Genomic DNA, 55,518 nt, shown 5'->3' on the forward strand with positions numbered 1-55,518 from the left:
ACTCGCAGCCACTCGTGCTCTTCAGAATAATACGTCGACATTCCTGTTCTCTCCTGACTTCAACGCTTGTAGTTTTGCAAAACAAACGGCAACGACACAATCTCAGATGGCTGAGGCGCAAACGTTGTTTTTGGCAGCAGTTGTATACCAGGATATACAACCAGCAATTCCCCTTTAGGAAACTTTTCTCCGTCAGGCAACGGATTTGCCCGAAGGCAGCGCGTTGACTGCATGTTCAAGAACATGCAGCCCCGCGATCAGATCATGTTCGGACGTATCTTCTGAGAAGTCATGACTAATCCCGTTGATCGACGGCACGAACAGCATAGCAACCGGCATCAGGCGGGACACATTGGTTGCATCATGCAACGCGCCGGACGGCATGGAGCGCCAGCGGGATGGGGCAATTCTTTCCGCCCCCTGTTCCAGCGCCGCGCGGAGTTCCCGATCCATCGCCACGGGCTCCAGCCCCAGCAACGGCCCGTAGGTCACCGACATGTTCATCCGATCGGCGACCTCCTGCGCGGTCGTGCGGATGATCTGCTCCATCCGTTCCAGCCGGTCAGATGTACCGTCGCGCCATTGCATCGAGAAACGCGCAAGCCCCGGCACGATGGACGAGGCGTTGGGATGCAGATCGACATGGCCAATGGTCCAGACCGTTTCGGGCGCAACCACATTCCGGAACCGGTCGTTGATCAGCGAATTGAACAGGGACACTGCCTGAAACGCATCCCGACGCAGATGCATCGGTGTAGTGCCCGCATGATTCTGCTGTCCTTCAAAGGTGATTTTCATGTCGCGGATGCCAACGATGTCGGTCACGACACCGATCTGATCCCCGCTTGTGTCCAGCGCGGGTCCCTGTTCGATATGCATCTCGAGAAACCCGGTGAACTGATCGGGATCGACGAAGTCCTGAGCCAGACCACTCATCAAGGCACGGGCCTCGGAAAATGCCGTGCCTTCATGATCGGTGAGAGCATCCGCTGCGGACAAAGGCAGCGTTCCCGACCACACGGCAGACCCGGTGGTCACGCCAAACCGCCCTTCTTCATCCTGAAAGCTGACGACCGAAATCGCGCGATCGGTTGCGCGCGCCACTTCAAGTGCCGCGATGACGCCCAGCGCACCATCCAGCCAACCACCTTCTGGCTGGCTGTCGGAATGCGACCCCATCAGCAGCGACGGACCGGCGGCCAACCCAAACAGGTTTCCGACCGGATCGAAATGCGGGCGCAGTCCGGCGTCTTCCATCCGACCGGCCAGCCAGCGGCGCGCCGCGATATCCGCGTCGGAATAGGCGGGCCTTACCACGCCCTTCCCAACACCCGCCGCCCCAAATGAACGCAATTTGTGCAGATCGGCCAGAAACCGGTTTTCATCGACAGCCATGATTGCCCCCTTTGTGCCGATCAACCTTATGGGCTGCGCCTTGACCTGCAAGTCCTCCGCTGCATCGGATCCGCGATTTTTCACTCCGGGCGGGTGCAACACCTCTGGCCCCGGCAATGAAGCTGTCTTAAGACATGACGCCAAGAGGAACCACCATGTCACATATTACACTGGTTCGTCACGGACAGGCCAACACCTCTGCGCGTGATGAAAAAGACTATGACAAGCTCAGCGAGCTGGGCCATCAGCAGGCGCGGTGGCTTGGGGGGTACCTCAAGGATACGCATGCGCATCACACGCGGGCGTATTGTGGCACCCTGACCCGGCATGTGGAGACCGCTGCCAGTATGGGTCTCCTCAACCCGGTGCGCGACGCGCGGCTGAACGAGATTGAATATTTCACAATCGCAAAGCTGTTCGAGGAACAGCATGGCGTGGCCGTCCCAATCGACCGGGAAGGTTTTGTCGAACACCTGCCCCGAACCTTTGCGGCCTGGGCAAGCGGCGATATCCGCAACACACCAGAGACCTTCGCTGAATTCGAAGCCCGGGTTTCGGCGGCATTGCGGGATATCGGAACCGAGGGCGGCCCGGCCATCGTTGTCACCTCGGGCGGACTGATTTCCATGGTCGTGCGGCAGGCGATGGGGCTGGACATACCTTCCATGGCTCGCGTGGCTCTTGCCATCATGAACACGTCCATGCATCGTCTGCATCCGATCGGCCCGCAGCTCAGTACGGTTCTGTTCAATGCCGTGCCACATCTGGAAGCGCCCGACCGGCAGTTTGCCCAGACCCATCTGTAAGGAAACCGGAGGCCATCTGATGCAACTCTACTACGCGCCCCGCACGATTTCAGTCGCCGTCGCCATCGCGCTGGAGGAAGCGGGTTTGGAATACGAGGCCATACGTCTGGATTTTGCAGAAGCCGAGCAGACCAAACCGGCCTACAAGCAGATCAACCCCAAAGGACGCGTGCCGGCATTGGCCGTTGACGGCGGTATTCTGACCGAATCAGGCGCGCTGCTGGACTACGTCGCGACCAAAGCGCCAGAAGCCGGGCTGGTGCCTGACGACCCGATCATGGCGGCCCGTATGCGCGAGGTGATGTACTATCTGGCCTCAACCATGCATGTGAACCACGCGCACAAGCTGCGCGGGCCGCGTTGGGCAGACAAGAAAGCCAGCTGGAAGGATATGAAAGACAAGGTACCGCAGACGATGACCGCGTCCTGCGACTATATCTCGTCGAACGGTCTGCGCGGACCGTTTGTGCTGGGCGAGGCGTTCTCGCTGGCTGATGCCTATCTTTATGTCGTCTGCAGCTGGCTTGAGGGCGACGGCGTGGACGTCTCGGCCTTTCCCAAGATTGTCGCCTTCCGCGAGGCGATGGAAGCACGCACATCGGTTCAGGCGGTGCGCGCCGCCGGAATGCTCTGACAAAAGGACAACGAATGACACATCTCTGGGTCCGGGCAGAACAGCGCCCGAACGAAGAACGGGTCGGCCTGACCCCCGAAGGCGCCGCCGCGCTGATTGCCGCAGGCATCCGCGTGACGGTCGAGGAAAGCCATGTCCGCGCCATCCCGATCGACGGCTACAAAGACGCCGGGTGTGAGATCGCGGCCGAGAATTCATGGCCCGACGCCCCGCGTGACGCGATCATCTTCGGCCTCAAGGAACTGCCCGAGGATGGCACGCCTCTGCCGCATCGACACATCATGTTCGGCCACGCCTTTAAGGGCCAGCATTCTGGCCTCGCGCTGCTGGAGCGGTTCAAGACCGGTGGCGGCACACTTTATGACCTGGAATATCTGGTCGACGAAAACGACCGCCGGGTTGCGGCTTTCGGGTACTGGGCCGGGTACGCAGGCGCGGCGGTGACGCTGAAGACGTGGGCCGCACAGCAGCGCGATGAGGAATGTCCGCCCGTGGGTGTCTATCCCAGCAAAGATGCGCTGAACGCGGAGCTTCTGGCCGAACTGGACGCGACCGGCACCGACCGCCCCCGCGCCATTGTCATCGGTGCCTTGGGGCGTGTCGGAACGGGCGCGGCTGATCTGTGCGAAGCCATGGCCGTTACAGTCACCAAATGGGACATGGCCGAAACCGCCAGCGGCGGGCCGTTCCCCGAAATCCTCGACCATGACCTGTTCCTGAACTGCATCTTCGCCCGCCCCGGTACGCCCGTCTTCGTCCCGCGTGAGGCATTGACCGCAACTCGCAAGCTGACCGCCATCGGTGACGTGGCTTGCGACCCGGACAGCGACTACAACCCGGTTCCGGTCTATGACCGGGCCACCACCTGGGACGCCCCCGCCCTGCGCGTGGCAAGTGATCCGGTGATGGATGTAATGGCCATCGACAACCTGCCGTCGATGCTGCCGGTCGAAAGTTCCGAAGACTACGCGGCGCAACTGCTGCCCTCTCTGCTGACCCTGACCGATCTGGAAAGTGGTGTCTGGGGCCGGGCGGAAGCAACTTACAAAACACATATCGAAGGGATCTGAGCGATGACGATTCACTGGTGTGGCACCGGCCTCTCGGCCATTCCCGGCCTGCGCCGCCTGTTCGAGGGCGGGCACAAGATCACTGTCTGGAACCGGACCATCGAAAAAGCCAAAGCCGAGGTCGGAGACCTGACGGATGACATCCGCGCCTTCGACATCGACGCAATTGGTGCGGTACTGGAACAGGGCGACGTGATCGTTTCCATGCTGCCGGGCGACTGGCATGTGCCGCTGGCGGAGCTGGCGATTTCGAAAGGGGCGAATTTCGTCTCGTCGTCTTATATCGCGCCCGAAATGCGCGCGCTGGACGACAAGGCGCGCGAGGCCGGCGTGGCGCTGGTCAACGAGGTCGGACTGGACCCGGGTATCGACCACCTGATGGCACATGCACTGGTCGATGAGTACCGCGCCTCGGACGCGTTCGATCCGCAGAACCACCTGAGCTTCATCTCGTATTGCGGCGGTATCCCGAAGAACCCCAACCCGTTCCGGTACAAGTTCAGCTGGTCGCCGTTGGGTGTGCTCAAGGCGCTGCGCTCGCCCTCGAAATCGATCCGCGATTACGCCCCGCTGGATGTAGCCCGCCCATGGGATGCGATCAGCAGCTATATTGCACCGCTGCCAGCGCCGGAAAGCTTTGAGGTTTACCCAAACCGCGACTCGATCCCGTTCATGGCGCAGTATCATTTCGAGGATCACTGGCCGGTCAAGGAATTCGTCCGCGGCACTCTGCGTCTGAACGGCTGGTCGGATGCCTGGTCGGACGTGTTCCGCGAAATCGAAACCCTGACCGGACTGGAAGGCGATGCGCGGCTGAAAGAAATGTCCGATCAGTTCTGGGAAGAAAACGCCTATGACGACGGCGAACCCGACCGCGTGGTTCTGTGCGTCGGCCTGAAGGCCGAAAAAGACGGGGCCGAGGTCTGGCACAAAACCTACGTCATGGACGCCTGGGGCGATGAACGCGGCACTGCCATGGCCCGTCTGGTATCGATCCCGGTCTCGCTGGCCGTCGAAGCCGTCCTGAACCGCGCCATTCCCGCTGGCGTTCATGCGGCGCCCAGCGATCCCAAGCTGGTGGCGGCGTGGATGGGCGAAATCGACACGCTGGCGCAGCATTTGCAGATTGTGGATCACACAAGCTGAGCTTTTTCTCAGCGCGCAAGAAAACAGCCGCATCGGCGTGGCGATGCGGCTGTTCCGACATCCCACTTTCAGATGTAAAGCTGGATCGTTTCATCAAGATCAGACCGATTGATTCCAAGCTCGGACAGCTGGTTATCGGACAGACGGTTCAGCTCCTGAGCGGCCCGCACAATATCAGACCGAACAGCACGGATTTGCATGGCCCGGTCAAAAAGCAGCAATGCGCTGGCAATGGGGCGCTCCTGGTGTACTCCAATTGTATCTAACATCGTTTTGTTCCTTGAATTGCAGACAAAGATCGGTCCGTATTGGGACGAAACAGCTTAGCGACGCAGTTCCACCGGGGACTGACCATAGACGCTTTGATAGGCGGATCGTGCGATCCGATGGCGCGGAATGCCGATGTCGTCCAATTGTCGGTCAGTCATTTTTTCCAGCGTTTGCATCGACTCAGCGACCTGCCGGCGACGCGCAAACTCATCCCTGAGCGCGCGGCATTCTGAACTCAGACCGGCAAAGAAGCTGCGCTGCGGTCTGGCTGTGTGTAAATGTGCCATCGCCTTCTCCTTCTCATCCGAACAACGTTTCTGGTCACAGTTCTGATAAAGGAGCGGAGTGTTAACGATGCCAAAACACCGGATTAATCCGAATTAATGTTCGGCTTGCGGGTATTCGAAATCCAAAGTTAGGATCAGACGACTCTGGCCCTGTTCGATGGTTCAGGCCAATGGAACCTACATCAGGTCATTCTCGACATCCTCGGCCGAAATCCCCAGCGCATCCAGCCCGTTTTCCAGGTGATCCGACAAGTGCGGCGTGCCGATCAGGTAGTCGGCGCAGGGGGTCGAGGCCTCGGACTTTGCGGTTGCGATGGCTTCGGCCAGATCTTCGGCAAAAAAGCTCTCGCGGCCGATCCACATGATCGCCACCAGCTCGGCCTGCTCGTCTTCGCTCATGCGGTCGACGAAAGCGCGCAGCTCTGCTTCGGCACGCCCAAGTTCGCGCCCCATCATTGCCACCTGGGCAACCTTTCTGGCCGAAATTTCCAGCATGTCCCATCTCCTTATGTTCGCGGGTTTCAGGCTATCACAATCACGACGCAACGGCCGCGTCTTTGATCTTACGCAAACGTCGCCTAGTCTGAGGGAATCTTACATGCGGGGGCGCGACACCGGCTGCTCTGGCACCGGTGCGGTTCGAAAGGGTCGGAACGTGGCCTTCTTGATCCACAGCTTCAAAGCCTGCCACAGGATCAGGGCAAATCCCCGGCGCGCCCCAAAGGGGCGACGGACAAGCGCCGTCAGGATAGAGCGGTTGGTTAACGGTGCCCGCAACCCGGTCAGGGTTGCCACCAATCCGCCATCCTTCCGGGAATAGTCGATCATGACGCCAACTCGGTCCGGTCGGAAGTCAAACCGGAAGCTGTACGTCCCTTCAATCTTCTGAAACGGAGAAACATGCATCTTCTTGTCCGCCACTATTCGATCTTCGGGCTGGATCGGCGACAGGTCGGGCTTGTGGCAAACATAGCTGTGACGCGTGCCATAGGTATTGGTCACTTCGGCGATCACTGCGAAAAGTTGCGCGTCGGGGTCAAGGCAAAGCCAGAAGCTGACCGGGTTGAACACGTGCCCTAGTACGCGCGGTTGCGTCAGCAGCAAGATTCGAGACGGCGAGGGCAAGCCCATCTCCTCAAGCCTGCTGCGCAGCCAGTTCACGCCCTGCCCTTCACCTGGGCTGCCACCATGATCGCGGTCGCGCCAGTTCATCAGGTTGGCACGCCGAAACGAGAACAGATATGGTGTTTTCGGCAGGTTTTCGGGGTCGAACAGAATAAAATCGACCGAATACCGAAACGCGTTCTCAATCGCACCTTTCCGGCTGTGATAGGTGTGTCCCGCGATATGGTCGATTTTGTTCATGCGGCTACGGGTTCCTGTCAGTCTGCCAATAATACAGTGTCTGCAAACTTAATGCGCTGATTTCAGTTTTGTTACGGCCAGATAGGCAAATCGGATCAAAAAATGTAGGGCTAAATGATCCGGCTTTGGCGCTGCCACGTAATGTGGTTATGTTTACCGAGATCGACACCGCGACGCTCGACGATCCTGCGCCCCCAAGTGGCGCGGGCCAGCCTTGGGTCGCAAAGAAACGCATCAAGGGTAAACAATTGAACGGAACGCAAAAGAAGTGCGGTGTCAGGTCCGAATGGGTTGATCACGTCAAGCGCATCCGTGACACGCAGGATCAGGCGGCGTTTGCCGAGCTGTTCCGGCATTTTGCACCACGTATCAAGGCGTTCCTGATTAAGTCCGGTGCCGATGGCACCACCGCTGAAGAATGCGCGCAGGAGGTGATGGCAACGTTGTGGCACAAGGCGCATCTGTTCGATCCGACCCGCGCCACTGTGGCAACCTGGGTGTTCACGATTGCAAGGAACAAGCGGATCGACATCCTGCGCAAACAACGCCGCCCCGAACCCGAGGATCTGGGCTGGGGACCCGAAGCCGAACCGGATCAAACCGAGGTTGTTGCCCTGCAACAGGAAACCGATCAATTGCGGATTGCGATGAAAGCTCTGCCCGAAGCGCAGCGGCAACTGATCGAAAAAGCATATTTCGGCGATCTGAGTCACCGCGAAATCGCGTCGGAAACCGGATTGCCGCTGGGAACAATCAAATCACGAATTAGACTGGCGCTGGATCGCCTGCGCCATGCGATGAACTGAGAAAACGATGACAGAAGCAATTAAACATCACCTGACCGACGACCTGCTGATGGCCTATGCAGCAGGTACGCTGCCCGAAGCATTCGATCTGATGGTCGCGACACATTTGTCACTGTGCGACCGCTGCCGGGCTGCGGCTGAAAGCTACAACATCATTGGTGGTGAGGTTTTGGAGGATCAGGCCGAGACGCCCACAATGAGCGAAGACTCTTTGGCGGCGACCATGGCCTTGATTTCTCAGGGCGCGCCAACGCCCAAGCCGGCACGGCCAGTCTGCTCCGTTCTGCCCGCGCCCTTGCAGGATTACGTCGGTGGCGATGTGAACGCGATCCGCTGGAGGCCGATTGGCATGGGCGTCAAGCAAGCGATCCTGCCGACGACACGCGAGTCAACGGCCCGGTTGCTGTTTATCCCTGCAGGGTCTGCCGTACCGGATCACAGCCACCATGGAACAGAACTGACCATGGTGTTGCAGGGCGCGTTTTCGGATGAGGTCGACCACTTTGCGCGTGGTGATGTCGAAATCGCCGATCAGGACCTGCATCACATGCCGGTGGCCGACATCTCGGCCGACTGCATCTGTCTGGCGGTGACGGACGCGCCCCTGAAATTCACCAAACTGATGCCGCGCCTGTTCCAGCCATTCCTGCGGATCTGACCCGCGCGATCAGGCCTCGGTTTTGCCCAAGGGCACAACGTTGGCGTGATCGTCCGGGGACAGTTCCTCAAAATCGAAATTGTCCAGACGTTGTGCCCGGCGTCCCGCCTTTTCAGCGCTGATCTTGATGTCCGAGATGTCTTTGGCGGCCTGCCCGAAATGCCGGTCCAGATTGGCCACGCGATCGCCCAGCCTTTCGACATCCTTGTGCAGCATGCCCAACTCCCGGCGGATCGCGCCAGCCTGTTCGCGCATCCGGGCGTCCTTGAGGATCGCGCGCATCGTGTTCAGTGTTGCCATGCAGGTCGTGGGTGAAACGATCCAGACACGGGCCGCGAACCCTTCGCGGACCACTTCGGGCAGGCGCGCGTGCAATTCGGCATAGATGGCTTCGGACGGAACAAACATAAGCGCACCGTCGGCGGTTTCACCGTCCAGAATGTACTTCTCGGATATAGTCCTGATGTGCACCTTAACCGCCGCACCAAAGGCCTTCAGGCATCTGTCCACTTCGACTCGTGTCTGAGCAGCGGCCAGCGCTTCGAAATCCTCCAGCGGAAATTTTGCGTCAATGACGATGGGACCGGGCGGGTTGGGCAGGTGGATCAGGCAATCCGCCCGTTTGCCGTTCGAAAGGGTGGCCTGCAACGAATAGCTGTCGGTCGGCAGCGCCTTGGACACGATGTCGTTCAGCTGGATTTCCCCGAACATCCCGCGCCGCTGTTTGTTGGAAAGAATATCCTGCAAGGACAGCACGTCGCCCGACAATTTGGTGATGTTGTCCTGCGCCTTGTCGATGGCGGCCAGCCTTTCCTGCAACTGGGTCAGCGAGGTCGCGGTCTGTTTCGACGAACCGTGCAGCGATTCCTTCATCCGTTCCTGCATCTCGGCCAGGGCGCGGGCCGATTTCATCGCGTTGTCCGCCAGCCGGTCGTTCATCTGCTGCTGGACCGAAGACAGGCGCGCCTCGACCGTTTGGATCACCTGAACCTGCGCATTGGCCTGCGTGTCCGACACGTGCTGCAGCCCGCCACGCAGCTGCTCCTGCCCTTGCCCCAACTGCTGCACATGCTGGCCCAGATGCGCCATCTGCCGCGCCAGCGGTTCCGCCATCCGGGCTGAGCGGTTGGCCGCCCGCAGCGACAGGAACAACAGCAGCAAGATCAGCGCAACCACTCCACCCACGATCAGGATCAATGGGTCGTTCAACGCGTATTGTGTACCTGCAATCTCGATCATGCTGCCTCGGATGTTCTTGTTTTATTCTCCTTAGCCTGTCTTGGGCACAGGATCAACTGCGCCCGAACAGGCGTTCGATATCGCTCAGCTTCAATTCGACATAGGTGGGCCGACCGTGGTTGCACTGGCCTGAGTGAGGCGTGGCCTCCATCTCGCGCAGCAGAGCATTCATTTCTTCGGCCCGCATCCGGCGGCCTGACCGGACGGAACCATGGCAGGCCACCCGGCTGAGGATCGCCTCGATCCGCGCCTGTACCTTCTGGCTTTCGCCCTGATCGGTCAGCTCATCCAGGATATCCAGGATCATCGCCCCGGCGTCGACCTCACCAAGAATGGCCGGGGTTTCGCGAATGGCGATTGCGCCGCCCCCAAAGGGTTCGATCGTCAGGCCGAGGCGGGACAGATCTTCGGCCACCGCCATCAGACGCGAACAATCCCCTTCGGACATTTCAACGATTTCGGGGATCAGCAAGGCCTGCGCGGCAACGCCATTTGCGGCCATCTGGTTTTTTAGCTTTTCATAGACCAGCCGTTCATGCGCAGCGTGCTGATCAACGATCACCATGCCATCTGCGGTCTGGGCAATGATGTAATTCTCATGCACCTGCCCGCGCGCGGCACCCAGCGGCAGGTCTTGTGCAGGCGGTTCTTCCACCGTCGCAATCGCAGACACCAAGGGCGTCGCGTCAACGATGCTCCCGCTGTAGTCGTTTGCCAGTTCGGCAAAGCCCGGGGCCTGCGCCCGGTAGGCCGCCTGGCGCGCGGCTGGTGAAGGGCGGTCCATCTGATAGACCCGCGCCGGCGCCGATTGCGCCGGTTCCGGCCGCATCGCACCCAAAGTGGCATTGGCCACGGTCGAGGACGCCCGGTGCCCGGCATCGGCCAGCGCATGACGCAAGGCGGACACGATCAACCCGCGCGCCAGACCCGGGTCGCGGAACCGCACTTCGGATTTGGCGGGATGGACGTTCACATCCACCAGCGTCGGATCACAATCGATGAACAGTGCTGCTGCCGGGTGGCGGTCTCGGCTGAGGAAATCGAAATAGGCTGCCCGCAACGCGCCGGTCAGCATCTTGTCGCGAACGGGTCGCCCGTTCACGAACAGGTACTGCGCCACCGCTGCCCCCCGGGAATAGGTCGGCAACGCGGCGTAACCGTAAAGCCGGATGCCCTCGCGCGTGGCATCGATCTGCAACGCGTTCTCGGCAAACTCGCGCCCGATCACGCGGGCCAGACGGGCGTGCAGGGCGTCAAACAGATCGCCGTTCTCGCGGTCGGCGCGGAAGGTCACACGCCCCTCTCCCCCGCCCGAGACGTCGCGCAGGACGAAAGTGATCGAGGGCTCGGCCATGGCCAGACGTTTGACCGTGTCGGTGATCGCCTGTGCCTCGGCCCGGTCGGTGCGCATGAACTTCAGGCGCGCGGGTGTGGCAAAGAACAAGTCGCGCAACTCGACCACTGTGCCTGCGCGCAGAGCCGCCGGTTTAACCGGCTCCATCTTCCCGCCCGACACATGGACCCGTGCCGCATCCGCCCCTGGCACGCGGCTTGTGATGGTCAGGCGGCCAACGGCACCCAACGACGGCAGCGCCTCACCCCGGAAGCCGAAGGTGTGGATGTTCAGCAGATCCGTCCCATCGATCTTTGACGTCGCATGGCGGGACAAGGCCAGCGGCAGATCCTCGGGCGCGATGCCGCAGCCATCGTCTGTGACTCGAATCAGCGTCTTGCCGCCATCGGCGATATCTATGGCGATCCGCGTCGCCCCCGCGTCAATGGCGTTTTCGACCAGTTCCTTAACCGCCGAGGCAGGGCGCTCCACCACTTCACCCGCAGCGATACGATTAATCGCCGCGTCGTCAAGTTGACGGATTTTGGGGCGATTTTCGCCGATATTGGGGTATGCCTGCGCCATACCACCAGACCTAGCACAATCACGAGCGATTCTGCCACCGATTTGAAACCTGTATTTCGGGATACGAGGGGGCGTTCGGACAATTGCATCGCGCCGGTCTGATAGCGGCGTCATGATACAATTGCCCGAACGTTCTTTGGTGAGTGGTGGTCGTTCGAAGCTCAATTGACCCGTCCATAGCACGGGACCTGATGAATTTCGCGTTAACTCTGAATGCGCATTCACTTGGGCAGGTTTTAGCCGAGACGTTACGTCAACGGTTGGCAGGAAAGCGCCGCTTCAGGCAGCCGCAGGCGCCCCGGCACGGGTCCGGCACGGGCCGAATACGGCGGCCAACGCCAGTATCAGACCCGACATGGTCGCAATCATCCCTGCCGCGCTGACCGCATCCGCACCGCCCAGCCACAGTGGCCCGTACCCGGCCAGTATGTAGCCGGAAACGGCGGACAGTACGGCGAAGAGAACACTCCATACGATTTGGGTTTCCAGCCGGTTTGTCATCATCCGCGCCGCGGCAGGCGGGCAGATGAACATCGCGATCACGATGATTGACCCTACCGCGTCAAACGCCGCAACCGCTGCGACCGCCGCCACGATCACAAGCGCCATTCCCAGCGCACCCGTTCGTATGCCCATCGTGCGCGCGAACCCTTCGTCGAAGGTCGAGATCTTGAGCGGTCGCCAGAACAGCCATGTGAACAGAACCACGCCGGCCAGCGTCAGGGCGATGCGCGGCAGTTCCGGCGGCAGGCCTGCCAGCGCCGTGGCGTCCAGCAGCGAGGCCCAGCCCGTGGCGTCCAGCCAGATCAGGCTTTCCAGGTTGCCGTAAAGCGCATGCTCGACGTCCAGATGCACGGTCGAGGTGTCGGTCTGTTCCAGCAACAGAACACCAGCGGCGAACATGGTGGTGAAGACCACGCCCATCGCTGCGCCGGGTTCAATCTGACCAAGACGCCGGATCGCCTCGATCATCACAACGGCGACAACGGCAGCACCCGCTGCGCCCAGCATCATCGGCCAGGTCGAAATCGCTCCGGTCAGCAGAAAGGCCAAAACGATACCGGGCAGCACGACATGGCTGATGGCATCCCCGATCAGCGCCTGCTTGCGCAACACAAGAAAGTTGCCGGGCAGAGCGCATGCAATCGCCGCAAACGTTCCGATCAGCAATGGCGTCAGGGATAAGGGAACGAATTCTTCACCGCTCATTGCGTGACCTCCTGCGGGCCACCGATGCGGCGGTCGATTTCAGTGATCTGATCGCGGGTCAGTACAGATTCGATGTCGCGCAACCCGTCATATAGTGCCGCCGTTGCCTCGTGCGCCTGATCGGCGCGCACGATCTCCCACCTTTTTTCATCGCGCAGGGCTTTGGCGGCGCGCGCCTTGCCCGCCTCAGTCGCCACGCCATCGGCCCGCACAAGGCCGGCCCGGCGCAGCAACCGCAAGGTCAGCGGCTCATATATCTTCTGCCCCTGCGCCATCGCCAGCAAGCCCTGACGGATATGAACGCGACGCTGGAACCTCAGGTGGCGCAAAATCGCGGCCAGAACGCCGCGGACCGGCGCAAAAAGCAGCGACAGGGCAAAAAAGCCAAAGCTGACCAGCACGATGATTGGCCCCGTCGGCAGATTGGGGGCCGAGGCTGAAATCCCAGCCCCCAGATACCCAGCCATCCCACCGGTCAACCCGGCCAGCAGGACGACGCGGTCCGACCGGTCGGACCAGAACCGCGCAGTCACGGGCGGGATGATCAGCAGGGCGACGATCAGGATCAGCCCAACGATTTTCAGGCCCACAACCGTGACGGCCATGACCAGCCCCATCATGGCCAGATCAATCCGGTGCACCGGCACGCCTCGGGCGGCCGCGTATTCCGGGTCAAAGGCCACCATCATCATGGGGCGGCGTATGATCATCACCAGCAGCAGCGTAACCGCCCCGCCCATGGCGATGATCAGCGCGTCAGCCCAAAGCATCCCTGCGGTCGAGCCCAGCAGGAACCCCTCCAACCCGGCCTGACGGCCTACACCCATGGTCTGGATCACGGTCAGCAGCACGATCCCCATCCCGAAGAACACGGACAGGACGGTGCCAATGGCGGCATCCTCGGCCAGACGGGTGTGCCGGGTCAGCCAGTTCATGCACAGTAGACCCACCCAAGCAGACACAGCGGAGCCCGCCAACAGGCCAATCAGGTTGCGCCCGTCGCCGCCCAGAGCAACCAGCACCATGAAGGCCAGGCACACGCCCGGAAGGGTCGCGTGGCTGATCGCATCGCTTACCAACGCGCGTTTGCGCAGAAACAAGAAGGTTCCAGCCACACCAGCGGACACGCCCAGCAAGCTGGCACCGATGGCGACCAGCGTGGCGTTATAGCCAAGCTGCAGGGTCAGGGCGTCCCAAAGCATGATTTACCCCAGCGCGCGGGAAATCTGGTCGATCTGGGCGGTTGCCAGACGACCTCCATAGGCGGATTGCAGGGTTTCGGCCGTAAAGGCCTGCGCCACGGGGCCTTCGGCAACCTTACGGGTGTTGATCAGGAAGACATGGTCGAAATAGTCGGTGACGGTGGCCAGATCATGATGCACGACCACGACAGTCTTGCCGGCTTCTTTCAGTGATTTCAGAACCGCGATGATGGCTTTTTCGGTAGCTGCGTCGACACCGGCAAAGGGTTCGTCCAGAAGATACAGATCGGCATCCTGCGTCAGCGCGCGGGCCAGAAACACACGTTGCTGCTGCCCGCCGGACAACTGGCCGATCTGACGATCGGCGAAATCGCGCATCCCGACGCGGTGCAGGCAGTCCATCGCCCGCGACATATGCCGCGCACGTACGCGGCCCAGCAGCCCAAGTTCGCGCGACAGCCCCATCAGCACCACATCAATCACGCGGGTCGGGAAATCCCAATCCACGCTGGCGCGCTGCGGTACATAAGCAATACGAGCGCGCTGTTTCTCAAGCGGCTGACCATAGACCGTGACTTGCCCCGACAAAGGCGACACGATCCCCAGAGCTGCCTTGAGAAGGGTCGACTTACCAGCGCCGTTCGGCCCGATGATCGCCGTCATCGCCCCCGACTGGACTGTCATGTCCACCGAAAACACCGCCGGTTTCTGACCATAGGAAACGGTCAGTCCGCGAATGGCCAGCGGGCTGTCTCCGGCGCTTTGGTCGGTCACTGAAACACCCTGATTTGCGGCCAGTTCAAGCATTGCCTCAGAACCCCGCCGACAATTTGCCGTTCATGCCGCGCGCAGGCACATCGGCCCCAAGCGCCCCGGCAATAACCGTAATGTTGTGATCCAGCATGCCGATATAGGTACCCTCATACGTGCCCGGTTCGCCCATGGCATCAGAATACAGCTCGCCACCTACGCCCACTTGATGGCCTTTCGCTGCGGCGCCTTCGATCAATGCACGCATCGAGCGGTCGGAGACCGAGCTTTCCACGAAAACTGCGGTCAATTGCTTCTCGACCAGCGCATCCACCAGCTCTCCGATCCGGTTCAGACCGGCCTCGGACTGGGTCGAAATGCCTTGTATACCCATCACTTCATAGCCGTACTCGGCCCCGAAATAGCCAAAGGCATCATGCGCGGTGACAAGTACACGGTTGTTTTCCGGGACAGACGCCAGGGCCTGACCGGCATAGGCTTCGAGCTGTTCGAGTTCGGCCAGATGCGCCTGTGCGTTGGCGGCAAAGATGTCCGCCGCTTCGGGGCGCGCCTCGGTCAGCGCCTCCTGCATTTCGATCACGACATCACGCCACAGGGCCGGGCTCATCCACACATGCGGGTCGTATTTGTCGGCATAATCGTCATGCGCCTGCAGCTTGGATTTGTCGACTCCTTCGGCAACGGCAACGACGGTGCGCTTGCGGCCAAGGTCATGAAAGAAATCTTCCATCTGCGCTTCAAGGTACAGACCGTGCCATAGAATAAGATCGGCGCGGGTCATCGCAACGATGTCGCTGCGAGTCTGGCGATATGCATGCGGGTCGACGCCCGGACCCATGAGGCCCTTAACCTCGACCTGATCACCCCCGACCTGACGGGCGGCATCGGCAATCATGCCGGTAGTGGCGACCACCTTCAGCGGCGCTTCGGCCAGGGCGGACAAAGGCAGAATGGCGACCACGGCCAGTACTGCAAGAAAGCTGCGACGAATCATATTCAGCCCCAAAATGGCATCCTCTTGAGAATGAATATGCGAACCATTCGCAACTAAGTCAATGCTATTGCGAATTACTCGCAAGAAAACGCCTGTTTTTGTCCAAATGGTCAAAAAATATGTGTCGAGAGCAGCCGAACACCTTCCCTTTCACCTCGTCCCGTGCGATTTTGGCGCAAACCTCCCAAAGGACGTGATGATGGATACGCAGAGCTCAGAAAGCCCCGTGCGCACCGCGCATCTGCCGCAAGTGACAGAACCCAGAAACCCCGGCATGGAACTGGACATGGACTGGGTGCGCGCCGTTCAGGCCAACACCTCGGCGATTGAGCGCCGCGCGGCGACGCTGCCCGGCCGCCGTTCAGTCAAAAAGGAATATCAGGCGGCCTGGCTGCTCAAGGCGATTACCATGATCGACCTGACGACCCTGTCCGGCGACGACACCGTTGGCCGCGTGCGACGCCTGTGCGCCAAGGCGCGGCAGCCTGTATCGCCTGCAACCTTGCAGGCGCTGGACATGCCGCCGATCACCACCGGGGCCGTTTGCGTCTATCACGACATGATCGAAACCGCTGTCGCGGCGCTGAAGGGCACCGGCATTCCGGTTGCCGCCGTATCCACCGGCTTCCCGGCTGGCCTGTCCCCGTTCCATCTGCGCGTGGCCGAGATTGAGGAAAGCGTCAAAGCCGGGGCCGAAGAGATCGATATCGTGATCTCGCGCCGCCATGTGCTGTCGGGCGATTGGCAAGCCCTGTACGACGAAATGAAGGCCTTCCGCGTGGCTTGTGGCGATGCACATGTCAAAGCCATCCTTGCAACCGGAGAACTGGGCAGCCTGCGCAATGTCGCGCGCGCCTCGCTGGTCTGCATGATGGCCGGGGCGGACTTCATCAAGACCTCGACCGGGAAAGAAAGCGTCAACGCCACTTTACCCGTGTCGCTGGTGATGATCCGCGCGATCCGTGACTACTATGACCGCACCGGCTATCGGGTTGGCTACAAGCCTGCGGGCGGAATTTCGAAGGCCAAGGATGCGCTGGTGTACTTGGCGCTGATCAAGGATGAACTGGGCGACCGCTGGCTGGAACCCGAACTGTTCCGCTTTGGCGCGTCATCGTTGCTGGGTGATATCGAACGGCAGTTGGAACACTATGTCACCGGGGCCTACTCGGCTGGTTACAGACATTCTATGGGCTGAGCCCCGTTTTGAAGTCTGGACAGTGAGTATTTGGGAAAAGATGAAGTCATGACAGTCAAAGAGATATTCGAAACCATGGACTATGGCCCCGCCCCTGAAAGCGCTGCCGAGGCGCTGGCCTGGCTGGTCGATCAGGGCGACAAGTTCGGTCACTATATCGATGGCGCCTTCACCAAGCCCGGCAAGGGATTTGACAGCCGCAATCCAGCCACCGGAGAAGTGCTGGCCAGGCTGACGCAGGCCAAACAGGCAGACGTGGACGCCGCTGTTGCTGCCGCACGCGCGGCGCAGCCGAAATGGGAGAAACTGGGTGGCGCTGGACGTGCGCGGTATCTCTATGCCATTGCGCGGCTTTTGCAGAAGCATTCGCGCCTGTTTGCGGTTCTGGAGAGCCTGGACAACGGTAAGCCGATCCGCGAGTCGCGCGATATCGATATCCCTCTGGCGCAGCGGCATTTCTATTACCACGCGGGCATGGCGCAGCTGATGGAGAGCGAATTGCCCGGTGCCGAGGCGTTGGGGGTTTGCGGCCAGATCATTCCGTGGAACTTTCCCCTGCTGATGCTGGCGTGGAAAATCGCTCCGGCGCTGGCCATGGGCAACACGGTGGTTTTGAAACCGGCCGAATACACCTCGCTGACTGCGCTGCTGTTTGCCGATATCTGCTCGCAGGCGGGCCTGCCCAAAGGGGTGGTCAACATTGTAACCGGTGATGGTGCAGTGGGCGAGATGATCGTGGCGTCGGACGTTGACAAGATCGCCTTTACCGGCTCGACCGTCGTTGGCCGCCGGATCCGGGAAGCGACGGCTGGATCGGGCAAGGAACTGACGTTGGAACTGGGCGGAAAGTCCGCCTACATCGTGTTTGACGACGCCGATATCGACAGCGCCATCGAAGGTCTGGTTGACGCGATCTGGTTCAATCAGGGTCAGGTCTGCTGTGCGGGCTCGCGCCTGTTGGTGCAGGAAGGCATTGCCGACCGCTTCCACGACAAGCTACGCGCGCGCATGGACGGTTTGCGCGTCGGCAATCCGCTGGACAAATGCATCGACGTGGGTGCCGTTGTGGACCCGGTCCAATTGCAGACCATCAAGAGCTTGGTCGAAAGCAACACGGCTGGTCATGTGCATCAGGCCGCTTGCGAGATGCCCGCGAACGGCTGCTACTATCCTCCGACGCTGATCTCGGGACTGGAGACATCCGATCCGCTGATGCAGGAAGAGATCTTTGGTCCCGTGCTGGTGTCCTCGACATTCCGCACACCGGAAGAGGCGGTCGAGCTGGCCAACAACACCCGCTACGGGCTGGCCGCGACTGTGTGGACCGAGAATGTGAACCTCGCGCTGGACATCGCTCCCAAGCTGGTCGCGGGTGTGGTCTGGGTGAATGCCACCAACCTGTTCGACGCCGCCGCAGGCTTTGGCGGCGTGCGCGAAAGCGGCTTTGGCCGTGAAGGCGGCTGGGAAGGTCTGGCGGCCTATACCCAACCCAAGGGCAAGGCCAAGCCACTGGCAAAGGTCGAAGCAACGACGGGCGAAGGCGCACCGGTCGATCCGATTGACCGCACCGCCAAGATGTATGTCGGCGGCAAGCAGGCGCGCCCCGATGGGGGTTATTCGAAACCGGTCTGGGGCAAATCCGGCCTGCTGGGTCATGTCGGCCTTGCCAACCGCAAAGACGTTCGCAACGCCGTTGAAGCTGCCGCGGGGGCCAAAGGCTGGTCCAAGACCACCGGCCATCTGCGCGCACAGATCCTGTATTTTATCGGTGAGAACCTCTCGGCCCGTGCTGATGAGTTCGCCGCTCGTATCGACGCCATGACCGGAAAGAAGGACGGCGCCAAAGAGGTTGAAGCATCAATCCAGCGCCTGTTCACCGCCGCGGCCTGGGCCGACAAATATGACGGTCAGGTGCACGGCGTTCCGATCCGCGGCGTGGCGATTGCCATGAAAGAGTCCGTGGGGGTCATCGGCGCGCTGTGCGCGGACGAAGCACCTTTGCTTGGTTTGGTTTCAGTGATGGCCCCGGCCATTGCGATGGGCAACCGGACAGTTCTGGTGGCATCGGAGCCTTATCCTTTGGCGGCGACGGATTTTTACCAGATCCTCGAAACCTCGGACGTGCCCGCTGGTGTGGTCAACATCCTGACCGGCAGCCACGCGGAACTGGCGAAACCGCTGGCCTCGCATCTGAACGTCGATGCGGTCTGGTCGTTCTCTTCCACCGACCTGTCGAAAGAGATCGAGGTGGTCTCGGCCGGGAACCTGAAACGGACCTGGGTCAATAACGCGACGGCATTTGACTGGAGCATGGACCATTCCCGCCGCTTCCTGCAGGCTGCGACCGAAGTAAAAAACATCTGGGTGCCTTACGGCGAGTAGGGCTCCCGCATCTCGGGAGGCCTACATGGACTTTTCAGGAAGGACCGTCATCGTCATCGGCGGAACCAGCGGTATCAACCGAGGCATTGCCGAGGCCTTTGCGGCCTCGGGTGCCAAACTGGCCGTTGCCAGCCGGTCGCAGGAGAAGGTCGATGATACGGTTGCCGCACTGAAAGCTGCGGGCGCACAGGATGCCGTCGGTGCGGCGTTTGACGTGCGTGACCCTGAGGCTGTGGCTGAGGGCCTCAAGCAATTCCACGAGGCATTTGGAGATTTCGACGTTCTGGTGTCGGGCGCGGCGGGCAATTTCCCCGCCTTGGCGGCCGAGATGTCGGTCAATGCGTTCAAGACCGTGATCGATATTGATCTGATGGGCACGATCCACGTGATGAAGGGGGCCTATCCTTACCTCAAGCGTCCCGGGGCCAGCATCATCAACATCTCGGCCCCGCAATCCTATCTGCCTTACGAAGGTCAGGCGCATGTCTGCGCCGCCAAGGCGGGCGTCGATCAGATCACCCGCACATTGTCGATGGAATGGGGTGTCGAGGGCATCCGCGTGAACTCGGTCGTGCCCGGATTTATCGAAGGCACAGAAGGGGCCAGACGTCTGGCCCCCACCGAAAACGCCCACGAAGAGCTTCGCAAGGACGTGCCCTTGGGCCGCTGGGGACAGCCGAAGGATGTGGCCAATGCCTGTCTGTTCCTCAGCTCTGATCTGGCCAGCTATATCAGCGGCACGGTTCTGGCCGTTGACGGAGCGCTGTACCAGCGTGGGTCGGGTAAGTTCGGACAGATGATGGGTGAGATGTTGCGGAGCATGAAAAAGGGCTGAGATTCGCTCAGCCCCTGGTCATCAGTTGGTCGTTTCCAGACCGACCGGCTTGCCCACGACGGTAAAGTGCAGGCCTTCCGGGTCCAGCAGTTCGGATGCCACTCGGTTCACATCCTCAAGCGTCACGGCATTCACCTTATCGTTGCGGGTGGCGACATAATCGATGGGCAGGCCTTCCATCTGCATCCCGACCATGATCCCGGCAATCTGGCCATTGCCATCAAATCGAAGCGGATAGGCTCCTGTCAGGTAGGTCTTGGCATCATCCAGTTCCTTCTGAGTCACGCCTTCGGACGCGGCGCGCGCCCATTCATCGCGGATCACCTCGACCGCTTCTGCGATCCTGTCATTGGCCGATGACACCGACCCCAGATAGACTGAGGCCAGATCCTTGGGCACAAGATAGGTTCCGACGCCATAGGTCAGGCCCCGTTTTTCGCGAACCTCCTGCATCAGGCGGCTTTCGAACCCGCCGCCACCCAGAATGTGGTTCAGAATAAAGGCAGGAAAGAAATCCGGATCGTCACGGTCAATCCCCTTCTGGGCAAACAGGGCGACCGATTGCGGGGTGTCGAAATCCACGACGCTGATGCCGCCCGTGATTGAGACCTGCGCCTTGTCCGGGATCGGTTTGCCGGTTTCGGGCAGATCGGCCAGCAGCTTGTCCAGCAGCGCACCCAGTTCTTCTGCCGATATGTCGCCGACGGCCCCGACATACAGCCGGTCCCGGGCAAAGACGTTGTCGTAGGCCGCGACGATGTCGTCGCGCGTCAGGGCGGAAACGCTTTCGATCGTTCCTTTGCCCTCGGACCCGTAGGGATGGTCCCCATAGGCCATACGGGCAAAGCTGCGGCCAGCTATGTCGTTGGGATCGGTCTCATCCGACCGCAAACCGGACAGTACCTGAGCGCGAACCCGGTCAATCGCGTCCTGATCGAAGCGGGGCTCATGAATCGTGGTGCGCAGCAGATCGATCACTTCATCCCGATTTTCGGTCAGAAACCGTGCCGAAATCGAAACCGTGTCGTCGCTGGCGTTGTACGTGAACGAGGCCGCAAGCGATTCCAGTTCTCGCGCGTAGGACCGCGCATCCATGTCGCCCGCGCCTTCCTCAATCAGGCCGCTCATCAGATAGATCGCGCCACGCTTGTCCGGGTCATCCAGCGAGGTGCCGCCGCGAAACCGCAACTCCAACGCGGTGAAAGGGATCGACGGGTCCTCGACCAGCCAGGCCTTGATGCCTCCGGGCGAGGTGACTTCCTGGATCTCGATCTCGGCCCATGCGGGCATCGCAATGACCAAGGCGATCAGGGTTGCGAATATCCGTTTCATTGCGTCACCTCATCGTCACGCATCAGCCATCCGGTGACAGACGCTTCGGGCTGCAGCACTTCGCGGGCGGCCGCGATGATCTCTTCTCCGGTCACGGCCTGAAGAATGTCGGGCCAGGCCTGCACATCCTCGACCGTCAGACCGGTGGTCAGCGCGCGGCCATAGCGGTTGCCGATCCCGTCGACATTGTCGCGGGCATAGGTTTGGGCGGCACGCAGCTGCATCTTGATCCGGTCCAGATCCTCTGCGTTCACACCTTCGGCAATGAAGTCCGCAACCGCCTGATCCATCGCATCCTCAGCCTCTTGCAGCGAAACGCCCTCGGCCGGGACGACCACCATATCGAAGGTCGTGTCATCCAGCGATACGCCCCGATAGAACGCGCCTGCATAGACGGCCATCTGCTTCTCGAACTGCAGTTTTTCATTGAGGTACGAGGTGGTGCCGCCGCCCAGCAATTCGGCCAGCAAATACAGCGCTGCGGCCTTTTCCTGAGCACCTGCGTCACGTTCCGGCGCCAGATAACTGCGCTGCAGGTAGGGCTGCGCCACGCGCGGATCCTTGAAGGTCAGGCGTCGTTCGGCGGTTTGCGGCGGCTCCTGTGAGCGGACCCGTTCAGGCAGGTCGGGGTTGGCCGGGATCACGCCATAGTATTTTTCGGCCAGAACGCGGACCTCCTCCGGGTCGACGTCACCCGTGACCACCAAAATCGCGTTGTTGGGCGAATAGTGTATCCGATAGAAGGAAAGTGCATCGTCCAGATCCAACTCCTCCATCTCGTGCTTCCAGCCGATAATCGGCACGCCATAACGGTGGTTGAGATACTGCGCCGCGCTCATCTGCTCGCCGAAGAGGGCACGAGGGTTGTTTTCGGTGCGCTGGTTACGTTCTTCCAGGATCACATCGCGTTCGGTTTCGATATCGGCTTCGGTCAGGCGGATGTTGCGCATCCGGTCCGATTCCATCTGCATCATCAGTTCCAGCCGGTCGGCAGCGACGCGCTGGAAATAGGCGGTGTAATCATACGACGTGAACGCGTTGTCATTGCCGCCATTGGCCGCCACGGTGGCCGAGAACTCTCCGGCCTCAAGCGTGTCGGTGGCCTTGAACAGAAGGTGTTCCAGGAAATGCGCCACGCCGGACGCGCCGATGGGCTCGTCCGCCGAACCGGCCCGATACCAGACCATATGCTGTACGACCGGGGCGCGATGATCCTCGACCACCACGACATCCATGCCGTTATCCAGTGTAAAAGTCGTGACTGCCTCCTGCCCGTCTTCGGCCAGAAGCGGGGTCGCGGTCATCAGGGCGGCAAACAACGCCAGAGCCCGAACCATGCGGCATCCTCCGTTTGGTTTATGCGTTTCAAACTACGGTGGCGCCGCGCGGGTTCAAGGGCGATGACAGAAAGTTAAGAATTATTCATCGGCAGGCGGGGCCGAGGGAGTCTCAATCCCTGCCGCGCGGGCTGCTTCGTTTTGCGCATTCGCGTTGATCGCCTGCCGCTCGTAAACCTGCTCATAGCGGTCAACCGGGAACAGTTTCAGACCAGTCCAGCGGCCACGGCGCTTGCGGAAATCGGCATCTTCCTGCGCCACGACCTGCCGCGTATTGGCCGGAACGCCATAACGGCTGGAGGCGGTGACCAGTGCCGCATCCGAAGACGGAATGCTGGTATTCGAGTTCAGCGCCGCCGCACTGCCCCCCAGCGCCACCACGGCATCCGCCTTGGGCGTCGGATCAACCAGATTGCCGCCGCCCGGTGTGGGGGCCGGCAGGAAGCTGTAATCCTTGGGTGCTGTCAGCGGCTTGACCGGCAGCACCGAAAATTCGTCCGGGCCCGATCCGGGTGGCTGAAGATCGCGCAAGCCACGTTTGGAACAGCCCGCCACGGCAACGGCAAGTGTCAGTGCAAGTATGGCAAGCGGCATCCGCATTTGTGTCTCCAGCCTGTTTGAGGCGCTTTTATCGCATATCGTCCGGCGCGTCACGAGGGCTTTTTGCCGTCAAACAGAACAAGTCCCAGCGCTCCGGCAAAAATGAACACATCGGCCAGATTGAAGACAAACGGGTTATCGATGCCACAACAGGACATGTTCAGGAAATCCAGGACATAGCCATAGAGAACCCGGTCCACCACATTTCCAAGCGCCCCGCCGATCAGCAAGCCGCCGCAAATCTGCATCAGCTTCGACGGCGTCGTCCGCATCAACCAGATCAGAACGGCCGTGCAGATCACGACCGATATGCCAATCAGAAACCAGCGGGCTGCGTCCGTGTTCCCCTGAAACAGGCCAAAGTTAATCCCGCGATTCTCGCCGTACTTGAACACAAGCAGCGGCGGCAACACGTCAACACCGCCGGGCTTTTCGGCCACGCGCATCACGTGTACGACCAGATATTTACTGATCTGGTCGATCAACAGCGCCGCCAGCGCGGCCCAGAGCAGCAGGCGAAAACGCATCAGTGACGGAAATGGCGCATGCCGGTGAAGACCATTGCAAGGCCTGCCTCGTCCGCTGCAGCGATCACCTCGTCATCGCGCATCGAGCCGCCCGGCTGGATCACGCAGGTCGCGCCAGCTTCGGCGGCCTCCATCAGCCCGTCAGGGAAGGGGAAGAACGCATCGGACGCCACGGCCGAGCCAATGGTCAGCGGTTGCGGCAAGCCAAGCGCATCGGCCATGCGTTCGGCCTTCTTGGCGGCAATCATGGCAGAGTCCAAGCGGCTCATCTGGCCCGCGCCCACGCCCACGGTCGCACCGTCTTTGACGTAGACGATGGCGTTGGATTTGACGTGCTTGGCGACTTTCCAGGCAAACAGCAGGTCGCGCATCTGCTCTTCGGTCGGGGCCTTTTTGGTGACAACCTTCAGGTCATCCATTCCGATGAACCCATTGTCCTTGTCCTGCACCAGCAGGCCACCGGCCACCTGTCGCACGGTTTTGCCACCAGTGGTCACATCCGGCAGGCCTTCGGTGGTCAGCAGACGCAGGTTTTTCTTGGCCGCGAAGATCGCCTTTGCCTCGTCCGACGCGCCGGGGGCGATCACGACTTCGGTGAAAATCCCGGTGATTTCCTGTGCGGTTTCGGCGTCGAGCGGCTGGCTCAGTGCCACGATCCCACCAAAGGCCGAAGTCCGGTCGCAGTCGAAGGCTGACTTATACGCTTCCAGCAAGGTCGTGCCTGTGGCTACGCCGCAAGGGTTGGCATGCTTAATGATCGCACAGGCCGCACCTTTTGCAGGATTGAACTCGGCCACCAATTCAAACGCAGCATCTGTGTCGTTGATGTTGTTGTAGCTCAGTTCCTTGCCCTGGTGCTGAACGGCGGTCGCCACACCCGGACGGTTGGTTCCATCAGTGTAGAAAGCCGCCTGTTGATGGCTGTTCTCACCATAGCGCAGGGTCTGTTTCAGCTCACCCGCAAAAGATCGGCGCTTGGGCGCTTCAAGCTGCAATGCGTCGGCCATCCAATTCGAAACTGCGGTGTCGTACGCCGCGGTGCGGGCGTAAGCCTTTTGCGCAAGCCACTGACGGAAACCATAGGAAGTTTTGCCGTAGTTTTCTTCCAGTTGATCCAACAGTGAGGAATAGTCCTCGACATCCACGACCACGTTCACGAAGGCGTGGTTCTTGGAGGCCGCGCGGATCATCGCAGGTCCGCCGATATCGATATTTTCGATACATTCGTCGTAACCAGCACCTTTGGCCACTGTCGCCTCGAACGGGTAGAGGTTCACCACCAGCAGGTCGATTGGACCGATGCCGTGTTCTTCCATCGCAGCAACGTGGGTGTCGTTGTCGCGTAGCGCGAGCAGCCCGCCATGCACCATCGGATGCAGGGTTTTCACACGGCCATCCATCATCTCGGGGAAGCCTGTGATCTCACTGACGTCCTTCACCTCAAGCCCTGCCTCGCGCAGCGCCTTGGCCGTGCCGCCGGTCGACAGCAACTCGACTCCGCGCTCGGCCAGCGCCTTTCCCAGCTCGATCAGCCCGGTCTTGTCGGAAACGGAAAGCAACGCGCGGCGCACGGGGTGAAGGTCGGTCATGGGTCCAAAGGTCCTTTTGGCGTCAGTCAAACTCGGGCTCGTCCCGGTGCAGATCGCGCACGGCATAGGCTGTATCCTGTGCCTTGCTCAGCGTCCACCGGATGCGGGTCGCATACTCCATTGCGCGCCCGGATAGAACGATCTGTTTTGTCGCGCGCGGCTTCAAACGCCCTTTCTCAAGGTAAACGCTTGGCTCGACTGACAATTTTCCCGCGCCATCATGGCGAAAAACCCAGATCTCACCGCTTTTGAGAGCCATCGACACCGCAGCACCCCCCAAATCCAGCGCCGCATCCACGTCGGGGTGCAGGTGAAACCGGATATCAAACGCGATCCCCGACAGGCCCGAGGCATCCATCGCCTTGTCAAACTGCCGCTTCGCCTTGTCGGTTGCGGTCAGCAAAATGTCCTCACCCACAAGTTCGCGGCCGTCAAAACGCAGTTCAAAAGTACGGGCGTGGGTCAGACCAAACACTTTTGCGTACCCGTCATGACCAGCCATGAAGCGGGTTCCTTCAAAACCGGCCTCAACCTCGGTCAGGACCTGCGAGGGCGCATCGACCAGCGCTTCGTATTCCGTGCCCGGGGCCGGATCGGTCAGGCGGGCGCTGGAGTATCCGTCCAGGCACAGGGTGGAATGCGAAGGCGTCGCCCGCCCGGCCCGACGCCATTCGAGCCCGAAACTAGCGCCGGACCCGCAATTCACGACCAACGGCCTGCGTCCGGATGTCAGCTCAAACGCCAGGGTGGAAGCGTGCGCGTTATAGGATGCAGCCCCTTTGGGCGGTGCGCTGGCATCGATGATCACGCTGGTTCTTGCGGCGTAGAGACGGGCATATCCCATTGACAGCCCTGTTGAATGGTCCGGCTTCACGCCACTTTGCGCCAGGGCCTGATCCAGCCGCCCTTCGAGGCCGCGCCCGCCACCATGAAACCGGGCCAGCGCGCCGTCCGAATGCCGCAGACTGCGCAGGGTCGGTGCAATGCGTCTGATCGCGTTCAGCTGAGATCCCGGCGTCCCCCGACCCAGTTCACTCAGCGCGGCGGATGTCCAGGACAGAAGCGTAAATACCTCAAGCAATTCTTCGGGGTTCCGGGTACTGATCCCGCCCTGCTTATCCACCTGCCGCTCGCATTCCCGCGACAATGCGCTGAGGGCCGGATCGGCCAGTCTCTCCAATCCCTCCAGCGCCAGACCGGCCTGCACCAGACCGGTCAACGCTTCGAACCGGGGCAAGCCCGGCGTCGCGGCGTGCCAGCGTTTGGACAGATACCACGTTTGCTGCGCCAGAGAGCGGAAGAACAGCCTGCTGTGCTGCTCGTCCACACCGCGCAACAGGAAAATGGCGTGGTTGATCCAGCGGATCACCCGGCGACCTGTCAGGTCGGGCGCCCAGCCGGGTCCCTGCCCCCGGCCATGTGTCGCGATCCAACCCCAGACCCAACGCTGGGCTTTTTCCCGCGCGCGCATGTCTCCAACTGCGGCCAGATCGTCCAGCCAGGCAAATCCGTGACGCTCATTGTCAAAACCGGCACTGGGCGCTGCGACATCCCACAGTCCGGTATCCTGCGCCTCGACCAAGTAACCGGCGAACAGCAGGTTCCCGGCCACCAACTGCCTGCCGCGCGCGAATGAGCCGACAGCGCGGGGTTCGGGCTGGCTGACAAATCCGGTGACCGCCTTCTGGCGCTGGCTGAGGCGCGCGTAGAAACGGTTCTGAAACCGCATCCACCGGTTGGCCATGGTGTCCGACTTCGACATGACGCTTGTTTCTCTGCCCCTTGCGCTCTGCTGGCGCCTGAGACCCAACGATAGACCGGGCGGCGCGTCAAGTCATCGAAAAGCGTGCCTTCAGGCGGATTTGTTCAGGCAGGCGATATAGAACCCGTCCATGCCGCCCCGATCCTCCCAAAAGTCTGGCCGCAGGCGCAACCCTCCTTCCTGCGTGATCCAGTCGGAATCGACACCTTCGATGCCCAGCGCGCCTCGGTCGATCTGCATATCGGGATATTGTTCCAGCGCCTCTTCGACCTGCACCTCGCCTTCATCCGGCAGTAGCGAGCAGGTGCAATAGACCAGCCGCCCGCCGGGTTTCAGAAGGGTCCAGGCATGGGCCAGCATCTGGGCCTGCAATTCGATCAGCCCGCCAAATTCCGAACCATCCTTTGCAAAGGGCAGGTCAGGGTGCCGACGAATGGTGCCCGTGGCGGAACAGGGGGCATCCAGCAGGATGGCATCATATTGACCCTGATGCTCCAACGCGTCGCCGGCGATGACCTTCGCTGACAAACCGGTGCGGGCAAGGTTCTCGCGCACCCGCTCCAGCCGCCCTTCCGAGATGTCCAGCGCAGTGACATCTGCCCCTGCCGCCGCCAGTTGCAACGTCTTGCCGCCGGGGGCGGCACAAAGGTCCAGAATTCGCTCACCCGCTTTTGGCGCCAGCACCCGCACGGGCAAGGCCGCCGCTGCATCCTGTACCCACCACGCACCCCTGTCATAACCCGGCAGGGTCGATACTTGGCCGGCATCGTGAACGCGCATTGAACCCGTTGGCAAAGCCTCACCGGGTCCGGTCGCGCCGGGCTTCAGCGTGATGTCCAGTGGCGCGCCATTGAAATGAGCCCTCTCCATGCCCGCAACGGCATCGGGACCCCAGGCCATGATCAGCGGTTCCCGCAGCCAATCCGGCAGGCGCGGCACCCGCATTCTCGGCCAGGCATCCGGCCCTTCAGCGGCGACTTTACGCAGCACGGCGTTCACCAAGCCCTTTAGGCGTCCATGCTTGCGCGACCGGCCTACGATCTCGACCATGGAGTTGACGACGCCATGTGCCGCCTCACCGTGGCACAATTCGACCGCGCCAAGGCGCAAGGCGTTTTGGACAGTCAGCGCCGGTGTCCGGTTCAGGTGATTGTCCAGCAGGCGGTCCGCCCGTTCCAACCCGCGCAACGTTTGCAGCGCAAGACGCTGAGCCCTTGCACGGTCCTCGGGTTCAAGACGATCCAGCGCGCCTGCGGCCAGGCATTCCGACAGCAATCGCCCTTCTCCCAAAATCTGATCCAGCAGATAGATCGCGCTGCGCCGCGCCGCTGTTGCGCTGTCAGACATGGATTCGCCTTTCCTGTGACCCGAGCCCGCATTGCCAAGGGCGGACGCGGGCGTATATCAAGCCCATGCACGGAAAGGAACCCGATGTCATGACCGATCAGCGCAAAGACCTGCCGCCTGCTGCCCAGCGCGCGCTGGCCGAAGCCGACGAGCGCCGCAAGAAGGCCGAGGCCGAAGCCAAGGAAATGCCAAAGGAACTGGGCGGGCGCGACGGCCCCGACCCGGCCCGCTATGGCGACTGGGAGAAAAAAGGCATCGCCATCGATTTCTGATCGTTCAGCCCCGCAAAGCCTGCAGAAAATCAGCGATCAGAGCGCGCTGCTTGTTCGATTTCGCACGCTCTTCGGGCCATGTCAGCCAATAGCCATCCTTGGTCGGCAACTCGGGCAGATCCAGCCTGCACAATCGTCCCGCATGTAAGTCCGAATGGGCCAGAGGCACCGAACCCAGCGCCACGCCGATCCCCTGCCGAGCTGCGGAAATCGCGTGCTCCATTGAATCGAGACTGATCTTTGACGGCGGCAATTCCGCATTGTCCGTCTTGCGCGCCCAGTCCCGCCATGCCGGTCGTTCCCCGCGCAGATCAATCAGCGGCGCGCCCCATTCAACACCCGGCGCGGCCATCGGCACCAGCACCTCACGCGCGATCAGCGCCGCATCGCGCCCGGGCCAGGTCCCGCGGCCGTAGCGGATTTGCAGCCATGTCCTCTCCTCGTCCAGCGACGACCGGCGCGCAACCGAGTCGGTCATCACCCGCACCTTGGGCCGCACCTCCTGAAACCGCGCGACGGCCGGCAGAACCAGTGCGTGGATGTTCGAGGACAGGCCGGCGACACGCAGCTCTCGCGGGGATTTGCCGAACAGGTCCTCTGTATTTCGCTCCAGTGCCTGCAGGCTGTCCTGCACCAGAGGCAGGTAGCTTTCGCCTTCAACGGTCAGGGACACGCCGCGCGCTTCGCGCACGAACAATGTTCGACCCAGCCAGGATTCAAGGTTGCCGATCCGCTGGCTTACCGCCGCCTGCGTCAGGCCAAACTCACGCGCGGCGGCTGAAAACCCGCCAAGACGCCCGGCGGCCTCGAACACGCGCAGCCAATCCAGAGGGGGCAGACCGACTTTCTTTCTATCCATTAGTTTTTCCGGGCCTCAGCAGAAAGAAGGATTAATTGTATTAATGCCACAAGCACCGTATCTCCTCAACCAAAGCCGCGCTGAACAGGAGATTCCCAATGCTGCGCACCGCCACTTTTACCCCTTCGGTCGTAACTGTCACTTTTGCCGACGCGTCCCAATCGCGCTTTCACGCCATCTGGCTGCGTGACAACGCGCTGGACCCCGACACCCGAGCGCCGGGCAACGGACAACGTCTGATCACCATCGGTGACATTCCCGCAAATGTTTCGGTCAGTGCGGCAGAAATTGTCGGCGGCGATCTGCAGGTCACCTTCCAGCCCGAAGGCAAGACCGTTTCCTTCCCGGCCGACTGGCTGGCCGACCACGGCTATGATCACGATCACGCCGGTGCTTTCGGGCGAGTCGCGCAGGGCATCACAACCTGGGAACGCGGCATGAACGCGCCCTCTGGCGACTGGACTGCGGTTCATGTCAACCCCGGTGCCAAACGGGACTGGCTGGCCGCAGTGGCCGAGTTCGGTTTTGCCAAGCTGACCGGCGGCCCCGCCGAACCGGAATCGCTGCTGAAAGTGGCCGATCTGTTCGGTTACGTCCGCGAAACAAACTACGGCCCCTATTTCGAGGTCCGGACCGAGGTGAACCCCACCAACCTTGCCTATACCGGCCTTGGTCTGCAGGCCCATACCGACAATCCCTACCGAGATCCGGTTCCGACACTGCAAATCCTCTATTGCCTGGAAAACAGCGCCGAAGGAGGTGACTCGATCGTGGTCGATGGCTTCCGGGCCGCTGAAAAGCTGCGGGACCTGAACCCTGAAGGCTTCGCCCTGCTGGCGGGCTATCCGGCAAGGTTCGAGTATAAGGGTTCCGACGGTGTCTGCCTGCGCTCACGCCGCCCGATGATCGAGCTTTCACCTGACGGAGAACTGATCAGCATCCGCTTCAACAACCGCTCATCCGCGCCGTTTGTGGATGTGCCGTTCGACAAGATGGAAGCCTACTACGCCGCCTATCGGCAGTTCGGTGAAATCATCGACGACCCGGCCATGGGCGTGTCGTTCAAGCTGGAACCGGGCGAAAGCTTTATCGTCGACAACACTCGCGTGCTGCACGCCCGTCTGGGCTATTCCGGTGCCGGATCACGCTGGCTGCAGGGGTGTTATGCCGACAAGGACGGATTGCTGTCCACTCTAGCCGCGATGGAGATGGCACAACCGGAGGCGGCGGAATGAAACCCGATTTCTCGACCTTGAACCGCGACAATATCGTGGCTTTCATCGGTGATATTTTCGAGCGCCGTGGCGGAGAGGAGTATCTCGGCGAGCCCGTCACCATGGCTCAGCACATGTTGCAGGGGGCCACGATTGCCGAGCAGAACGGCCAGACCGAAGAGATCATCGTCGGAGCATTGCTGCACGATATCGGTCATTTCACGTCCGAATTCGGCACCTATCACCCCGACGACACCGAGGATCGCCACCACGAGGACGCTGGTGCCGAGGTGCTGGAGCAGTTTTTCCCGTCGGTCATCACCGACTGCTGCCGGTATCACGTCGCGGCCAAGCGCTATCTCTGCGCCACCAAGCCCGAATACTTCAACCGCCTGTCCGCCGCGTCGGTCCACACGCTGGAACTGCAGGGCGGACCCATGAGTGCCGATGAAGTGGCAGAGTTCGAGGCCAACCCGAACCTGAAAGAGATTATTCAGGTGCGGTATCTGGATGAGGCGGGCAAGCGTGCCGACATGCAAACTCCGGAATTCGCCCATTTCGCACCGATGGTGCAGCGTATGGTCGACAGACATCTGGGGGCATCATGAACGCGCCGGAATACATCTTCGAAGCGAGCTCCAAGCCGTCGCTGCCATGGCATGAGGTTCCGCTGATCCGGGCGACAGAGCAGTCGGTAAAAGGCTACGGCTGTCTGGTCGATGACCCTGATACGTTCGAAATCGAAATCGTCCGCTGGCCGCAACAGGGCTGGCGGCCGATCGATGACGGCACCGGTGACGAAGGTGGCTGGGTCGAGGGCACATTCCATGGAGAATGGAAGGGTGATGTGCTTTATGGTCGAAACGAGGCCGTCAATGGTCACTATGTGCTCGGCTGGTCGACCGATCCGCAGCAAGCGCAATCGCAACAGCAAACCGCGCCGCGCGATCAGGTGTTGTTGTGGCACATGAACTATCACCCGGATGGCGGGCAGATGTTCTGGCCGCTGGATAACAGACCGTTCATCGTGCCTGCCGCGCTGCCCGGCGATAACCTGACCCCCGACAAGGTGGTGGCATTCTGGTGCGACGGCTCGCGCGGTCTTTATATCCATCCCGGCATCTGGCACGAGGGGATTTTTCCCGTTGAGGACAATCAACGGTTCCTGGACCGTCAAGGCAAAGTCCACGCCCGGGTCAGCGCTGACATCGGGAAGGAATTCGGTGTCTACCTCGCCTGCCCGCTGCGTGCGGACAAGATCAGGGATCTGTGACCAACGCCCGCTGATGGTCGTTACGTCGCCCTGAAATCCAAACCTGCACGGCCAGCAGATAGGGAAGAAAGAACGCGAAATTCTGCACCAGATCAAAAGGGCCCGAAAAATCGGGCTCTGACCCAAGCCCTCCGGTCAGCAGGTACCATAATGTGTAGTGCACACGGTATAACCAAGACCCAAGCGCCAGCCAGAACAGTCGCAATCCCCAGGCCCAGTGACCAGCGCGATCACCTGCCACCGCCTTTTGGGCCAGCATCAGAGCCGAAACAAACAGGCACAGGCCATAGAGGAAGAAGCCCACAGACATCACCGGGCCACCAATCGTTCCTCGCAACAGGATATAGGCCATTCCCGCCGCGCCTGTGATCAATGCCAGCGAAATCAGAACAGAACCCAATGCACGGTGAAATCGGTTGAATCCAAGCCGAAGCCTTTTGATCAGTTGCAGCGGCACCAATGCCACCAGCACAGTTCCGGCCAATATGTGCACCATCATCATCGTATCGCCGATGCCCTGACCGTCGGCAAACAAATAGCTGCGCTGGGCTGCATCGTCAGACAGCCCAATACCAATCATGCCAAACCCATGCACCAGAAAAGGCAGCAGTGTCAGATAAAACGCCACGAACAACAGGCCGGACGCCACTGGGGATTTCAGGATACGCATACCCGGACTTTAGCGCCGGCTTGCGACCTGTCTACGGGTCAGAGCCCCAGCACATCCACCATGTCATACTGACCGGGCGCCTTGCCCTGCCCCCACAGCGCCGCCTTCAGCGCACCGCGTGCAAAGATGGCGCGGTCCGAGGCAAGATGGCGCAATACGATGCGTTCGCCGGGGGCTGCGAACAGCACGTCATGCTCGCCGACAACGTCCCCACCCCGAATGGCGTGGAACCCAATGTCCCCTCGCTTGCGCGCGCCGGTGATGCCGTCGCGACCCCGGTCGGACACATCGGCCAGATTGACGCCCCGGCCCTCGGCAGCCGCCTCGCCCAGCATCAGCGCGGTGCCCGATGGTGCATCGACCTTGTGGTGATGATGGCCTTCGATGATCTCGATATCGAAATCCTCATCCAGCGCGGCGGCAACCTTTTTGGTCAGTTGTACCAGCAGGTTGACACCCAGACTCATGTTACCGGCCCGCACGATTACGGCATGGCGCGCGGCCGGTTCCAGCGCAGCGATCTGTTCTTCGGTCATGCCGGTGGTGCCGATCACGTGCACGCAACGCGCTTGCGCGGCCAGGGCGGCAAATTCCAGCGTCGCCTCGGGTGCGGTGAAATCGATGACAGCCTGCGCCTGCGCGAAAGCCTCGAGCGGGTCATCGGTCACGGCTATGCCCAGCGCCTGCCCACCCATCGCCTCGCCGACATCCTGACCGATCCAGTCGTGGCCGTTACGCTCGACCACGCCGACCAGACGAACCTGATCACTGTCCGTGACGGTCCTGATCAGCATCTGCCCCATACGGCCCGAAGCCCCTGTGATGACGATCCCCGGAATATGGGTCATGGCGCTGGTCCTTTCGCGTTGCCTGCCGGATGGTCGGCTCAAAGCCTCCTACCCCGTTCGCGCCCGCTTGGCAAAGCCCCGCTTTGCGCTTAGATCGGGGTTTATGGCAAAGAACAAATTCCACGATGGCCCCGGCCCGTCCCAACGACAGCTGCGCGTCGGCGAGCTGATCCGCCGCACCCTGTCCGAGGTTCTGGCGCGCGGAGATGTCCACGACCCCGACCTGAACCGCATGTCGATCACCGTGGGCGAGGTGCGCACCTCGCCCGATCTGAAGATTGCCACTGCCTACGTGCTGCCGCTGGGCGGCAAAGGGCAGGAGGACGTGATCGCGCTGCTCGCCCGCAACAAGGGTGAGCTGCGGCGCATGGTCGGCAAGAAGGTCGGTCTGAAATTCTCGCCCGATCTGCGGTTCCGGCTGGACGACACGTTCGACCGGCTGGACGACACCCGCCGCATGTTCGATCAGGACGCGGTGCGCCGCGATCTGGACGAGTGATCCGCCCCGCCGTCTCGCTGATCGCGGCCTTCTGGGCCGCGCAAGCCTCTGCGGTGACCTGTGATAAGCTGACCCATGAGGGCAAGCGGTACACAGTCTGCGAGGTGGATGCCGCGAACGAAGATCTGCGTCTGTTTCTGAACGATGAAAACGGCGAGCTGCTGGGGCATTTCTCTTCCGTCAATGATGCACTGAAACCGGGCGGCAAACGGCTTGCCTTCGCGATGAACGCGGGCATGTATCACGAAGACCGCTCACCTGTCGGTCACTATGTCGAAGACGGCCAGGAACAGATGCGCGTGATCGCCAACCCGGGCCCCGGCAATTTCGGTCTGTTGCCCAATGGCGTGTTCTGCATTCGCGAGGGTCGCGCCGACGTGTTCGAGACACTGGATTTCGTCGATCAGGTTCCCGACTGCCGTTTTGCCACACAATCCGGCCCGATGCTGGTCATCAACGGAGAGCTGCATCCGCGCTTCCTGCCCGATTCGACCTCGCTCTATGTTCGCAACGGGGTGGGCACCAGTGCCGACGGCACACGGGCGGTGTTCGCAATTTCGGATGATTACGTCACTTTCCACGAGTTCGGCGGCCTGTTCCGCGATCTGCTGGGTACGCCCAACGCGCTGTTCTTCGACGGCAATATCTCTCGGATGTATGACCGGGCGAACAAACGGTCCGATGTCGGGTTTTCGCTGGGGCCAATAGTCGGAGTGGTCGAGGATGCGCCTGCAAATTGACAGCAGTGAGGCGATCCGCTAACCCGCGCGCCTCAGCAATCTTCTAGGTGCAGTATGGGACGCAAACGCAAGGGCCGCGATATTTCCGGTTGGCTGGTGGTGGACAAGCCCGCGGGCATGACCTCGACCGCAGTGGTCAACAAGGTGCGTTGGGCGATGGATGCAAAAAAGGCGGGCCATGCAGGTACACTTGACCCTGAAGCGACCGGTGTTCTGGCCGTAGCTCTGGGCGAGGCGACCAAGACCGTTCCCTACATCACCGATGCTTTGAAAGCCTATACTTTCACCGTGCGTCTGGGTCAGGCCACCAACACCGACGATGCCGAAGGCGAGGTGATCGCTGAAAGTCCCGCGCGCCCCTCGGATGACGACATCAAACAGGCACTGGCCCCCTTTCTGGGTGACATCATGCAGGTGCCGCCCAAGTTCTCAGCCGTGAAGATCGACGGCCAGCGCGCCTACAAGCTGGCCCGCGACGGCGAGGATGTGGACCTGTCCGCCCGCCCGTTATGGGTCGAGGAACTGGTACTTGTCGACCGCCCCGACGAAGATCACGTCGTGCTGGAAATGACATGCGGTAAAGGCGGCTACGTCCGTTCGATCGCGCGCGATCTGGGCGAGGCACTGGGCTGTCACGGCCACGTCAGAGAACTGCGCCGCATCTGGTCCGGCCCGTTCGAGGCCGAAGACGGGCTGAGCATCGAGCAGATCGACGAAATGGCCAAGACCGAAGCACTGGACGACTACCTGCACCCGCTTGAGACCGGCCTGTCCGACCTGCCCGAGCTGAAGTGCACCCCCGTAGGTGCTACCCGCCTGCGCAATGGCAATCCGGGCATGGTTCTGGCATCGGACGTTGAATACGGCGATGAGGCCTGGGCCTCGCTGGATGGCAAGGCTGTGGCCGTGGGTATCTACAAATCGGGCGAATTGCACCCCAGCCGGGTGTTCGTCGATAGTTGAGCGATGTTCCCCCAACTCGGTTTTGCCGCTACGGTCGGATTACCGATTGCAACGATGGGGGTTCACGTTGGAAAACGATGCGGTCTTCCAATACCTGAAGCTGTTTCTTGAAAACATCTCGATCTGGTCGCTGATCGCCCTGGGGCTGGTCATATGGATCATCCGCAAGCCCGAGCGCCTTAAGGCGATCCCTCGCTACATTTCGTCCGCAAAGCTTGGCGAGTTCGAAGTTCAGCTTCGTGAAGTCAAGCAAAAGCTCGACGAAACAGAGGCGCATGTCGCCGAGTTGGAAGAGGAAAACGCGCGTCTGAGCACGTTGTATTCGGCCTTCGACATTCACGCGCCGGTGTCCGAACTGGAAGAAACCCGGCAGTCGCTGAAAGTCCTGGCGGGGAACCTGCCCGATACGGCGCCGATCCATGACGGGTTGAAACCCGGCGCGGACCCTGCAGATGTTTACGTGGCCGCCGAGATTTTGCGGACAAACAGGGACCTGACCTTCTATGACGTTTTGGTTGCCGTCATCGCCCGCATCGCGGCGCACCCAAAACTGGAAGGCCTGCGGTATCATACGGTCTGGACACTGGCTTCGGCGCTGCATCGGATGACACTGGCAGCCGTCAAGCACAGCGACGTACCCAAAGTCACCAAGGACCAGTTGGCTGCGGCCAGGGACGCGCTCACGCTTCTTCGTGACAATCCGCATGTGCAGCTTGATTGTCCCACGAATCCGAAACAGGGCATACGCGGGCCAGCGGGATATGCCTTGAACTGGGTCGACAAAGGTTTGGACAAATACACCGACCGCTGAGCTTGCGCTTGCGAAAGCCGGCGCAATTGGTCACTAACCCATCATGATCACCCGTTCCCACACCAAAGGCGACGCGCCCTCGACCGCCGTGTATTCCGATTGCGAGAACTATCGCTATAGCCTGACACGCATCTGGGATCCGACGGGGCGCAAGGCGCTGTTCGTCATGCTGAACCCATCGACCGCGACCGAGGTACAGAACGACCCAACGGTGGAACGGTGCGAACGTCGGGCGCGGGCATTGGGGTTCGGCGCATTTCAGGTGACCAACATCTTTGCCTGGCGCGACACCGACCCGCGCAAGATGCGAGCCGCCCCCGATCCGGTCGGACCCGAGAATGACGCGGCCATTCTGGACGGTGTCCAATGGGCCGACCAGGTCATCGCCGCCTGGGGCACCCACGGCGCACATCTTGAGCGTGGCCCTGCTGTTGAAAACCTGCTGCGCGGAACCGGCCAGCCCCTGTTTCATCTTGGGCTGACAAAAGACGGGCATCCCAAGCATCCCCTCTACATCGCCTACTCTCAGCAGCCCCAAGCGTGGTGACAAAAGGTTAACCACACCTTCAGGCTTGCTTTGACCAAACTTCTGAATCCATGGGATATTTCACCAGGCTTTCGGAGGATTTTCATGTTTCTGATCGGTTTGCTTGGACTGGCGGCCGTAGGCGGTGCCGCCTACGCGGTCAGCGATATCTTTTCGTCCGAAGATGAAGAATCAGATGACGACGTCGCACCGGATCAGCCGGATGACGCCGGACAGGGGGCATTTCTGGAAATCGACGACAATGTCGATGACCCGGCCCCTCCCGAGGTTGAAGACCTGCCCACCGGAACTGAAGAACCCGAGTTCGAGGGCACTGAAGTCCCCGAAACGGGCGATGACACCGAGACGCAACCAGATGCGGCCGTGGACGATCCGACTGACGTTCAGGACAGCAATTTGATCATCGAAGGCAGCCATGAGGACGACATGTTGTTCGGGGGCACCGGCGATGACATCGTGTCCGGTGCAGAAGGCGATGACCTGATTCATGGCATGGATGGGGATGATCTTCTGAACGGCGATTGCGGGGATGACGAGCTTTACGGACATGGCGGTTCGGACGAGATGCACGGTGGGCAGGGTGACGACACGCTTATTGGTGGGCAAGGTGATGACATTCTGACCGGCGGGGAAGGCGATGATGTGCTGCAGGGCGGCTATGGCAATGACACGCTAAGCGGCGGGGCCGGTGAAGACGTCGTTTTCGGCGGCGATGGCGATGATCTTATTTCAGGCGACGATGGCGACGCGGAACAATCAGCAGACTTCCTGAACGGTGGCGCAGGGGAAGACAGGATTCTGGCGGAAAGCGGCGATATCGTCACTGGCGGACAGGACGCGGATACATTTGTTCTGAGCCCCGAGGACGACGACGATCAGGTCACAGTGATGGATTTTCAGCCAGGGCAGGACAAGTTGCTGATTTCCTGGAATGACGCTGAAGAACCCGATATTCGTCTGGAAACCGACGCCGAAGACGAAAATCTGATCCGGGTGATGGTCAACGGGCAGGATGTGGCGCATCTGCTCGGTTCCCAAGGTATCACGGCAGATGATATCCAATTCATGACCGAAGCAGAACTGGAACAGCTGGGCCTTCCGGACTGAGCCAGGAGATTCCCTTTGCCATTTGCCGCAAATGCGCCTATACGCGCGCATCCGCATCGGAATCGGTGCGGTTTTCTCCATGGGCCTGCGCTGGACGACATCCCGGCCTGCGCCATTCACTCTAACCTTTCAAAGGAGACCCCGATGTCGATCACTGCCGCTGAAAAAACACGCGTCATGAAAGAATTCGCAACCAAAGAGGGCGACACCGGTTCGCCTGAAGTTCAGGTTGCCATCCTGACCTCGCGCATCAACACCCTGACCGAGCACTTCAAGACCCACAAGAAAGACAACCACGGTCGTCGTGGTCTGCTGAAGATGGTTGCTCAGCGCCGTAAGCTGCTGGACTACCTGAAAGGCAAGGAAGAAGCGCGTTACCAGGACCTGATCAAAAAGCTGGGCATCCGCCGCTAACCGCTTTTTGCATTTGTTTCAAACGCCCGCCATTTTGGCGGGCGTTTTTTGTTGTGGCCATCGAACCTCTTTTTTTAGAGCGGTCGACCCACGCATTTGACATTGCCAGGGGGTTGAGGTGTATCCACCTGCACAACTTAAGGTTATGTCAAAAGCCTGTTTAATGCTTCTAATTCTGAACTCATTCGTGCTGTCGCTCCGCGTCACACCCCGCATGATTTTCCCCATCCTTGCGATCAGCCTCGCCTCAATAGTTGTGTGGATGGTTCTGGATGTTTTCACCCTTGGGTTGGCCGGTCACGTCAGCGAGCCGATTACAAGCGCCTTCATCAGCCTGTTCGGGATACGCGCTGCTCTGGCATTGAAGGGGGAAACGCGGCGCACGGATTACAGGGCTTTGGTTCTGTAGTCGGTAATGTACGGATTGTTCTTTGCGGCGGCACTGTGGTGCCTGACCTTCATCGTGAACCTGTCCGCTACCTTGTTTGCCATCTGGCTGGCGGGTGAGCCCTTCTCTTGGAGCGCGCTGCAAAATGCTGCCGAAAGCACGCAGGTCTCGTTCGCGCTAATCGCAGTGGGCAGCAAGTGCCACAACCGCGCCGACGGCAGAGCCCGCGCAAGACATCCGCGCGCTGCGCAAATCGCGAACGGTCTTTCTAAACGCTTTCGGCACCCTTTCGCTATCGGCATCCGGTTTCCCTTCCCTTCGGGCCAAAACTCATGTAAGCGCGCGGGTATCTGAGACGTTGTGCCCTGACCCCGGCACTCGAATGGAAGATAAAGTGGGGTCGGCGGCAATGGGGCCGCCATGCAAACGGGAGACCCGGAGGGCCGGGAGTGCTCCCTTCTAGGATACGCATATGTTTGATGTAACAAAGAAATCAATTCAGTGGGGCGAGGAGACGCTTACACTGGAAACCGGCAAGGTTGCCCGTCAGGCCGACGGCACCGTGATTGCCACGCTGGGTGAAACCAGCGTCATGGCCAACGTGACCTTTGCCAAGCAACAAAAGCCCGGTCAGGATTTTTTCCCGCTGACCGTGCACTACCAAGAGAAATACTATGCCGCCGGCAAGGTTCCGGGTGGCTTCTTCAAGCGCGAGGCGCGCCCGACCGAGAAAGAGACGCTGACCGCTCGTCTGATCGACCGTCCGATCCGCCCGCTGTTCGTTGACGGCTTCAAGAACGAAGTTCTGGTGATGTGCACCGTGCTGAGCCACGATCTGGTCAACGACCCCGACATCGTTGCGATGATCGCCGCCTCGGCTGCCCTTACCATCTCGGGCGCGCCGTTCATGGGCCCGATCGCCGGTGCCCGTGTTGGTTTCGTGGATGGCGAATACGTCCTGAACCCGACCGTGGACGACATGCAGGACCTGCGCCTGAACCCCGAACAGCGTCTGGATCTGGTTGTCGCCGGCACCAAGAACGCCGTGATGATGGTGGAGTCCGAAGCGTACGAGCTGTCCGAGGCCGAAATGCTGGGCGCCGTGAACTTTGCGCACGAGCAGATTCAGCCGGTGCTGGACCTGATCATCGATCTGGCCGAAGAAACCGCTAAAGAGCCGTTCGATTTCCAAGCGCCCGATTATTCGGACCTCTACGCCGCTGTTGCCGCAGCCGGTGAAGAGCAAATGCGCGCCGCCTTCGCGATCACAGACAAGCAGGAGCGCACCGCCGCTGTTGCCGCTGCCCGTGAAGCGATCAAGGAAGCGTTGACCGAGGAACAGCTGGAAGACGCGAACCTGGGTTCCGCGATGAAAAAGCTGGAAGCTGGCATCCTGCGCGGCGACGTCGTCAAAGGCGGCAAGCGCATCGACGGCCGTTCGACCACCGATGTCCGCGCCATCGAAGCCGAAACCTCGCTACTGCCGCGTACGCATGGCTCCGCCCTGTTCACCCGTGGTGAAACGCAGGCGCTGGCCGTGACCACGCTGGGCACTGGTGACGATGAACAATTCATCGACGCGCTGCACGGCAACTTCAAATCGAACTTCCTGCTGCACTACAACTTCCCACCGTATTCGGTTGGTGAAGTTGGCCGCGTTGGTTCGCCCGGCCGTCGTGAGATCGGCCACGGCAAGCTGGCATGGCGTGCGCTGCAGGCGGTTCTGCCTGCGCCGACCGACTTCCCCTACACCATCCGCGTGGTGTCGGAGATCACTGAATCCAACGGCTCGTCCTCGATGGCGTCTGTCTGCGGCGGTTCGCTGTCGATGATGGATGCAGGCGTTCCGCTGAAAGCGCCGGTTGCCGGTGTGGCCATGGGCCTGATCCTGGAAGATGACGGCGAGTACGCTGTTCTGACCGACATTCTGGGTGACGAAGATCACCTGGGCGACATGGACTTCAAGGTGGCGGGTACCGAAAACGGCATCACCTCGCTGCAGATGGACATCAAGGTCGCAGGCATCACGCCGCAGATCATGGAAACTGCTCTGGCACAGGCCAAAGAAGGCCGGATGCACATCCTGGGTGAGATGGGCAAAGCCCTGTCCGAGACCAACGAATTCTCGGTCCACGCTCCGCGTATCGAGACCATGAACATCCCGACCGACAAGATCCGTGAAGTGATCGGCTCGGGCGGCAAGGTCATCCGCGAGATCGTCGAGGTTTCGGGTGCCAAGGTCGACATCAACGACGACGGCGTCATCAAGATCGCCTCGCCGGATGGTGAATCGATTAAGAAGGCCTATGACATGATCTATTCGATCGTGGCCGAGCCGGAAGAAGGTCAGGTCTATACCGGTAAAGTGGTCAAGATCGTCGACTTCGGTGCCTTCGTGAACTTCTTTGGCAAGCGCGACGGCCTGGTGCACGTGTCCCAGATCGAAAATCGCCGCCTGAACCATCCGTCGGATGTTCTGAAGGAAGGTCAGGAAGTGAAGGTCAAGCTGCTGGGCTTTGACGATCGTGGTAAGGTTCGCCTGTCGATGAAAGTCGTCGATCAGGAAACCGGTGAAGAGATCGTCCCCGAGAAGAAAGAAAAGAAAGAGGAAAGCGCAGAGTAATCTGCCCCTTTTTCGGAAATACAGAAGACCCCGGCTTTGGCCGGGGTTTTTTTTGGCTTTGGTTTTCAGGTCAGGTTTCCGACGACTGAACGCTCTGTTTCAGCAGGTCGGCGATTTCATCGACCTCTGGCCTGCGCCGGGTCCTGTGCGGGCGGTTCAGGACCAGTGAGAGGCCGCTCTCGCATCTTTCGGGAAACAACGGACAGAGCAATCCAGTGTGCAGCGCCTGTTCGATCAGGCAGGCATGGCCCATCAAGACCCCCGCCCCGGATTTGGCTTCCTCGACAGCCAGACTGTACAGGGAATAGCGCGGCCCTTTTTGCGGATCAGCCAGCGCCCGCCCGGATTTATCCGACCAAATCGCCCAATCGTCCTGCCATGTCTGATCGTGCAACAATGGAAGGGTGCCCGGATCGCGACCCTTTGCGACGTCTTCGGCCAATGCCGGAGAGCAGACGGGAAAGATGATATCCCTGGCCAGGACCACCTGCTCGGGGCTGCCATCGGGGATGGCGAAGAATACGGACAGGTCGAAAAACTCGCGCATCAGGCTGGGCGGTGATTCCAGCGCGGTGACCGAGAAATTGATATCAGGATAGATTTTCCGGATCCGCCCAAGTCGGGCGGGCAGCCAAAGCTGCGCGACCGACGGCAGAGCGGCGATATGGATATCCGCATTGGGGCGCTGGTTCCTCAGGCTTTGCGTCGCGGATGCAAGCGCGTCAAAGGCCTCGGTAAATTCGCGGCTCAGACTGCGGGCAGCCGGGGTCAACTGTACGCCCTGCGCATTCCGGTGGAACAATGTCACCCCTGCCCAGCCTTCCAACGCCTTGATATGCTGGGAAATCGCACCGGGCGTGACGTTCAGTTCATCCGCAGCGGCGACAAAACTGCCGTGACGCGCCGCGGCCTCGAAGGCGCGCAGGGCGTTCATGGGTGGCCCCTTGGGGCGGCGTGGTGAAACGGGCAAATTCCTAGCCTTAGTTTTTCTACGCCAAGAAATAGCAAATCTGATTTGCGCTGTCATTCGAAGTGATCAATCTTGGTCGCAAATGGAGGACACAGATATGACAATCGAACAACGGGCCTGGGTTCCTGCGGCATGCGAGACACTTGTGCAGGATATCGCGACCAGGACGGCACAGGCGTCCTCGGCAGATCTGCTGGGGCGGATTGACCAGCTTGTGGCACGAAACCGGGACATCCACGAGAAAGAGTGCTTCAACCTCAACCCTGCCACAAACGTGATGAACCCGAAGGCCGAGGCATTGCTGGCCTCGGGCATCGGCTCGCGCCCTTCGCTGGGCTATCCCGGCGACAAGTACGAGATGGGCCTGGAAGCCATTGAAGAGATCGAGGTGATCGCGGCCGAGCTGTGTGCTGAGATTTTCGATGCGAAATATGCCGAAATCCGTGTGCCTTCTGGGGCGATTGCGAATCTTTACGGCTTTATGGCCACCTGCAAACCGGGCGACACGATCATCGCACCACCCGCGTCAATCGGCGGGCATGTCACCCATCACCTGGCCGGCTGTGCCGGGCTGTTCGGCCTGCGAACCATCGAAGCGCCGGTAAATCCCGATGGCTACACCGTCGATCTGGACCAACTGCGGCAGATCGCGCTGACGGAACGGCCTCGCCTGATCACGATTGGCGGCAGCCTGAACCTGTTTGAACATCCGGTCGCCGAAGTCCGTGCCATCGCTGATGAAATCGACGCCAGGGTCATGTTCGATGCCGCGCATCAGTGCGGGATCATTGCCGGAAAGGCTTGGCGCAACCCGCTGGCCGAAGGCGCGCATTTCATGACCATGAGCACCTACAAAAGCCTGGGCGGACCTGCAGGGGGACTGATCGTCAGCAATGACGCCGAGATTGCGCAGGCGCTGGATCGCATCGCCTTTCCCGGCATGACGGCAAATTTCGACGCGGCCAAATCGGCGGCCCTGGCTGTGACGATGCTGGACTGGCGCGATTTTGGTGCCGAATACGCGGCGGCGATGATTGCGATGGCCAAAGCGCTGGCCGAAGCGTTGAATGCCAAAGGGGTTCCGGTTTTTGCGGGTGCCGGGGGCTTTACCGCCTCGCATCAGTTCGCCGTGCTGGCGGAGCCCTTTGGCGGCGGGCAAGCGGCCTCAAAAACACTGCGGCATGCGGGTTTCCTGGCCTGTGGCATCGGGTTGCCCGTTAACGCTGTCGCCGGCGATCTGAACGGCCTGCGCATCGGAACACCGGAACTGGTCCGGTGGGGCATGACTGCGGCCGACGCCGAACAGCTGGCCACGCAGATTGCAGACGGTTTGGCGAAAAAGGATATCGCAGAACAGGTTTCAGACTGGCGGCAAAGCTTTTCGACCCTGCATTTCATGCACTAAGACGATGCGGGCGCGTGAGCCGCAATCTCATGCGCCTGCGGTTGTTTTCCTCATACATTATAGCAGCTTGCACCATTTCCAATAGGGCCGATGCCACCGACGAAATTATTCACTCACGCCGTTCAAATCCACCGTGACCCGAGTTGATCGGGGACCGGCTTTCGTTTGTTCCGATCCGCCCCACATGTGCCGCGTGCATCTTACGGAACAAAGGACATGACCATGATCACCCGTTTCATCCTCGCCTCTGCCGCATTAGGCCTGGGCGTTTCCGCCGCCGGCGCGCAAAGCCTGACCGAGGGCGCTTATATTCAGGGCTTCGCCGGCTACAGCCAGTTGCAGGACAGCGATTTTTCGGGCTCGATCGGTGGCGCGACCCAGTCAGTTGATACCGATTTCGACGCGGGCTATGGGCTTGGCTTGGCAATCGGAACGGAAGTTCCGCAATGGTCCAACGACAGGATCGGAACCCGGATCGAGCTGGAATTGTCCTATCGCGAAAATGATGTGGACGGGGTGAACTTCTCTGGCAACGGACCGGCGACCGAGGGCAATATCTCGGGCGATGTCACTCAGACCTCGCTGTTTGCAAACATCCTGTTCGACATCAAACAAAGCGGACCGCTGACACCCTATTTCGGCTTTGGTCTGGGTGCGACCTATTCAGATCTGGACTTCGCCTATGGTCCGGGGGTTGAGCTGAACGACAGCGGCACCGATTTTGCCGCACAACTGATTGCCGGGGCGGCGTATGACATCAATGACAACACCGCCTTCATCGTCGATGCCCGCTATTCGCGCGCCTTTGATGTTTCGTCCGATCGTTTGGCGCCAAACGGCGCGCTGACCGGGTCGGTCGAGGACGATCTGGATACGTTCAGCATAAATCTCGGCCTGCGCTACAAGTTCTGACGCGGTACGGGAAAGTGTTTCCCTCCGGTTTCGCTTTCCCCGCGTGCCCTCGTGATCTATGCACGGGGGCATGCGATCCTTTGTCATTCATATGTCCTCAAGCACAGCGCGCCGCGCCAATGCCGATCAGTTGTGCCAAGACCTTCCCAATGCCGAATTGTTCGAGGCCGTGAACGGTCGCGACCCGGACCAGATCGCGCATGTCAGACTGCATCCCGGCAACCTGCACCGCCCCCATTATCCGTTTCCCCTGCGCTCCGCTGAAATCGGCGTCTTCGAAAGCCACAGGCGGATCTGGAAAAAGATGGTCGATGAACAGATCGAACTGGCCATCATCACCGAGGATGATCTGCGCATAGATCCCCCCCGCATGGCCCAAGCACTGGACATGCTGGACTCTCTTGCGACACCCGAGCAATACATCCGCATCCCTGTGAAACAGCGCGAAGTACCGGTGCAGACCCTGGCCGAGAAGAACGGTTTGAAACTGATCCTGCCGAAAGTCATCGGACTGCAATGCGTGTGCCAGATGGTTGGCCGGCGCGCCGCAGAACGGTTGCTGGCCGCAACCAACGAAATCGACCGCCCCGTGGACACGTTTCAGCAGATGCACTGGCTGACCGGCCAGCCGATCCACGCCCTGCTGGGCAGCGGCAACCGTGAAGTGGCGCGGGAAATCGGCGGCTCCACCATTCAGACAAAACCACCGCTCAGCGACAAGCTGACCCGCGAATTCAAGCGCGCTGCTTACCGGGCGAAGCTACACCTGCACCCACAAAGACCACTGCCGTAATCAGATAGAAATTACCTTCGGGAGAAATCGCGCCCCGAGGGGCGCGATGGGGGGGCAGCCCCCCCTGGACCCAAGCAGCCGTTACGACGGCGCCTTGGTCTTGCGCAGATATGGGAAGATCGTCTCGAACTCGCCAAACTTCGCTTTGGCGTCTTCATTCGACACGGTGGGCGGGATAATCACATCCTCACCCGGAACCCAGTTTGCCGGGGTCGCTACGCCCTTCGCGCTCATCTGCAACCCGTCCAGCGCGCGCAGGATCTCGGCAAAGTTGCGGCCGACAGTCATCGGATAGGTCATGGACAGCTTCAGCTGCTTGTCCGGCCCGATGATAAAGACCGACCGCACCGTGGCGCTGTCGGCAGGTGTGCGGCCATCGGGCAGGTAGGCTTCGGCAGGCAGCATGTCAAAGGCCTTGGATACCGCCAGACCGTCATCGGCGATAATCGGGAAACCGGGGTTGGCATTGCCATAGGCCTCGATGTCCTTTTTCCATTTCTTGTGATCTTCCACACCGTCGACGGACACGCCGATCACTTTGGTGTTACGCGCAGCCCATTCATCGTTCAGCTGCGCCACAGCCGAGAATTCGGTGGTGCAGACCGGGGTAAAATCCTTGGGGTGCGAAAACAGGATGGCCCAGCTGTCGCCGATCCAATCGTGGAACTGAACAGTGCCCTGATCCGTTTCTGCAGTGAAATTCGGGACGGTATCGTTGATGCGCAAACCCATGGGGCATCTCCTTTCCTGTGAAAAAACCGAGTCGGTTGCCGTAAACCTAAACACTTTCCGCAATTGTTAAACCATATGCAGGGCAAAGCAGTCAGCAATTCGCAGAAATAATTTGATCAAATTATCTCTTGCCCGTATTTGGCGGCAATGACAGAGTGACGCCGAGCCCGAAGCCGGGGCAACAGGATCAGGAGGACAGGCCATGATCGAGAAACGCAATTTCTACATCAACGGACAGTGGGTCGCGCCGTCAGCGCCCCAGGATTTCAACGTCATCAACCCCTCGACCGAGGAACCATGCGCGGTGATTTCACTGGGCTCGCAGGCGGATACCGACGCTGCAGTTGCTGCTGCCAAGGCCGCTCTGCCGGGTTGGATGGCGACACCGGTGGCGCAGCGGATCGCAATGGTGGAAAAACTTGCAGATATCTACCAGACCCGCAGCGAAGATCTGGCGCAGGCAATGTCGCTTGAGATGGGTGCGCCCATCGACATGGCGCGCACCCAGCAATCGGGTGCAGGTATCTGGCACCTGAAGAACTTCATCCGGGCCGCCAAAGCCTTTGAGTTCGAGCGTCCGCTGGGCGACCACGCCCCAAATGACCGAATCATCTACGAGGCCGTCGGCGTGGCGGCCCTGATCACCCCGTGGAACTGGCCGATGAACCAGATCACGCTCAAGGTCGGTGCGGCGGCGATCGCAGGCTGCACCATGGTGCTGAAACCCTCGGAACAAAGCCCGCTGAACGCGATGATCTTTGCCGAGATGATGGACGAGGCAGGCTTTCCGCCCGGTGTGTTCAACCTCGTCAACGGTGATGGCGCCGGGGTCGGCTCGCAACTGTCTGCGCATCCGGATGTGGATATGGTCAGCTTCACCGGCTCGACCCGTGCTGGGACCGCAATTTCGAAAAGCGCGGCTGATACCTTGAAGAAAGTTCATCTGGAACTGGGCGGCAAGGGCGCCAATGTCGTCTTCGCCGACGCGGACGAAAAGGCGGTCAAGCGCGGCGTTCTGCACATGATGAACAACACGGGCCAAAGCTGCAACGCGCCCAGCCGAATGCTGGTGCAACGTCCGATTTATGATCAGGCGGTCGAAACGGCGGCCGAAGTGGCCGGTAAGGTCACTGTCGGCAGCGCCGCCGAAGAAGGTCGCCACATTGGCCCGGTCGTGAATGAGGTGCAGTGGACCAAGATTCAGGACCTGATCCAGAAAGGCATTGACGAAGGCGCACGCCTGGTCGCGGGCGGCACCGGTCGGCCTGAAGGTTTGAACAAGGGCTACTATGTTCGGCCCACAGTGTTTGCCGATGCCAACAACCAGATGACCATCGCCCGCGAGGAGATCTTTGGCCCGGTTCTGACCATGATCCCCTTCGACACCGAGGAAGAGGCCATCGGGATCGCCAATGACACGCCCTACGGCCTGACGAACTATGTCCAGACACAGGACGGTGCGCGCGCCAACCGGATGGCCCGCGCCCTGAGGTCCGGCATGGTTGAGATGAATGGCCAGTCCCGCAGTGCCGGCTCGCCCTTTGGCGGCATGAAGCAATCCGGCAATGGGCGCGAAGGCGGCGTCTGGGGGCTTGAGGATTTTCTGGAAGTCAAAGCCGTCGGCGGCTGGGCGGCAGAGTAACGCGCCACAACAAGTCAGATGCGCGGCACCCGAGGGTGCCTCGCTTACTGGGCGTCAGGCATCCGCCTGCGCGGCTTCGTATGCCAGCATCGCGCGTTTCACCGGCAACCCCCAGTGATAGCCACCCAACCCGCCGGATTTGCGCAGGGCGCGGTGGCAGGGGATCAGCCAGCTGACCGGGTTGCGGCCCACGGCTGTTCCCACGGCGCGCACGGCTTGTGGTGAACCGACCCGCTGCGCAATCTCGGAATAGGTCGTGACCTGACCCGACGGGATGTGCATCAGCGCTTCCCACACCTTGATCTGTAGAGGAGAGCCAAGCAGGTGCAGCGGCGTCTCGGCGCGGCTGGGCCCGAAGGCACCTTGCACCCAAGGGTTCAGGCGTTCGGAATTTTCCACAAACTCCGCATTCGGCCAGCGCGCGACCATGTCCTCCATCGCTGCTTCCCCGCCCGTCTCGGACGCAAACGCGATACCGCAGATGCCCTTTTCCGTTCCCATGACCAGAGCCGGGCCAAAGGGGCTTTCGAACCAGCCCCAGAAGATCGCCAGTCCTTCGCCTTTGCGGGCATATTCGCCGGGGCTCATGGATTCCCATTTGAGGAACAGATCGTGCAGGCGGCCACTGCCGGACAGGCCGACATTGTGCGCGGTTTCCAATGTGGTGAACCGTTCCCTCAGCAGCGCCTTGGCGTGGCCCAACGTCAGATATTGCTGGTAACGTTTCGGCGACACCCCGGTCCAGCGCGAGAACAACCGCTGAAAATGCGCGGGGCTCATATCCATCTGGCGAGCAAGCTCATCAAGGCTGAGCGCTTCGCCGCCCTGGTCGATCAGATCGATGGCCCGGCGCATGACGTTGTAGTGATAGCCGGTTTCTGGATTCTGGACGTTCATGTTGCACCTCTTCGCTTGCATTAACATTACCGCGCTCAGACAAATGCCGCGACCCGGAACCTGCGCATATTCTTGTCAACTGAGTTGACGAATCGTTTTGCACCCATCAAGATTGAGGGCATGGAACATTCGTTGGATCAGCTCTATCAGGCAGTTCAGGCCACCCGGCCCCTGCTGCGCAACATTACAGCCGCGGTTGAACGCGGCAGCAATCGCGAAGGCGTAACTGTTGGACAACGTGCGATCCTTGAGGGGTTATCCCTTTTCCCCGGAGCGACAGCCCCACAGTTGTGCATCGAGTTGCAGCTAAAACGGCAATACGTCGCCCGCATCCTGCAGGAAGTGATGAAGGCCGGTCTGGTCGACAGTCGCGCCAACCCCAAGCGCGCGCGTTCTTACTGCTATCGGCTGACACCTGCGGGCCAAGACATCATCACTGCGATCAGAACAGATGAAATGTCAAAACTGGCCAGTTTTTCCACAGACTTCTCTCCCGAAGAGCTTGCGAATTACCACAAGGTACAACTGGCGCTCACACGATTTTTTGCTGATCTGGCTGAGGAGGATTGAGATGCCGGTTCTTTGGATCATCGTCACTGGAAGTGTGATCGCGGTTCTCTATGTTCTCAATGAAATTCGCAGGATTGGAGTACCAACAACCGGACCGACAATTGATCTGGCCGCTCGCCCGGCAACGGCGCTGGTGGTGATCGACATGCAGACTGATTTCACCTCAATACCCGGATGGGATGCAGCCGAGTTGGATGGTGCCATTTCGAACATCAGAGACTCCGTCAGGCAGGCTCGCGAGACCGGAATGCCCGTGATCGCCATTCGGCACGTTTTCAAGGGCAGGCTGGCGAACCTTCTGAACGGCCGGTTCAATCAGGGGCGTGGCAATGAAGGGTCGGCCGGGATCGAGACCGATCCGCGCCTCGGGCTGGATGCGGATGCGGAATTTGTGAAATCCATAGGTGATGCCTTTTCCTCGAGTGCGTTTGAACAGTTTTTGGAAGACAATCGGATCGGAACACTGATCCTGACCGGCCTTGATGGTTGTCATTGCGTCAACAAGACGGCGCAGGGGGCGCTGAACCGGGGATATCAGGTTCGCATCGATCCAACTGCTGTTCTGGCGGCCAATCCAGCAAACTGGGCGAAGGTCAAGGAGCGGCTGGAGTCAAATGGGGCGGAGCTTCGAGGGCTATAGGCGTGAAACTCCGATTGCAGCCCCGACACTCGGCCATCCGTATTGCCAATTTCCCGCCTTTTTAATTGCGGGCAGCGATCCGGCAGGGCATACCGTGCTGGATGGCTAAACAACTCGACTACCACACGATCCGAGAGATCTTCACACGCTTTCAACAAGCCGACCCGGAACCCAAAGGCGAGTTGGAACATGTGAATGTCTACACCCTGGTCGTGGCGGTGGCGCTTTCGGCGCAGGCAACCGATGCGGGTGTCAACAAGGCCACGCGCGCGCTGTTCAAGATCGCAGATACACCGCAGAAGATGCTGGAGCTGGGCGAAGAGGGTCTGACCGAACACATCAAGACCATCGGTTTGTTTCGTCAGAAAGCCAAGAACGTCATCAAGCTGAGCCGAATTCTGGTCGAGGAATATGGCGGCGAAGTTCCCAACTCCCGTGCCGCGCTGCAATCGCTGCCGGGGGTGGGGCGCAAGACGGCCAATGTGGTGCTGAACATGTGGTGGCGGCAACCGGCGCAGGCGGTGGACACCCATATCTTTCGCGTTGGCAACCGAACCGGGATCTGCCCCGGCAAGGACGTGGACGCCGTCGAACGTGCCATCGAGGACAACATTCCGGCCGATTTCCAGCTGCACGCGCATCACTGGCTGATCCTGCACGGCCGCTATCATTGTAAAGCGCGCAAACCTCTGTGCGGAACCTGCATTATCCGCGATCTCTGTCAATTCGAGGACAAGAACCTATGAAAACCTACCAGCTTGTCGGCATCGGAAATGCCGTCGTTGACGTGATTTCCCAAGCCGATGACAGCTTTCTTGAGCTGATGGGCATCGAAAAAGGCATCATGCAACTGATCGAACGCGAGCGCGGCGAGGTGCTGTACGCCGCGATGGGCAGCCGGGTCCAGACGCCAGGTGGCTCGGTGGCCAATACCATCGCCGGTGCCGGAGCGCTTGGGCTGGACGCTGCCTTCATCGGTCGGGTGCATGACGACGCGCTTGGCCGGTTCTATGCCAACGCGATGAACGAAGACGGTGTGGATTTCGTGAACGCACCGGTCCCGGGTGGTGAACTGCCGACCTCTCGCTCAATGATCTTTGTCTCGCCCGATGGTGAACGGTCGATGAACACCTATCTGGGGATTTCCTCGGAACTGTCGTCCAAGGATGTTCCAGCCGACGTGGCAGGCAACAGCCAGATCATGTTTCTTGAGGGTTATCTGTTCGACAAGGAAAAGGGCAAGGCCGCGTTCCTTGAGGCCGCGCGCAATTGCCACAAAGGCGGCGGCAAGGCGGGTATCGCCATTTCCGATCCCTTCTGCGTTGAACGCCACCGGGTGGATTTCCTTCTGCTGATCGAGAACGAGCTGGATTTCGTGATCGGCAACGAGGCCGAGATCAAATCGCTGTTCGAAACTGACGACCTGGAAGAAGCGTTGGCCAAAACCGCCGAGATTTGCCGGCTGGTCGTATGCACCCGCTCGGGCGACGGTGTGACGATTCTGCACGAAGGACAGCGCATCGACGTTCCCGTTCAGAAGGTTGTACCGGTGGATGCGACCGGCGCGGGCGACCAGTTCGCCGCCGGGTTCCTGTTCGGCATGGCCACAGGCCGGGATTATGAGACCTGCGCCCGGATCGGCAACATCTGCGCCCGTGAAGTCATCAGCCATATCGGACCCAGGCCCGAGGCGGATCTGGTCGCGCTGTTGCGGGAAGAAGGATTGCTCTGACCCCTGCATGCATGCATTCCTGACCCGCCTGCCGGATCGGCTGGCGGGTTTTCATTTTCAGGATCGGCGGATCGGGCGCGGGTTTTTCTGCGTAGCCTTGCGCCGACGTGTCCTGATCGCTTGGAAAAAACTGTTTAACAACAGAAGGCATTTCTTCTTATCATTCAGCCGAAGCCCTTCGCTGCTCCCGGCGTTCTGGCACTGTTTGAAAAGCGAAACTTAATTTGGCACGTAAATGCGATAATTCCTTTCTGGGACCATTCTTTACCCGTTCCCGATCCGGATGTGCCCACAAGTCAGCGGCGTCCCGGGATTTGAATGTGAAGAACCTTTCGGTGGATTCAGCGCGTTGAGGCGGGGTCTGGTCGCACTTCTGGTGCTATGGGCCGCCGCAGCACACGCCGAACCGGACTGTGCCGAAAGCCCGGTGCGAAACGCGGTCGATCTGGTTGCCTTTGAAATCGGCGCGCTTGAATCGGACAAGGCATCGGACCTGTCTGCCGAAACACCCGGGACCGAAGTCACCGAGTCACGGCGACCGCAATTAAGGCCCTGCAAGTTCCGCAACATTTCCCTGGGACGCGAACGCATGCGCAATCGGGGTGCGGTGTGCAAAGACTGGACCATCCTGGGCGAAACGCTCAAGCAGATATCGGGGCCATACAGGGGGTGCAGGATCGCGAACCCGGTTCGTGTCCGAAAGATCTCGGATGTTGCGCTCAGTCAATTGGCGTTGATGGATTGCGAAACCGCGATCACGCTGAAGACCTGGATTGAAAACACGGCCAAGCCGGCATTCGCGGATCAGGGCGGCGGCCTGAAAGGAATGCGGCTTGCAGGCCACTACGCCTGTCGGACGCAGAACAACAGGCCGCGCGCGCGCCTGTCGGAACACGCCAGGGGCCGTGCCGTGGACATTTCTTCCTTTGTGCTCTGGGACGGCACCATCATCACGGTGGGCAACGGTTGGACAGATGAGGACAACAGCGACGTTTTGCGTGAACTGCACAAGGGTGCCTGTGGTCTGTTCGGAACAGTTCTCGGCCCAGATTCAGACCGGTTTCACAAAGGCCATTTTCATTTCGACACCGCCCGACGCGGCGGTGGGCCGTTGTGCCGGTAGGCGCAGGGCATGGTCATCACACAGTCAAGTCGGCTGACGGACGCCTGACTTAGAAAAGGTGTTCTTCAAAGGCCTCCAACACCCTTTGGTACACGTCCCGCTTGAACGGAACGATCTCGTCGACCAGGTGTGCGGGCTCCTGCCATTTCCAGCGGGTAAATTCCGGGTGTTCGGTCTGGATATCGATCTGATCGTCACGGCCTGTAAAGCGTAGCAGAAACCATTTCTGCTCCTGCCCGCGAAAGCGGCCCTTCCAGATTTTCGGAACGATGTCATGCGGCAGATCATAGGGCAGCCAGCCGTCGGTCTCGGCCACGATCTGAACCAGGTCCGCGGTCACGCCCGTCTCTTCCATCAGTTCGCGCAGGGCCGCATCGCGGGGGTCTTCGCCCTTGTCCACGCCACCTTGCGGCATTTGCCAGGCCTCGGCGTGGCGGTCGTTGCGCTGACCGACGAATATCCTGCCCTCGCCATTCATCAGCATCAGCCCGACGCAGGGACGATACGGCAGTCTGGCGATTTCTTCAGGTGTCATGTGCGGCCTCGTGAAAATGCTGTGTAGCGTCTGTAACAAGCGGCACGGCGAAGGCAAAGAGTATGACGTTAGGTTTCACGTGACAATGTTGACGCGAACGTCAATCTTTCAGCCGAGTTTACGAGGGAGAGTTCCGCCATGACCGCGTACCCAAACATGCTGGCCCCGCTGGATCTGGGCTTTACCACGCTGAAAAACCGCGTGTTGATGGGGTCGATGCACACGGGACTTGAGGAAACCGGCGACTGGAACCGGGTGGCCGAATTCTATGCCGACCGGGCGCGGGGCGGCGTGGCGCTGATGGTGACAGGCGGAATTGGCCCGAACCTTGAGGGATCGGTGCTGCCCGGGGCGGCGATGATGACCAACGAGACAGAAGTGGCGAACCATTCCATCGTGACCCAGCGCGTGCACGACGCGGGCGGCAAGATCGCCATGCAAATCCTGCATGCGGGACGGTATGCCTATGGCCCGAAATGTGTGGCCCCCAGCCCGGTCAAATCCCCGATCTCGCCGTTTCCCCCGCATGAGCTGGATGAAGAGGGTATCGAGAAGCAGATCAGCGACATCGTGACCGCCGCCGTTTTGGCGCAGAAAGCGGGCTATGACGGGGTCGAGATCATGGGGTCCGAGGGGTATTTCCTCAACCAGTTTCTTGTGACCCACACGAACAAGCGCACCGACCGCTGGGGCGGTTCCTACGAAAACCGGATGCGCCTGCCGATCGAGGTTGTGCGCCGCACGCGCGAGGCAGTGGGTGCCGAATTCATCATCATCTATCGCCTGTCGATGATTGACCTGATCCCCAACGGCTCGACCCATGACGAAGTTGTGCAACTGGCACAGGAGATCGAGAAGGCGGGGGCTACGATCCTGAATACCGGAATCGGCTGGCACGAAGCGCGAATTCCGACGATTGCCACCAGCGTCCCACGCGCAGCTTTTGCGTGGGTGACCAAAAAGCTGATGGGCAAGGTGTCGATCCCGGTGATCACCTCGAACCGGATCAACACACCCGACGTGGCCGAAGAAGTTCTGTCGACCGGTTGCGCCGACATGGTATCCTTGGCACGGCCAATGCTGGCGGATGCGGATTTCGTGAACAAGGCCATCGCTGGCGACGGCGCAAAGATCGCGCCCTGTATCGCCTGCAATCAGGCCTGTCTGGATCATACATTCAGCGGCAAGCTGACCACCTGCCTGGTCAACCCGCGTGCCTGCAATGAAACTGAGCTGGTGATTTCCCAGGCCGAGTCGCCAAAAACCGTTGCCATTGTTGGCGCAGGGCCTGCCGGACTGTCCACCGCGATGACCGCCGCCCAGCGTGGTCACGACGTGACGCTGTTCGACCGCGCCGCCGAAATCGGCGGCCAGCTGAACATGGCCAAGCAGGTTCCGGGGAAAGAAGAATTCTGGGGCCTCGTCGATTGGTACCGCACCATGATGAGCGATCTTGGCGTGAAGCTGGAACTGAACCGCGAGGTGAGGGCAGAGGACCTGACCGGATATGACGAAGTGGTGATTGCCACCGGCGTCACCCCGCGCGATCCGCAGATTCCGGGGCAGGATCGGGACAATGTCCTCAGCTATGTCGACGTATTGCGCAACAAGGCCAAGGTCGGGAAGTCCGTGGCCGTGATCGGCGCGGGCGGCATCGGGT

General features: G+C 60.5%; 57 protein-coding genes (1 of these 57 only partly in view). 32 read left to right on the plus strand and 25 right to left on the minus strand.

Annotation, left to right across the window (positions count from 1 at the left end; translation table 11 throughout):
- Positions 1-192: 192 nt before the first annotated feature.
- Positions 193-1,395 (minus strand): Zn-dependent hydrolase, encoded by a 1,203-nt coding sequence (locus AC2FIR_RS14370; protein ID WP_170679795.1) that lies wholly within the window; start codon positions 1,393-1,395, stop codon positions 193-195.
- 155 nt (positions 1,396-1,550) lie between these two features.
- Between AC2FIR_RS14370 and AC2FIR_RS14375 the strand changes: the two genes are divergently transcribed.
- The 4 genes from AC2FIR_RS14375 to AC2FIR_RS14390 are packed head-to-tail and all read left to right on the plus strand — an operon-like array spanning position 1,551 to position 5,051.
- Positions 1,551-2,201 (plus strand): histidine phosphatase family protein, encoded by a 651-nt coding sequence (locus AC2FIR_RS14375; RefSeq protein ID WP_496746834.1) that lies wholly within the window; start codon positions 1,551-1,553, stop codon positions 2,199-2,201.
- Positions 2,202-2,220: 19 nt separating this feature from the next.
- Positions 2,221-2,835: a glutathione S-transferase family protein gene (locus AC2FIR_RS14380; RefSeq protein WP_496746835.1), complete on the plus strand. Its 615-nt coding sequence runs from the start codon at positions 2,221-2,223 to the stop codon at positions 2,833-2,835.
- Between the two features lie 14 nt (positions 2,836-2,849).
- Positions 2,850-3,905, plus strand: coding sequence for a saccharopine dehydrogenase (locus AC2FIR_RS14385; RefSeq protein WP_496762595.1), 1,056 nt, complete (start codon positions 2,850-2,852; stop codon positions 3,903-3,905).
- Between the two features lie 3 nt (positions 3,906-3,908).
- On the plus strand, positions 3,909-5,051 hold the full coding sequence (locus tag AC2FIR_RS14390) for a saccharopine dehydrogenase family protein (RefSeq protein ID WP_496746838.1): 1,143 nt from the start codon (positions 3,909-3,911) through the stop codon (positions 5,049-5,051).
- A 68-nt stretch (positions 5,052-5,119) separates the two neighbouring features.
- On the opposite strand, the gene AC2FIR_RS14395 is transcribed toward AC2FIR_RS14390, so the two are convergent.
- From AC2FIR_RS14395 to AC2FIR_RS14410, 4 genes are all read right to left on the minus strand, one after another.
- Positions 5,120-5,320 carry a DUF1127 domain-containing protein gene (locus tag AC2FIR_RS14395; protein WP_170613123.1) on the minus strand — a complete coding sequence of 67 codons (201 nt, stop codon included), beginning with the start codon at positions 5,318-5,320 and terminating at the stop codon, positions 5,120-5,122.
- A 54-nt stretch (positions 5,321-5,374) separates the two neighbouring features.
- Complete coding sequence (locus AC2FIR_RS14400; protein ID WP_496746840.1) at positions 5,375-5,608, minus strand: YjiS-like domain-containing protein; 234 nt, start codon at positions 5,606-5,608, stop codon at positions 5,375-5,377.
- Between the two features lie 177 nt (positions 5,609-5,785).
- The gene (locus tag AC2FIR_RS14405; protein ID WP_170613119.1) at positions 5,786-6,103 is read right to left on the minus strand and encodes a DUF3775 domain-containing protein; all 318 of its coding nucleotides are present in this window, start codon (positions 6,101-6,103) and stop codon (positions 5,786-5,788) included.
- Between the two features lie 99 nt (positions 6,104-6,202).
- The gene (locus AC2FIR_RS14410; protein WP_170613117.1) at positions 6,203-6,973 is read right to left on the minus strand and encodes a DUF1365 domain-containing protein; all 771 of its coding nucleotides are present in this window, start codon (positions 6,971-6,973) and stop codon (positions 6,203-6,205) included.
- 149 nt (positions 6,974-7,122) lie between these two features.
- Between AC2FIR_RS14410 and AC2FIR_RS14415 the strand changes: the two genes are divergently transcribed.
- Both AC2FIR_RS14415 and AC2FIR_RS14420 read left to right on the plus strand, forming a co-directional pair.
- Positions 7,123-7,779, plus strand: a complete 657-nt coding sequence (locus AC2FIR_RS14415; RefSeq protein ID WP_170613167.1) for a sigma-70 family RNA polymerase sigma factor — start codon at positions 7,123-7,125, stop codon at positions 7,777-7,779.
- A gap of 7 nt (positions 7,780-7,786) precedes the next feature.
- On the plus strand, positions 7,787-8,437 hold the full coding sequence (locus AC2FIR_RS14420; protein ID WP_496746842.1) for a ChrR family anti-sigma-E factor: 651 nt from the start codon (positions 7,787-7,789) through the stop codon (positions 8,435-8,437).
- A gap of 9 nt (positions 8,438-8,446) precedes the next feature.
- Here the strand turns inward: AC2FIR_RS14420 and AC2FIR_RS14425 are convergent, their stop codons facing one another.
- The 6 genes from AC2FIR_RS14425 to AC2FIR_RS14450 form a co-directional block, all read right to left on the minus strand.
- Positions 8,447-9,676, minus strand: coding sequence for a DNA recombination protein RmuC (locus AC2FIR_RS14425; protein WP_480491123.1), 1,230 nt, complete (start codon positions 9,674-9,676; stop codon positions 8,447-8,449).
- A 52-nt stretch (positions 9,677-9,728) separates the two neighbouring features.
- Positions 9,729-11,594 (minus strand): DNA mismatch repair endonuclease MutL, encoded by a 1,866-nt coding sequence (mutL, locus tag AC2FIR_RS14430; protein WP_496762597.1) that lies wholly within the window; start codon positions 11,592-11,594, stop codon positions 9,729-9,731.
- Positions 11,595-11,873: 279 nt separating this feature from the next.
- Positions 11,874-12,803 (minus strand): metal ABC transporter permease, encoded by a 930-nt coding sequence (locus AC2FIR_RS14435; RefSeq protein ID WP_496746845.1) that lies wholly within the window; start codon positions 12,801-12,803, stop codon positions 11,874-11,876.
- Entirely contained in the window at positions 12,800-14,005 is a 1,206-nt protein-coding gene (locus AC2FIR_RS14440) for a metal ABC transporter permease (protein ID WP_496746846.1), read from the minus strand. Before AC2FIR_RS14440 ends, AC2FIR_RS14435 begins: the two co-directional genes overlap by 4 nt.
- A gap of 3 nt (positions 14,006-14,008) precedes the next feature.
- Positions 14,009-14,812, minus strand: a complete 804-nt coding sequence (locus AC2FIR_RS14445; RefSeq protein ID WP_496746848.1) for a metal ABC transporter ATP-binding protein — start codon at positions 14,810-14,812, stop codon at positions 14,009-14,011.
- Between the two features lie 4 nt (positions 14,813-14,816).
- Positions 14,817-15,770 (minus strand): metal ABC transporter solute-binding protein, Zn/Mn family, encoded by a 954-nt coding sequence (locus AC2FIR_RS14450; RefSeq protein ID WP_496746850.1) that lies wholly within the window; start codon positions 15,768-15,770, stop codon positions 14,817-14,819.
- Between the two features lie 199 nt (positions 15,771-15,969).
- On the opposite strand from AC2FIR_RS14450, the gene deoC reads away from it, so the two are divergent.
- Genes deoC through AC2FIR_RS14465 form a run of 3 tightly spaced genes read left to right on the plus strand, consistent with a single transcriptional unit; the run spans position 15,970 to position 20,185 of the window.
- Positions 15,970-16,968: a deoxyribose-phosphate aldolase gene (deoC, locus tag AC2FIR_RS14455; protein ID WP_496746851.1), complete on the plus strand. Its 999-nt coding sequence runs from the start codon at positions 15,970-15,972 to the stop codon at positions 16,966-16,968.
- A gap of 48 nt (positions 16,969-17,016) precedes the next feature.
- Positions 17,017-19,350 (plus strand): aldehyde dehydrogenase family protein, encoded by a 2,334-nt coding sequence (locus AC2FIR_RS14460; RefSeq protein ID WP_496746852.1) that lies wholly within the window; start codon positions 17,017-17,019, stop codon positions 19,348-19,350.
- 25 nt (positions 19,351-19,375) lie between these two features.
- Complete coding sequence (locus tag AC2FIR_RS14465; protein WP_170613097.1) at positions 19,376-20,185, plus strand: SDR family oxidoreductase; 810 nt, start codon at positions 19,376-19,378, stop codon at positions 20,183-20,185.
- A gap of 21 nt (positions 20,186-20,206) precedes the next feature.
- Here the strand turns inward: AC2FIR_RS14465 and AC2FIR_RS14470 are convergent, their stop codons facing one another.
- The 7 genes from AC2FIR_RS14470 to AC2FIR_RS14500 all read right to left on the minus strand — a co-directional run bounded on the left by AC2FIR_RS14470 (position 20,207) and on the right by AC2FIR_RS14500 (position 28,679).
- Positions 20,207-21,517 (minus strand): M16 family metallopeptidase, encoded by a 1,311-nt coding sequence (locus AC2FIR_RS14470; protein ID WP_496762599.1) that lies wholly within the window; start codon positions 21,515-21,517, stop codon positions 20,207-20,209.
- Entirely contained in the window at positions 21,514-22,854 is a 1,341-nt protein-coding gene (locus AC2FIR_RS14475) for a M16 family metallopeptidase (RefSeq protein ID WP_480813816.1), read from the minus strand. Before AC2FIR_RS14475 ends, AC2FIR_RS14470 begins: the two co-directional genes overlap by 4 nt.
- A gap of 81 nt (positions 22,855-22,935) precedes the next feature.
- Positions 22,936-23,454 carry a DUF3035 domain-containing protein gene (locus AC2FIR_RS14480; protein ID WP_496746855.1) on the minus strand — a complete coding sequence of 173 codons (519 nt, stop codon included), beginning with the start codon at positions 23,452-23,454 and terminating at the stop codon, positions 22,936-22,938.
- 50 nt (positions 23,455-23,504) lie between these two features.
- Entirely contained in the window at positions 23,505-23,981 is a 477-nt protein-coding gene (gene lspA / locus AC2FIR_RS14485; RefSeq protein ID WP_496746857.1) for a signal peptidase II, read from the minus strand.
- Positions 23,981-25,570: a bifunctional phosphoribosylaminoimidazolecarboxamide formyltransferase/IMP cyclohydrolase gene (gene purH, locus AC2FIR_RS14490; protein WP_170613088.1), complete on the minus strand. Its 1,590-nt coding sequence runs from the start codon at positions 25,568-25,570 to the stop codon at positions 23,981-23,983. The genes lspA and purH overlap by 1 nt, the downstream gene beginning before the upstream one ends.
- 22 nt (positions 25,571-25,592) lie before the next feature.
- Entirely contained in the window at positions 25,593-27,332 is a 1,740-nt protein-coding gene (locus AC2FIR_RS14495) for a heparinase II/III family protein (protein WP_496716644.1), read from the minus strand.
- A 90-nt stretch (positions 27,333-27,422) separates the two neighbouring features.
- Positions 27,423-28,679, minus strand: a complete 1,257-nt coding sequence (locus tag AC2FIR_RS14500; protein WP_170806994.1) for an RsmB/NOP family class I SAM-dependent RNA methyltransferase — start codon at positions 28,677-28,679, stop codon at positions 27,423-27,425.
- An 89-nt stretch (positions 28,680-28,768) separates the two neighbouring features.
- Here AC2FIR_RS14500 and AC2FIR_RS14505 point away from each other — a divergent pair, with 89 nt between their 5' ends.
- Positions 28,769-28,951, plus strand: a complete 183-nt coding sequence (locus tag AC2FIR_RS14505; protein ID WP_496746859.1) for a DUF1674 domain-containing protein — start codon at positions 28,769-28,771, stop codon at positions 28,949-28,951.
- Positions 28,952-28,955: 4 nt separating this feature from the next.
- On the opposite strand, the gene AC2FIR_RS14510 is transcribed toward AC2FIR_RS14505, so the two are convergent.
- Positions 28,956-29,810 (minus strand): LysR family transcriptional regulator, encoded by an 855-nt coding sequence (locus AC2FIR_RS14510; RefSeq protein WP_170806996.1) that lies wholly within the window; start codon positions 29,808-29,810, stop codon positions 28,956-28,958.
- 98 nt (positions 29,811-29,908) lie between these two features.
- Between AC2FIR_RS14510 and tmpA the strand changes: the two genes are divergently transcribed.
- From tmpA to AC2FIR_RS14525, 3 genes are read left to right on the plus strand one after another with little or no spacing between them, the layout of a single operon-like run.
- Positions 29,909-31,045 carry a 2-trimethylaminoethylphosphonate dioxygenase gene (gene tmpA, locus AC2FIR_RS14515; protein WP_496762601.1) on the plus strand — a complete coding sequence of 379 codons (1,137 nt, stop codon included), beginning with the start codon at positions 29,909-29,911 and terminating at the stop codon, positions 31,043-31,045.
- Positions 31,042-31,632 (plus strand): (R)-1-hydroxy-2-trimethylaminoethylphosphonate oxygenase, encoded by a 591-nt coding sequence (tmpB, locus tag AC2FIR_RS14520; protein WP_480813812.1) that lies wholly within the window; start codon positions 31,042-31,044, stop codon positions 31,630-31,632. Before tmpA ends, tmpB begins: the two co-directional genes overlap by 4 nt.
- The gene (locus AC2FIR_RS14525; RefSeq protein WP_170613076.1) at positions 31,629-32,297 is read left to right on the plus strand and encodes an ureidoglycolate lyase; all 669 of its coding nucleotides are present in this window, start codon (positions 31,629-31,631) and stop codon (positions 32,295-32,297) included. Before tmpB ends, AC2FIR_RS14525 begins: the two co-directional genes overlap by 4 nt.
- Here the strand turns inward: AC2FIR_RS14525 and AC2FIR_RS14530 are convergent.
- Both AC2FIR_RS14530 and dapB read right to left on the minus strand, forming a co-directional pair.
- Positions 32,284-32,967 carry a DUF2306 domain-containing protein gene (locus AC2FIR_RS14530; RefSeq protein WP_496762603.1) on the minus strand — a complete coding sequence of 228 codons (684 nt, stop codon included), beginning with the start codon at positions 32,965-32,967 and terminating at the stop codon, positions 32,284-32,286. The two genes, AC2FIR_RS14525 and AC2FIR_RS14530, sit on opposite strands and share 14 nt — an antisense overlap.
- A 38-nt stretch (positions 32,968-33,005) precedes the next feature.
- A complete protein-coding gene (gene dapB / locus AC2FIR_RS14535; protein ID WP_480911978.1) occupies positions 33,006-33,815 on the minus strand; it encodes a 4-hydroxy-tetrahydrodipicolinate reductase in 810 nt (269 codons plus the stop codon).
- A 103-nt stretch (positions 33,816-33,918) separates the two neighbouring features.
- Here dapB and rbfA point away from each other — a divergent pair, with 103 nt between their 5' ends.
- The 9 genes from rbfA to pnp all read left to right on the plus strand — a co-directional run bounded on the left by rbfA (position 33,919) and on the right by pnp (position 41,907).
- On the plus strand, positions 33,919-34,314 hold the full coding sequence (gene rbfA / locus AC2FIR_RS14540; RefSeq protein WP_170613070.1) for a 30S ribosome-binding factor RbfA: 396 nt from the start codon (positions 33,919-33,921) through the stop codon (positions 34,312-34,314).
- On the plus strand, positions 34,311-35,054 hold the full coding sequence (locus AC2FIR_RS14545) for a phosphodiester glycosidase family protein (RefSeq protein ID WP_170613068.1): 744 nt from the start codon (positions 34,311-34,313) through the stop codon (positions 35,052-35,054). Before rbfA ends, AC2FIR_RS14545 begins: the two co-directional genes overlap by 4 nt.
- 54 nt (positions 35,055-35,108) lie before the next feature.
- Complete coding sequence (gene truB, locus AC2FIR_RS14550) at positions 35,109-36,017, plus strand: tRNA pseudouridine(55) synthase TruB (protein WP_496746863.1); 909 nt, start codon at positions 35,109-35,111, stop codon at positions 36,015-36,017.
- 46 nt (positions 36,018-36,063) lie between these two features.
- A complete protein-coding gene (locus AC2FIR_RS14555; RefSeq protein WP_480911983.1) occupies positions 36,064-36,828 on the plus strand; it encodes a hypothetical protein in 765 nt (254 codons plus the stop codon).
- Between the two features lie 43 nt (positions 36,829-36,871).
- Positions 36,872-37,375, plus strand: coding sequence for a DUF1643 domain-containing protein (locus AC2FIR_RS14560; protein WP_170613062.1), 504 nt, complete (start codon positions 36,872-36,874; stop codon positions 37,373-37,375).
- An 84-nt stretch (positions 37,376-37,459) separates the two neighbouring features.
- The gene (locus AC2FIR_RS14565) at positions 37,460-38,482 is read left to right on the plus strand and encodes a calcium-binding protein (protein ID WP_496746865.1); all 1,023 of its coding nucleotides are present in this window, start codon (positions 37,460-37,462) and stop codon (positions 38,480-38,482) included.
- A 144-nt stretch (positions 38,483-38,626) separates the two neighbouring features.
- Positions 38,627-38,896, plus strand: a complete 270-nt coding sequence (rpsO, locus tag AC2FIR_RS14570) for a 30S ribosomal protein S15 (RefSeq protein WP_170613058.1) — start codon at positions 38,627-38,629, stop codon at positions 38,894-38,896.
- Positions 38,897-39,059: 163 nt separating this feature from the next.
- Entirely contained in the window at positions 39,060-39,305 is a 246-nt protein-coding gene (locus tag AC2FIR_RS14575) for a hypothetical protein (RefSeq protein ID WP_170613056.1), read from the plus strand.
- A 451-nt stretch (positions 39,306-39,756) separates the two neighbouring features.
- On the plus strand, positions 39,757-41,907 hold the full coding sequence (gene pnp / locus AC2FIR_RS14580) for a polyribonucleotide nucleotidyltransferase (RefSeq protein ID WP_496746866.1): 2,151 nt from the start codon (positions 39,757-39,759) through the stop codon (positions 41,905-41,907).
- 70 nt (positions 41,908-41,977) lie between these two features.
- Here pnp and AC2FIR_RS14585 read toward each other — a convergent pair whose 3' ends face one another.
- Positions 41,978-42,841, minus strand: coding sequence for a LysR family transcriptional regulator (locus AC2FIR_RS14585; RefSeq protein ID WP_496746867.1), 864 nt, complete (start codon positions 42,839-42,841; stop codon positions 41,978-41,980).
- Between the two features lie 133 nt (positions 42,842-42,974).
- Between AC2FIR_RS14585 and glyA the strand changes: the two genes are divergently transcribed.
- The 3 genes from glyA to AC2FIR_RS14600 all read left to right on the plus strand — a co-directional run bounded on the left by glyA (position 42,975) and on the right by AC2FIR_RS14600 (position 45,987).
- Positions 42,975-44,282 (plus strand): serine hydroxymethyltransferase, encoded by a 1,308-nt coding sequence (glyA, locus tag AC2FIR_RS14590; RefSeq protein WP_496746869.1) that lies wholly within the window; start codon positions 42,975-42,977, stop codon positions 44,280-44,282.
- Between the two features lie 222 nt (positions 44,283-44,504).
- On the plus strand, positions 44,505-45,194 hold the full coding sequence (locus AC2FIR_RS14595; protein ID WP_170613048.1) for an outer membrane protein: 690 nt from the start codon (positions 44,505-44,507) through the stop codon (positions 45,192-45,194).
- Between the two features lie 70 nt (positions 45,195-45,264).
- On the plus strand, positions 45,265-45,987 hold the full coding sequence (locus tag AC2FIR_RS14600) for a glycosyltransferase family 25 protein (protein ID WP_496746870.1): 723 nt from the start codon (positions 45,265-45,267) through the stop codon (positions 45,985-45,987).
- An 81-nt stretch (positions 45,988-46,068) separates the two neighbouring features.
- Here the strand turns inward: AC2FIR_RS14600 and AC2FIR_RS14605 are convergent, their stop codons facing one another.
- On the minus strand, positions 46,069-46,719 hold the full coding sequence (locus AC2FIR_RS14605) for a peroxiredoxin (RefSeq protein ID WP_170613045.1): 651 nt from the start codon (positions 46,717-46,719) through the stop codon (positions 46,069-46,071).
- A 202-nt stretch (positions 46,720-46,921) separates the two neighbouring features.
- On the opposite strand from AC2FIR_RS14605, the gene AC2FIR_RS14610 reads away from it, so the two are divergent.
- The gene (locus AC2FIR_RS14610; RefSeq protein WP_170619085.1) at positions 46,922-48,361 is read left to right on the plus strand and encodes an aldehyde dehydrogenase family protein; all 1,440 of its coding nucleotides are present in this window, start codon (positions 46,922-46,924) and stop codon (positions 48,359-48,361) included.
- Between the two features lie 54 nt (positions 48,362-48,415).
- Here the strand turns inward: AC2FIR_RS14610 and AC2FIR_RS14615 are convergent, their stop codons facing one another.
- Positions 48,416-49,258, minus strand: a complete 843-nt coding sequence (locus AC2FIR_RS14615; protein ID WP_170679880.1) for a bifunctional helix-turn-helix domain-containing protein/methylated-DNA--[protein]-cysteine S-methyltransferase — start codon at positions 49,256-49,258, stop codon at positions 48,416-48,418.
- Between the two features lie 120 nt (positions 49,259-49,378).
- Between AC2FIR_RS14615 and AC2FIR_RS14620 the strand changes: the two genes are divergently transcribed.
- From AC2FIR_RS14620 to AC2FIR_RS14640, 5 genes are all read left to right on the plus strand, one after another.
- A complete protein-coding gene (locus tag AC2FIR_RS14620; RefSeq protein ID WP_496746871.1) occupies positions 49,379-49,828 on the plus strand; it encodes a MarR family winged helix-turn-helix transcriptional regulator in 450 nt (149 codons plus the stop codon).
- A 1-nt stretch (position 49,829) separates the two neighbouring features.
- Positions 49,830-50,468 (plus strand): cysteine hydrolase family protein, encoded by a 639-nt coding sequence (locus tag AC2FIR_RS14625; protein ID WP_496746872.1) that lies wholly within the window; start codon positions 49,830-49,832, stop codon positions 50,466-50,468.
- A gap of 101 nt (positions 50,469-50,569) precedes the next feature.
- Positions 50,570-51,214, plus strand: a complete 645-nt coding sequence (gene nth / locus AC2FIR_RS14630; RefSeq protein ID WP_170613035.1) for an endonuclease III — start codon at positions 50,570-50,572, stop codon at positions 51,212-51,214.
- Positions 51,211-52,200, plus strand: a complete 990-nt coding sequence (locus AC2FIR_RS14635; RefSeq protein WP_170679888.1) for an adenosine kinase — start codon at positions 51,211-51,213, stop codon at positions 52,198-52,200. The genes nth and AC2FIR_RS14635 overlap by 4 nt, the downstream gene beginning before the upstream one ends.
- A 349-nt stretch (positions 52,201-52,549) precedes the next feature.
- Complete coding sequence (locus AC2FIR_RS14640; protein ID WP_496762606.1) at positions 52,550-53,323, plus strand: extensin-like domain-containing protein; 774 nt, start codon at positions 52,550-52,552, stop codon at positions 53,321-53,323.
- 49 nt (positions 53,324-53,372) lie between these two features.
- On the opposite strand, the gene AC2FIR_RS14645 is transcribed toward AC2FIR_RS14640, so the two are convergent.
- Positions 53,373-53,858 (minus strand): RNA pyrophosphohydrolase, encoded by a 486-nt coding sequence (locus AC2FIR_RS14645; protein WP_170613028.1) that lies wholly within the window; start codon positions 53,856-53,858, stop codon positions 53,373-53,375.
- 138 nt (positions 53,859-53,996) lie between these two features.
- Between AC2FIR_RS14645 and AC2FIR_RS14650 the strand changes: the two genes are divergently transcribed.
- Positions 53,997-55,518, plus strand: partial view of an FAD-dependent oxidoreductase gene (locus AC2FIR_RS14650; RefSeq protein ID WP_480912018.1) — the 5' portion only. Its footprint extends 506 nt past the window's final position; only the first 1,522 of its 2,028 coding nucleotides appear in the window; the start codon lies at positions 53,997-53,999; its stop codon lies beyond the right edge, outside the window.

This window comes from Ruegeria sp. CDSB136 (assembly GCF_059610965.1).

Coding starts and splice junctions, on each gene's coding strand:
- AC2FIR_RS14370 (WP_170679795.1), bottom strand. CDS start 1,395: ATGGCTGTCGATGAAAACCGGTTTCTGGCCGATCTGCACAAATTGCGT.
- AC2FIR_RS14375 (WP_496746834.1), top strand. CDS start 1,551: ATGTCACATATTACACTGGTTCGTCACGGACAGGCCAACACCTCTGCG.
- AC2FIR_RS14380 (WP_496746835.1), top strand. CDS start 2,221: ATGCAACTCTACTACGCGCCCCGCACGATTTCAGTCGCCGTCGCCATC.
- AC2FIR_RS14385 (WP_496762595.1), top strand. CDS start 2,850: ATGACACATCTCTGGGTCCGGGCAGAACAGCGCCCGAACGAAGAACGG.
- AC2FIR_RS14390 (WP_496746838.1), top strand. CDS start 3,909: ATGACGATTCACTGGTGTGGCACCGGCCTCTCGGCCATTCCCGGCCTG.
- AC2FIR_RS14395 (WP_170613123.1), bottom strand. CDS start 5,320: ATGTTAGATACAATTGGAGTACACCAGGAGCGCCCCATTGCCAGCGCA.
- AC2FIR_RS14400 (WP_496746840.1), bottom strand. CDS start 5,608: ATGGCACATTTACACACAGCCAGACCGCAGCGCAGCTTCTTTGCCGGT.
- AC2FIR_RS14405 (WP_170613119.1), bottom strand. CDS start 6,103: ATGCTGGAAATTTCGGCCAGAAAGGTTGCCCAGGTGGCAATGATGGGG.
- AC2FIR_RS14410 (WP_170613117.1), bottom strand. CDS start 6,973: ATGAACAAAATCGACCATATCGCGGGACACACCTATCACAGCCGGAAA.
- AC2FIR_RS14415 (WP_170613167.1), top strand. CDS start 7,123: ATGTTTACCGAGATCGACACCGCGACGCTCGACGATCCTGCGCCCCCA.
- AC2FIR_RS14420 (WP_496746842.1), top strand. CDS start 7,787: ATGACAGAAGCAATTAAACATCACCTGACCGACGACCTGCTGATGGCC.
- AC2FIR_RS14425 (WP_480491123.1), bottom strand. CDS start 9,676: ATGATCGAGATTGCAGGTACACAATACGCGTTGAACGACCCATTGATC.
- mutL (WP_496762597.1), bottom strand. CDS start 11,594: ATGGCGCAGGCATACCCCAATATCGGCGAAAATCGCCCCAAAATCCGT.
- AC2FIR_RS14435 (WP_496746845.1), bottom strand. CDS start 12,803: ATGAGCGGTGAAGAATTCGTTCCCTTATCCCTGACGCCATTGCTGATC.
- AC2FIR_RS14440 (WP_496746846.1), bottom strand. CDS start 14,005: ATGCTTTGGGACGCCCTGACCCTGCAGCTTGGCTATAACGCCACGCTG.
- AC2FIR_RS14445 (WP_496746848.1), bottom strand. CDS start 14,812: ATGCTTGAACTGGCCGCAAATCAGGGTGTTTCAGTGACCGACCAAAGC.
- AC2FIR_RS14450 (WP_496746850.1), bottom strand. CDS start 15,770: ATGATTCGTCGCAGCTTTCTTGCAGTACTGGCCGTGGTCGCCATTCTG.
- deoC (WP_496746851.1), top strand. CDS start 15,970: ATGGATACGCAGAGCTCAGAAAGCCCCGTGCGCACCGCGCATCTGCCG.
- AC2FIR_RS14460 (WP_496746852.1), top strand. CDS start 17,017: ATGACAGTCAAAGAGATATTCGAAACCATGGACTATGGCCCCGCCCCT.
- AC2FIR_RS14465 (WP_170613097.1), top strand. CDS start 19,376: ATGGACTTTTCAGGAAGGACCGTCATCGTCATCGGCGGAACCAGCGGT.
- AC2FIR_RS14470 (WP_496762599.1), bottom strand. CDS start 21,517: ATGAAACGGATATTCGCAACCCTGATCGCCTTGGTCATTGCGATGCCC.
- AC2FIR_RS14475 (WP_480813816.1), bottom strand. CDS start 22,854: ATGGTTCGGGCTCTGGCGTTGTTTGCCGCCCTGATGACCGCGACCCCG.
- AC2FIR_RS14480 (WP_496746855.1), bottom strand. CDS start 23,454: ATGCGGATGCCGCTTGCCATACTTGCACTGACACTTGCCGTTGCCGTG.
- lspA (WP_496746857.1), bottom strand. CDS start 23,981: ATGCGTTTTCGCCTGCTGCTCTGGGCCGCGCTGGCGGCGCTGTTGATC.
- purH (WP_170613088.1), bottom strand. CDS start 25,570: ATGACCGACCTTCACCCCGTGCGCCGCGCGTTGCTTTCCGTTTCCGAC.
- AC2FIR_RS14495 (WP_496716644.1), bottom strand. CDS start 27,332: ATGTCGAAGTCGGACACCATGGCCAACCGGTGGATGCGGTTTCAGAAC.
- AC2FIR_RS14500 (WP_170806994.1), bottom strand. CDS start 28,679: ATGTCTGACAGCGCAACAGCGGCGCGGCGCAGCGCGATCTATCTGCTG.
- AC2FIR_RS14505 (WP_496746859.1), top strand. CDS start 28,769: ATGACCGATCAGCGCAAAGACCTGCCGCCTGCTGCCCAGCGCGCGCTG.
- AC2FIR_RS14510 (WP_170806996.1), bottom strand. CDS start 29,810: ATGGATAGAAAGAAAGTCGGTCTGCCCCCTCTGGATTGGCTGCGCGTG.
- tmpA (WP_496762601.1), top strand. CDS start 29,909: ATGCTGCGCACCGCCACTTTTACCCCTTCGGTCGTAACTGTCACTTTT.
- tmpB (WP_480813812.1), top strand. CDS start 31,042: ATGAAACCCGATTTCTCGACCTTGAACCGCGACAATATCGTGGCTTTC.
- AC2FIR_RS14525 (WP_170613076.1), top strand. CDS start 31,629: ATGAACGCGCCGGAATACATCTTCGAAGCGAGCTCCAAGCCGTCGCTG.
- AC2FIR_RS14530 (WP_496762603.1), bottom strand. CDS start 32,967: ATGCGTATCCTGAAATCCCCAGTGGCGTCCGGCCTGTTGTTCGTGGCG.
- dapB (WP_480911978.1), bottom strand. CDS start 33,815: ATGACCCATATTCCGGGGATCGTCATCACAGGGGCTTCGGGCCGTATG.
- rbfA (WP_170613070.1), top strand. CDS start 33,919: ATGGCAAAGAACAAATTCCACGATGGCCCCGGCCCGTCCCAACGACAG.
- truB (WP_496746863.1), top strand. CDS start 35,109: ATGGGACGCAAACGCAAGGGCCGCGATATTTCCGGTTGGCTGGTGGTG.
- AC2FIR_RS14560 (WP_170613062.1), top strand. CDS start 36,872: ATGATCACCCGTTCCCACACCAAAGGCGACGCGCCCTCGACCGCCGTG.
- AC2FIR_RS14565 (WP_496746865.1), top strand. CDS start 37,460: ATGTTTCTGATCGGTTTGCTTGGACTGGCGGCCGTAGGCGGTGCCGCC.
- rpsO (WP_170613058.1), top strand. CDS start 38,627: ATGTCGATCACTGCCGCTGAAAAAACACGCGTCATGAAAGAATTCGCA.
- AC2FIR_RS14575 (WP_170613056.1), top strand. CDS start 39,060: ATGCTTCTAATTCTGAACTCATTCGTGCTGTCGCTCCGCGTCACACCC.
- pnp (WP_496746866.1), top strand. CDS start 39,757: ATGTTTGATGTAACAAAGAAATCAATTCAGTGGGGCGAGGAGACGCTT.
- AC2FIR_RS14585 (WP_496746867.1), bottom strand. CDS start 42,841: ATGAACGCCCTGCGCGCCTTCGAGGCCGCGGCGCGTCACGGCAGTTTT.
- glyA (WP_496746869.1), top strand. CDS start 42,975: ATGACAATCGAACAACGGGCCTGGGTTCCTGCGGCATGCGAGACACTT.
- AC2FIR_RS14595 (WP_170613048.1), top strand. CDS start 44,505: ATGATCACCCGTTTCATCCTCGCCTCTGCCGCATTAGGCCTGGGCGTT.
- AC2FIR_RS14600 (WP_496746870.1), top strand. CDS start 45,265: ATGCGATCCTTTGTCATTCATATGTCCTCAAGCACAGCGCGCCGCGCC.
- AC2FIR_RS14605 (WP_170613045.1), bottom strand. CDS start 46,719: ATGGGTTTGCGCATCAACGATACCGTCCCGAATTTCACTGCAGAAACG.
- AC2FIR_RS14610 (WP_170619085.1), top strand. CDS start 46,922: ATGATCGAGAAACGCAATTTCTACATCAACGGACAGTGGGTCGCGCCG.
- AC2FIR_RS14615 (WP_170679880.1), bottom strand. CDS start 49,258: ATGAACGTCCAGAATCCAGAAACCGGCTATCACTACAACGTCATGCGC.
- AC2FIR_RS14620 (WP_496746871.1), top strand. CDS start 49,379: ATGGAACATTCGTTGGATCAGCTCTATCAGGCAGTTCAGGCCACCCGG.
- AC2FIR_RS14625 (WP_496746872.1), top strand. CDS start 49,830: ATGCCGGTTCTTTGGATCATCGTCACTGGAAGTGTGATCGCGGTTCTC.
- nth (WP_170613035.1), top strand. CDS start 50,570: ATGGCTAAACAACTCGACTACCACACGATCCGAGAGATCTTCACACGC.
- AC2FIR_RS14635 (WP_170679888.1), top strand. CDS start 51,211: ATGAAAACCTACCAGCTTGTCGGCATCGGAAATGCCGTCGTTGACGTG.
- AC2FIR_RS14645 (WP_170613028.1), bottom strand. CDS start 53,858: ATGACACCTGAAGAAATCGCCAGACTGCCGTATCGTCCCTGCGTCGGG.